General features: G+C 59.5%; 52 protein-coding genes and 1 pseudogene. 31 read left to right on the top strand and 22 right to left on the bottom strand.

Annotated elements, in window-relative coordinates; all coding sequences use genetic code 11:
* Positions 1-3: 3 nt before the first annotated feature.
* From ACQZ48_RS00265 to ACQZ48_RS00245, 5 genes are all read right to left on the bottom strand, one after another.
* Positions 4-1,239, bottom strand: coding sequence for a Gfo/Idh/MocA family protein (locus tag ACQZ48_RS00265; protein ID WP_077984193.1), 1,236 nt, complete (start codon positions 1,237-1,239; stop codon positions 4-6).
* A gap of 19 nt (positions 1,240-1,258) precedes the next feature.
* Complete coding sequence (locus ACQZ48_RS00260; RefSeq protein ID WP_448728321.1) at positions 1,259-2,080, bottom strand: sugar phosphate isomerase/epimerase family protein; 822 nt, start codon at positions 2,078-2,080, stop codon at positions 1,259-1,261.
* Positions 2,081-2,104: 24 nt separating this feature from the next.
* A complete protein-coding gene (locus tag ACQZ48_RS00255) occupies positions 2,105-3,268 on the bottom strand; it encodes a dihydrodipicolinate synthase family protein (RefSeq protein ID WP_448728320.1) in 1,164 nt (387 codons plus the stop codon).
* Between the two features lie 10 nt (positions 3,269-3,278).
* Positions 3,279-4,421, bottom strand: coding sequence for a Gfo/Idh/MocA family protein (locus ACQZ48_RS00250; protein ID WP_448728319.1), 1,143 nt, complete (start codon positions 4,419-4,421; stop codon positions 3,279-3,281).
* Positions 4,422-4,667: 246 nt separating this feature from the next.
* Positions 4,668-5,378 carry a TetR/AcrR family transcriptional regulator gene (locus ACQZ48_RS00245; protein ID WP_137412069.1) on the bottom strand — a complete coding sequence of 237 codons (711 nt, stop codon included), beginning with the start codon at positions 5,376-5,378 and terminating at the stop codon, positions 4,668-4,670.
* Between the two features lie 117 nt (positions 5,379-5,495).
* On the opposite strand from ACQZ48_RS00245, the gene ACQZ48_RS00240 reads away from it, so the two are divergent.
* From ACQZ48_RS00240 to ACQZ48_RS00225, 4 genes are all read left to right on the top strand, one after another.
* Complete coding sequence (locus ACQZ48_RS00240; RefSeq protein ID WP_448728318.1) at positions 5,496-6,785, top strand: ABC transporter substrate-binding protein; 1,290 nt, start codon at positions 5,496-5,498, stop codon at positions 6,783-6,785.
* Between the two features lie 6 nt (positions 6,786-6,791).
* Positions 6,792-7,745 carry a carbohydrate ABC transporter permease gene (locus ACQZ48_RS00235; protein ID WP_162520601.1) on the top strand — a complete coding sequence of 318 codons (954 nt, stop codon included), beginning with the start codon at positions 6,792-6,794 and terminating at the stop codon, positions 7,743-7,745.
* The gene (locus ACQZ48_RS00230) at positions 7,738-8,613 is read left to right on the top strand and encodes a carbohydrate ABC transporter permease (RefSeq protein WP_035210311.1); all 876 of its coding nucleotides are present in this window, start codon (positions 7,738-7,740) and stop codon (positions 8,611-8,613) included. Before ACQZ48_RS00235 ends, ACQZ48_RS00230 begins: the two co-directional genes overlap by 8 nt.
* Before the next feature lie 77 nt (positions 8,614-8,690).
* Complete coding sequence (locus ACQZ48_RS00225) at positions 8,691-9,767, top strand: ABC transporter ATP-binding protein (protein ID WP_077984188.1); 1,077 nt, start codon at positions 8,691-8,693, stop codon at positions 9,765-9,767.
* A gap of 17 nt (positions 9,768-9,784) precedes the next feature.
* Here ACQZ48_RS00225 and ACQZ48_RS00220 read toward each other — a convergent pair whose 3' ends face one another.
* From ACQZ48_RS00220 to ACQZ48_RS00195, 6 genes are all read right to left on the bottom strand, one after another.
* Positions 9,785-10,264, bottom strand: a complete 480-nt coding sequence (locus ACQZ48_RS00220) for a hypothetical protein (RefSeq protein ID WP_077984187.1) — start codon at positions 10,262-10,264, stop codon at positions 9,785-9,787.
* On the bottom strand, positions 10,261-10,521 hold the full coding sequence (locus ACQZ48_RS00215) for a DUF4160 domain-containing protein (RefSeq protein WP_448728317.1): 261 nt from the start codon (positions 10,519-10,521) through the stop codon (positions 10,261-10,263). The genes ACQZ48_RS00220 and ACQZ48_RS00215 overlap by 4 nt, the downstream gene beginning before the upstream one ends.
* 99 nt (positions 10,522-10,620) lie before the next feature.
* Complete coding sequence (locus tag ACQZ48_RS00210; protein ID WP_448728316.1) at positions 10,621-11,397, bottom strand: sugar phosphate isomerase/epimerase family protein; 777 nt, start codon at positions 11,395-11,397, stop codon at positions 10,621-10,623.
* Complete coding sequence (locus ACQZ48_RS00205) at positions 11,394-12,410, bottom strand: hydroxyacid dehydrogenase (RefSeq protein ID WP_448728315.1); 1,017 nt, start codon at positions 12,408-12,410, stop codon at positions 11,394-11,396. The genes ACQZ48_RS00210 and ACQZ48_RS00205 overlap by 4 nt, the downstream gene beginning before the upstream one ends.
* Entirely contained in the window at positions 12,407-14,284 is a 1,878-nt protein-coding gene (locus ACQZ48_RS00200; protein ID WP_448728314.1) for a DUF2264 domain-containing protein, read from the bottom strand. Before ACQZ48_RS00200 ends, ACQZ48_RS00205 begins: the two co-directional genes overlap by 4 nt.
* Positions 14,277-15,341: a LacI family DNA-binding transcriptional regulator gene (locus tag ACQZ48_RS00195; protein WP_448728313.1), complete on the bottom strand. Its 1,065-nt coding sequence runs from the start codon at positions 15,339-15,341 to the stop codon at positions 14,277-14,279. The genes ACQZ48_RS00200 and ACQZ48_RS00195 overlap by 8 nt, the downstream gene beginning before the upstream one ends.
* Positions 15,342-15,453: 112 nt before the next feature.
* Here ACQZ48_RS00195 and ACQZ48_RS00190 point away from each other — a divergent pair, with 112 nt between their 5' ends.
* The 7 genes from ACQZ48_RS00190 to ACQZ48_RS00160 all read left to right on the top strand — a co-directional run bounded on the left by ACQZ48_RS00190 (position 15,454) and on the right by ACQZ48_RS00160 (position 23,698).
* Positions 15,454-16,746 carry an ABC transporter substrate-binding protein gene (locus tag ACQZ48_RS00190; RefSeq protein WP_137412078.1) on the top strand — a complete coding sequence of 431 codons (1,293 nt, stop codon included), beginning with the start codon at positions 15,454-15,456 and terminating at the stop codon, positions 16,744-16,746.
* Between the two features lie 182 nt (positions 16,747-16,928).
* A complete protein-coding gene (locus tag ACQZ48_RS00185; RefSeq protein ID WP_142913943.1) occupies positions 16,929-17,858 on the top strand; it encodes an ArsR/SmtB family transcription factor in 930 nt (309 codons plus the stop codon).
* Between the two features lie 121 nt (positions 17,859-17,979).
* Positions 17,980-19,491 carry an arabinosylfuranosidase ArfA gene (gene arfA / locus ACQZ48_RS00180; protein WP_137412080.1) on the top strand — a complete coding sequence of 504 codons (1,512 nt, stop codon included), beginning with the start codon at positions 17,980-17,982 and terminating at the stop codon, positions 19,489-19,491.
* 7 nt (positions 19,492-19,498) lie between these two features.
* A complete protein-coding gene (locus ACQZ48_RS00175) occupies positions 19,499-20,572 on the top strand; it encodes an ABC transporter ATP-binding protein (protein ID WP_077984178.1) in 1,074 nt (357 codons plus the stop codon).
* 75 nt (positions 20,573-20,647) lie between these two features.
* Positions 20,648-21,922 (top strand): extracellular solute-binding protein, encoded by a 1,275-nt coding sequence (locus tag ACQZ48_RS00170; RefSeq protein WP_448728312.1) that lies wholly within the window; start codon positions 20,648-20,650, stop codon positions 21,920-21,922.
* A 67-nt stretch (positions 21,923-21,989) separates the two neighbouring features.
* Positions 21,990-22,874 (top strand): carbohydrate ABC transporter permease, encoded by an 885-nt coding sequence (locus ACQZ48_RS00165; RefSeq protein WP_448728311.1) that lies wholly within the window; start codon positions 21,990-21,992, stop codon positions 22,872-22,874.
* A complete protein-coding gene (locus ACQZ48_RS00160; protein WP_063949887.1) occupies positions 22,871-23,698 on the top strand; it encodes a carbohydrate ABC transporter permease in 828 nt (275 codons plus the stop codon). Before ACQZ48_RS00165 ends, ACQZ48_RS00160 begins: the two co-directional genes overlap by 4 nt.
* Before the next feature lie 114 nt (positions 23,699-23,812).
* On the opposite strand, the gene ACQZ48_RS00155 is transcribed toward ACQZ48_RS00160, so the two are convergent.
* The 5 genes from ACQZ48_RS00155 to ACQZ48_RS00135 form a co-directional block, all read right to left on the bottom strand.
* Positions 23,813-24,934 (bottom strand): sn-glycerol-3-phosphate import ATP-binding protein UgpC, encoded by a 1,122-nt coding sequence (locus ACQZ48_RS00155; RefSeq protein WP_077984176.1) that lies wholly within the window; start codon positions 24,932-24,934, stop codon positions 23,813-23,815.
* Between the two features lie 31 nt (positions 24,935-24,965).
* Positions 24,966-25,850 (bottom strand): ABC transporter permease subunit, encoded by an 885-nt coding sequence (locus tag ACQZ48_RS00150; RefSeq protein WP_077984175.1) that lies wholly within the window; start codon positions 25,848-25,850, stop codon positions 24,966-24,968.
* Positions 25,851-25,857: 7 nt separating this feature from the next.
* Positions 25,858-26,748, bottom strand: coding sequence for a carbohydrate ABC transporter permease (locus ACQZ48_RS00145; RefSeq protein ID WP_077984174.1), 891 nt, complete (start codon positions 26,746-26,748; stop codon positions 25,858-25,860).
* 81 nt (positions 26,749-26,829) lie between these two features.
* Positions 26,830-28,173 carry an extracellular solute-binding protein gene (locus tag ACQZ48_RS00140; RefSeq protein WP_448728310.1) on the bottom strand — a complete coding sequence of 448 codons (1,344 nt, stop codon included), beginning with the start codon at positions 28,171-28,173 and terminating at the stop codon, positions 26,830-26,832.
* Positions 28,174-28,432: 259 nt separating this feature from the next.
* On the bottom strand, positions 28,433-28,906 hold the full coding sequence (locus ACQZ48_RS00135; protein WP_448728309.1) for a VOC family protein: 474 nt from the start codon (positions 28,904-28,906) through the stop codon (positions 28,433-28,435).
* Between the two features lie 275 nt (positions 28,907-29,181).
* Here ACQZ48_RS00135 and ACQZ48_RS00130 point away from each other — a divergent pair, with 275 nt between their 5' ends.
* The 3 genes from ACQZ48_RS00130 to ACQZ48_RS00120 all read left to right on the top strand — a co-directional run bounded on the left by ACQZ48_RS00130 (position 29,182) and on the right by ACQZ48_RS00120 (position 32,768).
* Complete coding sequence (locus tag ACQZ48_RS00130) at positions 29,182-30,966, top strand: methyl-accepting chemotaxis protein (protein ID WP_271364836.1); 1,785 nt, start codon at positions 29,182-29,184, stop codon at positions 30,964-30,966.
* Positions 30,967-31,287: 321 nt separating this feature from the next.
* A complete protein-coding gene (locus ACQZ48_RS00125) occupies positions 31,288-32,181 on the top strand; it encodes a transglycosylase SLT domain-containing protein (protein ID WP_448728308.1) in 894 nt (297 codons plus the stop codon).
* Positions 32,182-32,354: 173 nt separating this feature from the next.
* Positions 32,355-32,768, top strand: a complete 414-nt coding sequence (locus ACQZ48_RS00120; protein WP_448728307.1) for a hypothetical protein — start codon at positions 32,355-32,357, stop codon at positions 32,766-32,768.
* Positions 32,769-32,804: 36 nt separating this feature from the next.
* Here the strand turns inward: ACQZ48_RS00120 and ACQZ48_RS00115 are convergent, their stop codons facing one another.
* Positions 32,805-33,707 (bottom strand): hypothetical protein, encoded by a 903-nt coding sequence (locus ACQZ48_RS00115; protein WP_448728306.1) that lies wholly within the window; start codon positions 33,705-33,707, stop codon positions 32,805-32,807.
* A gap of 190 nt (positions 33,708-33,897) precedes the next feature.
* Between ACQZ48_RS00115 and ACQZ48_RS00110 the strand changes: the two genes are divergently transcribed.
* The 6 genes from ACQZ48_RS00110 (at position 33,898) to ACQZ48_RS00085 (ending at position 40,251) form a co-directional block, all read left to right on the top strand.
* On the top strand, positions 33,898-34,878 hold the full coding sequence (locus tag ACQZ48_RS00110; protein ID WP_448728305.1) for a 3'-5' exonuclease: 981 nt from the start codon (positions 33,898-33,900) through the stop codon (positions 34,876-34,878).
* Positions 34,879-35,060: 182 nt separating this feature from the next.
* Entirely contained in the window at positions 35,061-36,146 is a 1,086-nt protein-coding gene (locus ACQZ48_RS00105) for an ABC transporter ATP-binding protein (protein WP_448728304.1), read from the top strand.
* Positions 36,147-36,176: 30 nt separating this feature from the next.
* Positions 36,177-37,466, top strand: a complete 1,290-nt coding sequence (locus tag ACQZ48_RS00100; protein WP_080796270.1) for an ABC transporter substrate-binding protein — start codon at positions 36,177-36,179, stop codon at positions 37,464-37,466.
* A 235-nt stretch (positions 37,467-37,701) separates the two neighbouring features.
* Positions 37,702-38,613 carry an ABC transporter permease gene (locus ACQZ48_RS00095; protein ID WP_448728303.1) on the top strand — a complete coding sequence of 304 codons (912 nt, stop codon included), beginning with the start codon at positions 37,702-37,704 and terminating at the stop codon, positions 38,611-38,613.
* Between the two features lie 4 nt (positions 38,614-38,617).
* Positions 38,618-39,436 (top strand): ABC transporter permease, encoded by an 819-nt coding sequence (locus ACQZ48_RS00090; RefSeq protein WP_448728302.1) that lies wholly within the window; start codon positions 38,618-38,620, stop codon positions 39,434-39,436.
* Between the two features lie 11 nt (positions 39,437-39,447).
* On the top strand, positions 39,448-40,251 hold the full coding sequence (locus ACQZ48_RS00085) for an aspartate/glutamate racemase family protein (protein ID WP_077984164.1): 804 nt from the start codon (positions 39,448-39,450) through the stop codon (positions 40,249-40,251).
* On the opposite strand, the gene ACQZ48_RS00080 is transcribed toward ACQZ48_RS00085, so the two are convergent.
* Positions 40,143-40,769 carry a hypothetical protein gene (locus ACQZ48_RS00080; protein ID WP_448728301.1) on the bottom strand — a complete coding sequence of 209 codons (627 nt, stop codon included), beginning with the start codon at positions 40,767-40,769 and terminating at the stop codon, positions 40,143-40,145. The two genes, ACQZ48_RS00085 and ACQZ48_RS00080, sit on opposite strands and share 109 nt — an antisense overlap.
* 78 nt (positions 40,770-40,847) lie before the next feature.
* Between ACQZ48_RS00080 and ACQZ48_RS00075 the strand changes: the two genes are divergently transcribed.
* The 6 genes from ACQZ48_RS00075 to chrA all read left to right on the top strand — a co-directional run bounded on the left by ACQZ48_RS00075 (position 40,848) and on the right by chrA (position 47,205).
* Entirely contained in the window at positions 40,848-41,015 is a 168-nt protein-coding gene (locus tag ACQZ48_RS00075) for a hypothetical protein (protein WP_448728300.1), read from the top strand.
* Positions 41,016-41,609: 594 nt separating this feature from the next.
* Positions 41,610-42,512, top strand: coding sequence for a hypothetical protein (locus tag ACQZ48_RS00070; RefSeq protein WP_448728299.1), 903 nt, complete (start codon positions 41,610-41,612; stop codon positions 42,510-42,512).
* A gap of 51 nt (positions 42,513-42,563) precedes the next feature.
* Positions 42,564-44,432 carry a tyrosyl-tRNA deacylase gene (locus ACQZ48_RS00065; protein WP_448728298.1) on the top strand — a complete coding sequence of 623 codons (1,869 nt, stop codon included), beginning with the start codon at positions 42,564-42,566 and terminating at the stop codon, positions 44,430-44,432.
* A gap of 219 nt (positions 44,433-44,651) precedes the next feature.
* Positions 44,652-45,194 (top strand): hypothetical protein, encoded by a 543-nt coding sequence (locus tag ACQZ48_RS00060; protein WP_142913929.1) that lies wholly within the window; start codon positions 44,652-44,654, stop codon positions 45,192-45,194.
* Positions 45,195-45,324: 130 nt separating this feature from the next.
* A complete protein-coding gene (locus ACQZ48_RS00055) occupies positions 45,325-45,810 on the top strand; it encodes a hypothetical protein (RefSeq protein WP_077984160.1) in 486 nt (161 codons plus the stop codon).
* A 165-nt stretch (positions 45,811-45,975) separates the two neighbouring features.
* Entirely contained in the window at positions 45,976-47,205 is a 1,230-nt protein-coding gene (gene chrA / locus ACQZ48_RS00050; RefSeq protein WP_269824043.1) for a chromate efflux transporter, read from the top strand.
* 3 nt (positions 47,206-47,208) lie between these two features.
* On the opposite strand, the gene ACQZ48_RS00045 is transcribed toward chrA, so the two are convergent.
* Entirely contained in the window at positions 47,209-48,090 is an 882-nt protein-coding gene (locus ACQZ48_RS00045; RefSeq protein ID WP_448728297.1) for a LysR family transcriptional regulator, read from the bottom strand.
* Positions 48,091-48,223: 133 nt separating this feature from the next.
* On the opposite strand from ACQZ48_RS00045, the gene ampC reads away from it, so the two are divergent.
* On the top strand, positions 48,224-49,381 hold the full coding sequence (gene ampC / locus ACQZ48_RS00040; RefSeq protein WP_448728296.1) for a class C beta-lactamase: 1,158 nt from the start codon (positions 48,224-48,226) through the stop codon (positions 49,379-49,381).
* A gap of 247 nt (positions 49,382-49,628) precedes the next feature.
* Complete coding sequence (locus ACQZ48_RS00035) at positions 49,629-50,951, top strand: solute carrier family 23 protein (RefSeq protein WP_077984157.1); 1,323 nt, start codon at positions 49,629-49,631, stop codon at positions 50,949-50,951.
* A gap of 130 nt (positions 50,952-51,081) precedes the next feature.
* Here ACQZ48_RS00035 and ACQZ48_RS00030 read toward each other — a convergent pair whose 3' ends face one another.
* Positions 51,082-51,975, bottom strand: a complete 894-nt coding sequence (locus ACQZ48_RS00030) for an SDR family oxidoreductase (protein WP_448728295.1) — start codon at positions 51,973-51,975, stop codon at positions 51,082-51,084.
* 106 nt (positions 51,976-52,081) lie between these two features.
* On the opposite strand from ACQZ48_RS00030, the gene ACQZ48_RS00025 reads away from it, so the two are divergent.
* Positions 52,082-52,900 carry a helix-turn-helix transcriptional regulator gene (locus ACQZ48_RS00025; RefSeq protein WP_448728294.1) on the top strand — a complete coding sequence of 273 codons (819 nt, stop codon included), beginning with the start codon at positions 52,082-52,084 and terminating at the stop codon, positions 52,898-52,900.
* Between the two features lie 221 nt (positions 52,901-53,121).
* Here ACQZ48_RS00025 and ACQZ48_RS00020 read toward each other — a convergent pair whose 3' ends face one another.
* Positions 53,122-54,282 carry a citrate/2-methylcitrate synthase gene (locus tag ACQZ48_RS00020; protein ID WP_448728293.1) on the bottom strand — a complete coding sequence of 387 codons (1,161 nt, stop codon included), beginning with the start codon at positions 54,280-54,282 and terminating at the stop codon, positions 53,122-53,124.
* Positions 54,283-54,398: 116 nt separating this feature from the next.
* Between ACQZ48_RS00020 and ACQZ48_RS00015 the strand changes: the two genes are divergently transcribed.
* Both ACQZ48_RS00015 and ACQZ48_RS00010 read left to right on the top strand, forming a co-directional pair.
* Positions 54,399-55,496: a citrate synthase/methylcitrate synthase gene (locus ACQZ48_RS00015; protein ID WP_448728580.1), complete on the top strand. Its 1,098-nt coding sequence runs from the start codon at positions 54,399-54,401 to the stop codon at positions 55,494-55,496.
* Between the two features lie 308 nt (positions 55,497-55,804).
* Positions 55,805-56,893, top strand: coding sequence for a hypothetical protein (locus ACQZ48_RS00010; RefSeq protein WP_077984153.1), 1,089 nt, complete (start codon positions 55,805-55,807; stop codon positions 56,891-56,893).
* Between the two features lie 99 nt (positions 56,894-56,992).
* On the opposite strand, the pseudogene ACQZ48_RS00005 reads toward ACQZ48_RS00010, so the two are convergent.
* Positions 56,993-57,133, bottom strand: a pseudogene (locus ACQZ48_RS00005) (MFS transporter); the annotation flags it as partial.

The raw sequence follows: 57,133 nt of genomic DNA, 5'->3' as shown, positions 1-57,133 counted from the left end.
CGGTTAAACGGGCAACGATTTCACCGTTGCCGTCCCGCCTTCACGGGCGCTTTTCAGCGCCGCCACGCCGGTCAGAACGGACATGGCGCCGGCGCGCGACCCCGCCCGCTGCCGCAGCCGGTCGTTGGAGCCAGGCTTGAAGATCATGTCGCGCATGCGGTTGTCGCCGCCATAGTGGCCGCCCGGCTCATGCGGCACCCAGATACGTTCCACGCCGCCGCCAAAACTTTTCACCAGCAGGATTTCATCGGCCGGCGGTTCCGTCCAGGGCTGCTTTTCATACTGGCGCATCTCGATGCGCCCCTTATGACCGTTGAAGGCGATATGGTGGCCCTCGATCGGCATATAGGTATTGAGTGAATAGGAAACCTGCACGCCGCTGGCATAACGGATCGAGGCGCTCATGGTGTCGGGAATGTCGATTTCCTCGCGGAAGACGCAGGCATCGCGCACATAACCGTCCACCGTCGAAGGATCTTCATATAGCGCATCTAGAAAAGGATCGGCGCCCAGATCCATGAAATAATCGCACTCGCTTTTGTGCGGACAGGTGCGACAGCGCGTTCCCCGGAACGGACCGTTCTTGCCATAATGCAGCAATTGTCCGAACCCCTTCACTTCCACGGGATCGGAATCGAGATACCAGTTCAGGAGATCGAAATGGTGGGTGGCCTTGTGCACGAACAGGCTGCCGGAATGTTCGGTGAAGGCATGCCAGCGGCGGAAATAATCCGCGCCGTGGTGATTATCGAGATACCAATGGAAATCGACCGAGGTAACCGTGCCGATGGCGCCGTCATCGATCAGTTCCTTTATGCGAGCGGCCGTGGGCGAAAAACGATAGTTGAAGGACACATCGACACGTCGGCCGCTTTTGGCTTCGGCTGCGCGAATGCGGTCGATCTTTTCCGGGGTGGTGGTCATGGGCTTTTCGCTGATGACATCGGCCCCGCCTTCCAGCGCGCGGATGATGATGTCGTCATGGGTGTCGTCAGGTGTGCAGACGATCACCAGTTCCGGGCGTTGCTCCAGCATCATCCGGTCGAAGTCGTCGTAAAGCGGCGCGTTCGATCCCATCATGGCGCGGGCGCGCTCGGCGCGCATCAGGTTCAGGTCGCAAATGCCGACCAGCTCGACATAGTCGCTCCAGCCGGCCAGCAATTCGCGGCCCCACATGGTGGTACCGCGATTGCCGGTGCCGACCAGCGCGTAACGTTTGCGTTTCACCTTTTCAGGCATTGTCTCTCTCCCGGATATCTCAACAAACAGTCTTGAAGCGCTCAACCACGGTGGCGAGGACCTCATCCATCGGGCGTGCCTGCCAGCGATGCGAGAAAATCTCAACTTCCTGCGGGCCGTGGAAGCCGGCGGCCTCGATCATGGCGCGAAAGGCCTTGAGGTCAATCACGCCGTCGCCCATCATGCCGCGATCATTGAGCGGATCCGTGGTCGGCACCAGCCAGTCGCAGATGTGATGGGCAAGGATTTGCCCGTTCCTGCCCGCACGCGCCACTTGCTCCTCCAGTTCCGGGTCCCACCAGACATGGTAGACGTCGATGGCCACACCGGTGCCGGCGCCCAGCCGGTCGCAAAGATCGAGCGACTGTTTCAGCGTGTTGAAGCAGGCGCGGTCGGCGGCATAAAAAGGGTGGAGCGGTTCGATGGCCAGCGGCACGCCGGCGGCGCGGGCATAGGGCAGAAGTTCGGTCATGCCGTCCTCCACCATCTGCCGCGCACCCTTTAAATCACGCGAGCCGGCGGGCAGCCCGCCCACGACAAGCACGAGGCAGTCAGCTTTCATGGCGGCGGCCTCATCGACGGCGCGTTTATTGTCCTCAATGGCGAGCCGACGGCCTTCCTCGGTAGGAGCAGGGAAAAAGCCGCCACGGCAATGGCCGCTGAGGCGCAGCCCATTCTGCTCAACGATGCGTGCGGCTTCAGTAAGACCGACGCCGTGTACCTGTTCGCGCCAGGGCGAAATGGCGGTGATGCCATGGGCGAGGCAAGCATCGACGATTGCGCCAAAATCTCCGCCCTGACGCACGGTGGCGAAATTGATGGAAAGGCCTTCAAGGCTCATCTCGGTATCTCTCCTCGTATTGCTTCACCCGATGCCGCGGACGGCCAGAAACGCCTTCATGCGGTGCGTGGCCAGATCAGGCTCGGTCAGCACATTGGCCTTGTCCGCCAGTCGGAAAAGCTCGGCGAAATGCTGCGTGGAGCGGGTGCTTTCCTGCCCGCCGATCATAGTGAAATGATCCTGCAACCCGTTGAGATAGGCGAGGAACACCACACCGGTTTTGTAGAAGCGGGTGGGAGCCTTGAAGATGTGGCGCGAGAGCGCCACCGTCGGCTCCAGAATATCGAAGAATTCATTGTCCGCCCCGTGCTTCAGGCAGGCCAACGCTTTCGAAGCCGCCGGCGCGATGGCGTCGAAAATACCGAGCAGCGCGTCCGAATGGCCGTTCTCATCACCGGCGATCAGTTCGGCGTAGTTGAAATCGTCGCCGGTATACATGCGCACGCCTGCCGGCAGACGGCGGCGCATGACGATTTCCTTTTCCTTGGAGAGAAGCGAAATCTTGATGCCGTCGATCCTGTCAGCATTCTCCTCGATCATGGCAAGGCATGTTTCCATTGCCGCCATATGGTCATTGGCACCCCAATAGCCCTCAAGCGCGGGGTCGAACATTTCGCCCAGCCAGTGGATCACCACTTTCTGCTCGGCGCGGGAGAGAACCCGCGCATAGGCCTTGAGATAATCATCCGGCGAGCGGGCGGTCGCGGCCAGCGCGCGGCTCGCCATCAAGATCACACGTCCACCTTCTCCCTGAACAAAATCAAGCTGTTCGAGATAAGAGTCGATAATCTGGTTCAGGTCGTAACCGCCGCCATTCAGATGGTCGGTGCCGACGCCGCAGGCAATCAGAGCATCCTTGCGGCTGGCTGCTTCCTTCAGCGAACGGGAGATCAGTTCTTGCGCCTGCGGCCATGCCAGTCCCATGCCACGCTGCGCCGTATCCATCGCCTCGGCGACGCCGAGGCCGAGGTCCCACAGGCGGTGACGAAAACGTAAGGTGGCGTCCCAGTCGATGGCGGGGTTAAGCCATGGGTCGTTATCGGCAAAGGGATCGGCCACCACATGGGCGGCGGCGAAGGCGACGCGGTTGAAATCCGTGGCACTTCGTTTCTCAACGGCGACCGGCGTGCCTGATAGCCTGTAGACCTCGATGCTGCGGTCGTCCTTCGGAAGCTTGAGTTCACTCACGTCTGCCTCCTTAGGAAATAGCGGGAACGTCGAGCCAGCGGCGTTCCTTCCACGATTTCAATCCAAGCTCGGCAAGCTGCACGCCCTTCACGCCTTCCATCAGCCCATAGGGCCACGGCTCGTTGTCGACGAGATGGCGCACGAACATTTCCCACTGCGCCTTGAAGCCGTTATCGTAGACGACATTGTCCGGCACTTCCTGCCAGGTCTTGTAGAAATCGATGGTCTGCGGCTGGTCGGGGTTCCAAACTGGCTTAGGTGTGTTGGTGCGGTGCTGGGTAAAGCATTTGGTCAGGCCCGCCACCGCCGAGCCATGGGTGCCATCGACCTGGAAGGTCACGAGGTCGTCGCGACGCACCCGTACCGCCCATGAGGAGTTGATATGGGCAATGGCGCCGCCTTCAAGTTCGAAAGTGGCATAGGCCGCGTCATCCGCATCCGCCTTATAGGCTTTGCCCTGTTCGTCAAAACGTTCCGGAATATGGGTCGCGCCGAGGCAGCTGACCGATTTGACCGGGCCGAACAGATTGTCGAGCACATAACGCCAGTGGCACAGCATATCGAGAATGATGCCGCCGCCATCCTTCAGGCGGTAATTCCAGGAGGGGCGCTGCGCCGGTTGCCAGTCGCCTTCAAAAACCCAGTAACCGAACTCGCCGCGGACCGAGAGGATTTTTCCGAAAAAGCCGCTGTCGCGCAGCATGGCGAGCTTGCGCAAGCCCGGCAGGAACAGCTTGTCCTGCACCACGCCGTGTTTGATGCCGGCGCTTTCGGCCAGCCGTGCAATGGCCAGCGCCTCTTCCATCGTGTCGGAAATCGGCTTTTCGCAATAGACGTTCTTGCCGGCCTTGATGGCTTTTTCCAAAAGGCTGCCGCGCATCTGCGTCGTGCCGGCATCGAAGAACAGCGTGTCATCAGGGTTTGCAAGCGCCGCATCGATATCGGTGGTCCAGCGGGCGACATTATGTTTTTTCGCGATTTCCTCAATCTTCGCGCCGTTTCGCCCGACCAAAATGGGGTCGAGCATGACCCTTTCGCCGTTCTTCAACAGCACGCCGCCCTGATCGCGAATGGCGAGAACGGAGCGCACGAGATGCTGGTTGTAACCCATGCGGCCGGTGATGCCGTGCATGATGACGCCGATACGTTTCATGAATTTCCTCCCAAGGCGGCCTTTTCCCGAAAGCCGCTTCCGTCAAACATGGCAATTTGTAACCATTTGGTTATTTGTGTTCGTGAAAGGTGCGATCTGTCAAGGTGTTTTTGACAGGAAAAATTCATGAGGTGAGGATCGCTGAACTTACGGGTCTCCACCGCGTCGCAAAAAGAAAACGGCGCGCTTCGCGGATGCGAATGGCGCGTCGTCGCTGTTGTTAAAGAGAAAATCGGTTCGGCCGGTTCAGGCCGGCCGCACTGCAGCAAGCAGGGTATCGACGATATGCTGGCCCCAGCGTTCCAGTTCGGCAGGGTCGGTCAGGTCGCGCTGGAAGATGGTCGACAGCGTGAACCGGTTCGAAAGATAAAAGGCGCCGAGCGAAGCAATGGTCAGATAGACGTCGATCGGATCGAGACCGTCACGGAATTCGCCGGCGTCGCTGCCCCGCCGCAGCACGTCTTCCAGCTCTGAAATGAAATTCGAATGCATCGCCGTAATCGTCGGGGATTGCCTGAGATAGCGGGCTTTATTGAGGTTTTCCGTGGCGAGGATGCTCAGGAATTCGGGGTGGTCGAGGAAGTAGTGCCAGGTAAAAAGCGCAAGTTCCCGCAGGCCCTCCGACGGGGCCTTTCGGGCCAGGTCAAGCCGTCTCTCGGTGTGGCGGATATGGCGGTAAGCGTCTTCGAGAACGGCGAGATAAAGCGCATCCTTGTCGCCGAAATAATGGTAGATCATCCGCTTGTTGGTGCCGGCGCGCCGGGCGACGACATCTATCCGAGCCCCCGCCAGCCCCTTGGCGGCCACCTCACGGCGGGCGGCTTCAAGAATGGCGGCGCGCGTCCTTTCCGGGTTTCGCACCTGTGCCGTCGCGCGTTTGCGCTTGGGCGACGGCGTTTTCTCCATGGCGGCATCGGGGGCCGGATCGGACGGCTGGTTTGTTGTCGTTTTTTCCATTTCAGCACCCGCTTGACAATGTTTGCGATCAGTGTTCCCATGTAACCAATTAGTTATAAAACGGCAAGCGTCGTTTACGTTCATCATCAATTGGCAGTCAATAGGGAGGAGTTGCCAATGCCCGTGATGCTTCACAGGAGAGGTGTGCTTTCAGCGGGGCTCGGCGCCCTGTCGCTTGCAGCACTGGGAGGTGGTTCAGCGCAGGCCCAGGCCGCGCGCCTTCGCATGTTGTGGTGGGGTTCGCAGGAGCGCGCCGACCGCACCAACAAGGCGATAGCAGCCTATAAGCAGGTCAAGCCGGATCTCGACATTGCCGGTGAATTCGCAGGCTGGAGCGACTACTGGCCGCGCCTTGCCACGCAGGTGGCGGGCCGCAATGCGCCTGACCTGATCCAGATGGATTATCGCTACATCTTCGAATATGGCCGGCGCGGCGCACTTGCTCCGCTGGATGACTATATCGGCAAGGGCCTGAAGATCGAGGATTTCGGCAAGATGAACATCGATTCCGGCCGGGTCGATGGCAAGCTTTATGGCATCAATCTCGGCGTCAATTCCAGCGCCGTCTTCTTTGATGAGGCGGCCTGGGAAAAATCCGGCGCGACGCCGCCGTCGATCGGCCAGACCTGGGAGGAGTTTGCCGAAAACGCCACCAAGCTCAGCAAGAACAAGCCGAAGCCCGGTTATTACGCAACGGCCGACGCCAGCGGCGTGGAGCCGAGCTTTGAAAACTGGCTGCGCCAGAACGGCAAATCGCTCTACACGCAGGATGGCGGGATCGGCTTCGATCCGACCGATGCCACCAAGTGGTTCACCCTGTGGGCTGATCTGCGCAAAAGCGGCGCCTGTGTGCCAGCCGACGTGCAGGCGCTCGACCAGCTCAACATTGAAACCAACCCGCTGACGACGGGCAAGGCGGCAACTGCATTTGCCCATTCCAATCAGTTCGTCGGGTATCAGAAGCTGAACAAGTCCAAGCTTGCCATAAGCTCCTATCCGAAGAGCACGAAAGATGGCCCTTCTGGCCATTATCTGAAACCCTCCATGCTCATCAGCGTCGCCAATGGCAGTGCCGGCATCGAGCAGGCGATTGGGTTCATCAACTTCCTCGTGGCTGACCCGCAGGGCGTCGACATTCTCGGCGTCGAGCGTGGCGTTCCGGCGTCGGAATCCATGCGCAGCCAGTTGAGCGGCAAGCTCGACGAGGTCAGCAAGACGATGGTGGACTATATTGCCGAGATTACCCCCGGCGTCGGCGATCTGCCGCCGGCGCCGCCTCCGGGCGCGGGCGAGTTCGCCTTCGTTTTGAAACGCACGGCAGAAGAAGTTGGCTTCGGCAAGATCACGCCGGAAGAGGGCGGTGACCGCCTCGTCAAGGAATCCGAAACCGTTATCAAACGGAAGTGATGGTTTATGGCCTTTCGATCTGAAACTCTTGTGGAGGAGAGCCGTGGCGCGGCTCTCCCGAAACGGGGCGGCCTGAAGCGGGTTTTCGACCGCAACATTCACGCCTACCTGTTTCTGCTGCCCTGGCTGATCGGCTTTTTTGGCCTCACGCTTGGCCCGGCGCTGGCGTCGCTTTATCTGTCCTTCACCAATTACGATCTGTTGCAGTCGCCGGATTGGGTGGGTGCGGCGAACTATGTGCGCATCGCAACCGATGACCCAAAATTTGCAGCAGCCATGCAGGTGACGTTTACCTATGTGCTGCTGTCGGTGCCGCTGAAGCTCATCTTCGCGCTGCTGGTGGCGCTCGCCTTCAATCGCGGCATAAAGGCGCTAACGCTCTACCGCGCGATCTTCTATCTGCCGTCGCTGCTGGGTTCCAGCGTCGCGATCGCCGTTCTCTGGCGCCAGCTTTTCGCGTCCGATGGCCTCGTCAACATGCTGCTCTGGCAGGCTTTCGGTTATGAAGGCCCAAGCTGGATTTCCAATCCTGATTATTCGATCTACACGCTGGTTATCCTGTCCGTCTGGCAGTTCGGGTCGCCGATGATCATCTTCCTTGCGGGTCTGAGACAAATCCCGCAGGACATGTATGAGGCCGCCGATATCGACGGCGCGAGCAAGGTGCGGCAGTTCTTCCGCATTACCCTGCCGCTTTTGACGCCGGTGATCTTCTTCAACGCCGTCATCCAGACGATCGACGCCTTCAAGGCCTTCACGCCCGCCTTCATCATTTCCGAAGGCTCCGGCGGGCCGATCAACTCGACGCTGTTCTACACGCTCTACCTCTATCAGGAAGCCTTCGGTTTCTTCCGCATGGGTTATGCCTCGGCGCTGGCCTGGATTTTGGTGATCATCATCTCGCTGTTCACGGCCTTCTCGTTCCTCAGCGCAAAATACTGGGTGCATTACGATGACTGACGCTGTTACCGCCCCCCGGCCGGGACAAGGCCCGCAACGCTCGCCGCTGAAATCGGTGATGCTCCACACGGCGTTGATCATCGCGTCCTTCGCGATGCTCTATCCGATCCTGTGGATGATATCGGGCTCTTTCCGGCCGCAGGATGAGCTGTTCGGCTCTTCCTCGCTCATTCCCTCGGCAGTCGATTTTGGCGGTTATATACGTGGCTGGACGGGGCTGCAGGTTAGTTTCGGGCAGTTCTTCTGGAACTCCTTCTTCATCTCGGTGCTCGCTACCATAGGGAATGTGGTCGGCTGCTCGCTCACCGCCTTTGCTTTTGCAAGGCTTCGGTTCGGCGGGCGCAATTTCTGGTTTGCGCTGATGCTCGGCACGCTCATGCTGCCCTATCACGTCGTGCTCATCCCGCAATATATCCTGTTTCTGGAAATGGGCTGGGTGAACACGTCGCTGCCGCTGATCGTGCCGAAATACCTCGCGACGGATGCCTTCTTCATCTTCCTGATGGTGCAGTTCTTCCGCGGCATCCCGCGTGAACTGGACGAGGCGGCGGTCATGGATGGCTGCTCGCCCTTCCGCATCTACTGGAAGATTATGCTGCCCCTGTCGCTGCCGGTTTTGGCGACGGCCGCGATCTTTTCCTTCATCTGGACATGGGACGATTTCTTCGGTCCGCTGATCTATCTGAACGACATCAACACCTACACCGTGCAGCTCGGTCTCAGATCCTTCGTGGATTCCACCGGCAGCTCGGACTGGACCTCGCTTTTCGCCATGTCCAACTTGTCGCTGGTGCCGGTCTTCCTGTTCTTCCTGTTTTTCCAGCGGCTGCTGATCGAAGGCATCGCGACGACGGGAATGAAACGCTGAACCGAGAGAACATTTTATAAGACCATCAACACTGTCGCGGCTGCCCTTTGCGCGGCGCGACAGTCGGGAGAAACAGCATGGCAAGCAGCATTACTCTGGAAAAAATCGTCAAGCGGTTCGGCGCTTTTCCGGTCATCCACGGCATCGATCTCAAGATCGAACCGGGCGAATTCACAGTTTTCGTCGGCCCCTCGGGCTGCGGAAAGTCCACGCTTTTACGCATGATCGCCGGACTGGAAGAAATCTCCGAGGGCGATCTTCGCATCGATGGCGAAAGGGTCAACGAAACCGCCGCCTCCAAGCGCGGAATCGCCATGGTCTTCCAGTCCTATGCGCTCTATCCGCACATGAGCGTCTACAAGAACCTCGCCTTCGGTCTGGAGACGGCAGGCTACAAGAAACCGGAAGTCCAGGCACGGGTGCAAAAGGCCGCCGATATCCTGCAGATCGGCCCGCTTTTGCAGCGCAAGCCGAAGGCGCTTTCGGGCGGCCAGCGCCAGCGCGTCGCCATCGGCCGCGCCATCGTGCGCGAACCGAAAATCTTCCTGTTCGACGAGCCCTTGTCCAACCTCGATGCGGAACTGCGCGTGCAGATGCGTGTTGAAATCGCCAAGCTGCACCAGACGCTCGGCAGCACCATGATCTATGTGACGCATGACCAGGTGGAAGCCATGACCATGGCCGACAAGATCGTCGTGCTGCGCGAAGGTCGCATCATGCAGGTCGGCCGCCCGCTCGATCTTTACAACAACCCGGCAAACCAGTTCGTCGCCGGTTTCATCGGTTCGCCGAAGATGAATTTCCTCTCCGCCAAGGTGGCTTCTGGCGACAGTTCCAACCGCACCATAGAGGTGGCCGGTCAGCGCATCGTGCTGGAAAAACCGGTCGCCGCGCAACAGGGCGAACCGCTCACCTTCGGCGTGCGCCCGGAACATGTGAACCCGCAGGAGCAGTCCGCCTCGCTGGGTGAGGCTTCCATCCAGCTCGTCGAACATCTCGGCGGCTCAACGGTGGTCTACACCGCGACCCCCGACGGCCAGCCCGCCACCGTGCTGCTGGACGGCCAGCGCCATATCCGCATCGGCGAGACCATTCCCTTTGCGTTCGATTTGGCGAAGACGCATCTGTTCGGGGCGGATGGGCGGCGGATATAGCGCTGCCGGCAGCCGTCTTACGCTGCGTGTTTCGGGCGTCCTGGCCGGCGGGGACGAAAATGCGCATGCATGAGAAGCGGGTCGCGCTGGGTGGCCCGCAGCAGCATCTTGATCGCGTGGCTTACAGGCGTGCCCGCACGATAGTTGTTCCACGTCCGTAAAGTGACGCCGAGAAAATCCGCCGCCTCATTATTGGAAAGGCCGATTTCCTCCTGCCATTTGCGCAGGTCCTCCACATCGAAATCCCGCTGGTCCTGCGCGATCTGGTAAAGGTGATAGGCATCGATTGCCAGGTCGTCTCCGTCCCATTCCACGCTCGCGCCATAGTCGGCGACTGTCGCGGTCTGCCAGATATCTGCCGAATGGAGCGGATTGAGCAATTTTCCTCCGGTCGCTATCCATCCGGTCAGATCGGCAGTCGACTGGCTTCCGTCCACCCAGTCGATGGTGAGCGTGCAAGGTGGATGGGGCAGGATGGTTTTGATGCGCGGTGTCATGACTTCTTTCCCTTTCTTACAATGGGAAAACGCGGGTTCGTCCGATTCCATTCATCGACAATCAGGTTCCCATTGTTTCTCGCCCATGCCAAAGCTTCGGCTTCAGCCCTGCGGGATAGCTTGCCGCACAAGATCTCCAGATTTTCGATGTCGACACGGGCATCGGCATCCGGTTTCATGATGTGAAAATGCGGTGGCAAATGATCGTTCGCATAGACGCGTATAATGATGTTCCCGATCTGAACCAGTTTGTCCATGCGCCCCCACGCATCAATAAAACATAGTGCATAAATTTCACTATGTGAAGGGGGCAAAGAAGCATCTTCCTGACCAGTGGGCAGTCATAGGGCGGGGTTCTATGTTCTATAAAGAATGTCGCCGAGAACCGCCGCATCTTCCGCGAACTGCTCGATATCGTCACCCTTGACGAATTCCAGCATCGCGAAAGCCGTCTTCGTCCAGTCGCCTTCCGGCAATGCATCCACGCACGCCCGCCAATAATCCGCGCGTTCGTGAAGCGGCAGGCGGCTGGCGTCGGCGAGCCAGGCGAAGACGTGGAGATGGCAGATGCGGGAGCCGAGTGCGGATATTTCCGTGAGTGCGTCCTCCAGAGGCAGTCCGGGGGCGGGTTGCCAGTAAAAGAAGAGGTTGGGCATCGGCAAGTCCTGCATGAGTTGCAGGGCCGAGGGCAGGGTGTCCGTCAGTGAGTTGGGGTGATATTCGAGGCCGATTGTGATGCCATCGTCGTGCGCCCGGCGGGCGATTGTCGCCAGTGCTTCCGCCGCCACGCGGCGCTCGCCTGGGGAGTAATCGGCAGACGGGCGTTTGCTGCTGCCGGGCCAGATACGGATATGGCCGGCACCGAGGGCCTTTGCGGTTTCGAGCACGGCAGCCACATCTTCCGGCGTAGAATCCGGCGCAAAGATATAGGAGCCGTAGGACGAGACGGAGAGGCCGGCTTCTGCCGTCCGCGCCGCCACATCCCTTGCATTTTCGAGATCGCCGGGCGGTACATGGATATCCGCACCCCATTCGATTGCCTTGGTGCCGTTTGCGGCGGCAAGGTCGATGACGGCCTGTGGCGACAGGGAGCGGAAGGTGACGGAGCAGAGGCCCGGCTCGAAAAATCTCATGCGATCAGTTCCAGATGTTCCGGCCGCACCTGCTGTTGCAGGGGTGCCGCGCGGCAGAAGCGTTCGATTTCGGCAATCGCCATGTCACCGAGCCTTGCGCGTTCAAGCCCGGTGGCGCCTGCGATATGCGGCGTCAGGAACACGTTGGGCAGGCTGTAGAAGGGTGAATCCGGCGGCGGCACTTCCGGGTCGGTCACGTCGATGACGGCTTCGATGCGTCCGGTTTTCAGTTCGGCCAGAAGCGCGTCTTCATCCACCAGCGCGCCGCGCGCCGTATTGATCAAGGTCGCGCCGTCCTTCATGCGGGCAAGCGCTGCCGCGCCGATCATATGCTGTGTCTCCGGCAGGGAAGGCGCATGCAGGGAAATGACGTCGCTCACCGCCACCAGCTCCTCAAGCGAGACGAGACGTATACCGAGCTTTTCCGCCTCCGCAACGCTTAGAAGCGGGTCGAAAAGGATAAGGTTGAGATCGAAGGGCTGCAACAGATTGATGACGCGACGTCCGATGCGTGAGGCGCCGACAATGCCGACCGTGAGGCCGAGATTGCCGATGGCCTGCGCCTGCAATCGTTCGACAGGGGCGCGATCTCGGTGCTCCAGATAGAGACGCCGGAAGCCGAAGGTGCGCTTGCCGGCGAGCAGGATCATCGCCAGCGAAAATTCGGCGACCGGCTGCGCATTCGCCTCCGCCGCACTGCACACGGTAACGCCACGATCGAACACCGCCTGCGACAGGAAATATTTGACCGTGCCGGCGGCATGGGAGATCAGTTTGAGGCACGGCATCAGCGCCAGCTCCCGCGCGCCGATATCCGGACAGCCCCAGCCGGTCAGAAGAATATCCGTCCGTGCCAGCTGCTCTTTAACTGCGGGATCGTGGAAATCGCAGATCCGCCCCGTATCGAGAATCTCGACGCTCTGCGACAGCCTGTCGAGCGCCTGCGGTGTCAGCACATGCTGGGTTCGCTCCGGGTCCATGGCAAGGCTGAGACGCGGAAGCGGGCTCGTCATTGCGGCTCTCCCGTTGCCGCCATGCTGCTGACCGAAACGCCCCGTTCGGCAAACAGGCGGTCGAGCGCCTCCATTTCCGGAAAGGCAGGTGGCGTCGCCAGCGCTTTTTCGCTTTCTGGCCCGGCCATCCCCGCAAAGACCGCGCAGGCGAGCAGGGTTTCGCCCGCCGGAATCTCACCCCGCAATTGCGGCACCGTGGTCTTGGCGTTGACGAGATTGGTGTTGGGCAGCGCCTTCAGTGCCACGCCGTGGCGGGTTATGCTGGAGCCGAGATCGACAATGTCGGATATGTCCGTGCCGCAATCGGCAGTCGCCCGGCCCGGCTCTTCGCGCACGGCGTCGCGGTCGCCGTCGTTGCGGTTGATAGCGAAGCCGCCTTCGGTCACCGAAAGGGGACGGGCGGAGGTGATCCGGTGCAGCCTTATATGCCAGTCGCCAGCCGCAATCAGCGTCGTTTCAACCGCCACATCCGGGAACGGCTTCCATGTCGCCCGCAGGCTTTCCCCGGCCAGCAGAACCTTTTCGTTGGTCTCGCGCACGCGGTAGTGCAGGCCGTCTTCGGAAAAGGCCAGCATGTTGTCGAAACCGTTGGTCTTGAAACCACGCTCGTCCACTTCCACGCCGAAACCGTAACGCGAGGAATAGGCGAATTTGGCATATTTCTCCGGCCCGCCACGCATGGAAAGATTTTCCTGGCCGCTGGAAAGTGCCGTGACATTGCCAGCGGCCCGCATCAGCACCATGCCGGGATGAGCGAGCGGCTTTGGATTTGCGGATGTTTCAGGCTGTTTTTCCTCCGCCAGCCAGAAGGGGTGGCTTTCCGGCAGGGCCAGCGGCAGAAAGGCCTTGAAGGCCCAGTAGGGCGAGCCCGCCGAATTATAGCTTTCGGACATGGTGAGCTGCGGATAGGCGTAGCCGATGGAGAGCACGCCGTCGCGGTCGGCAATCGGCTTTTTCGCCCACCAGCGCAGATGTTGCAGATAAAGCCCCTTGATTTCGCCCCAGGGCAGCGCCTCCTCATCGGCAAAGGCAAGGCCGGCCCAGAAGCCGCCGCAGGCGAAGCGATAGGTCATGGAGCGGCCGAAGGCGAGCGTGCCGCCATCCTCATCGAACCAGCTGGCGAAATCGCCGGCGAAGAGGCGCGCCCGCTCCCGGTAACGTGCGGCGTAGGCGTCGTCAGGCTTGCTGAGTTTCGAGTAGATCAGGCCATAAAAATGCATGGCGAAGGCGATGTAATGGTCGATGCGGCGATAATTACCGTCACGATACCAGCCGTCGGCAATATAGAAATCGTCCAGTTCCTTCTGGAATGTCTCGGTCAGGCTGCGGTCGAATTCGATGCCGAGATGATCAAGCGCCATATCGACCATCACCCGGAAGAACTTCCAGTTATTATCGGCGTAATTGCGCTCGCGCGCCGCCAGCAGATAACGCCGCACATTGTCTTTCTGCGCGTCGGAAAGCGGTTCCCACAGGTGCTGCGGCGCAAGCCGCAGCGCAAACCCGATTGCTGCAAGCTCCACCAGCCGCTGGTCCTTCTGGCGCACATCGCCCCAATATTCGAGATGGGAAGGATCGGTGCCGTTGGCAATTCCCTGTGCCAGAAGCGGCCAATGGTCGAAATGATCGCCGCTCAGCGCAAGCGGTGCGATGCCCCAGAGCGGCCGGGCGAAACCTTCCAGATCGGCCGCCGCCCGGTCGAAATGCGCGGCGGCTCCGCTGAGCGTCACTCTTGCGGCGCCCGGCGAAAAATAGGGAAGAAGCGGCGCGAAACTGTCATCCAGCGCCCGTCGGACATCGGCGCGGCTTTTGAGCGGATTGCCATGCAGCGGATTGAATCTGGCCATGGTGGGCTTACTCATGGTGTCATGCATCGCGTGCTGCCTTTCCCGTCTTTCTTGCCTTGCCGGCCGTCTGTCCTTCCACCAGCTGCACGCCAAGCTGCACCTGACGGGCATTGGCGGAGGGTTCCGTCAGCCGGCGGCGCATCAGTTCCACCGCCTCACGGGCGATTTCTCGACGGTCGACGCGGATGGTGCTGAGACGGGGCGTGGAAAGTTCGGCAAAGGGCAGGTCGTCGAAGCCGATGATGGAAAGATCGTCCGGCACGGCGAGGCCAAGCTCCTGCGCTGCCCCCAGCGCACCGAGCGCAATCGCGTCATTCATGCAGAAGATGCCGGTGAGTTCAGGGTTTTTGGCCAATAGCTGGCGAACTGCATCGCCTGCCTGTCCGAAGCCGCTATCCGCCGTCGAAAGCAGAAACTCCTCATAGGTCGTTCCCTCTCCCTCAAGAATCGTGTGGCGGAAGCCGCGCATACGCTCCCTTATGGTGTGGCGATGATGCGGGCCGATATAGGCGACCTTGCGGTGCCCGAGCTCCAGAAGCCGCCGCGCCGCCAGCGCCCCGCCGTAAAAATTGGAAGGCGAAACGCAGTCCAGCATCATCGAGGGATCGGCGCTGTTGACCAGAACCGGTTGCAGCACACCCTGCGTGATGCGGTGGATGATTTCATCCTCGGGATCGAGACCGATGGCGAGAAGACCGTCCACCTCGCAGACCCGCTGGGTCAGCGCATCATCCACCTGTTTCTGGTGCAAAAGCCGGATGTCGAGTTCGAAACCGTCCGTCTGGGCAAGACTGCGCAGCATGTCGAAAATATCGTGATAAAAAGCGCCGATATCGCCGGTCGCCCTTTCGGCGGACATGAGGGCGAGGATTTTCTTGCCCTCCAGCGGCACGCCGCCGGTCTGGGTTGTGACCGGCCGCAATGGATAACCAAGTTCCGCCGCCACCCCCAGAACCTTGGTCTGGATCGACGCGCTGATACCCTTTTCCCCTGCAAGAACGCGCGAGACGGTGCTGATGGAAACCCCGGCGCGCTGGGCGATATCCGACTGGCGCGGGCGGCTGATGTCGGGCGTATCGTTCATATCGTCTCCTGCGCTTGCAAAAAAATCTAATATGATGCAAATATTGCAAACTAAGAAAATTTGCAAGAATTTAAGTGGTCAGTGAAAAATTTGCAAAATGCGGGAGGAGCAGATGCAAACTATCGACAGACGTGGATTTTTGGTAACGGCGGCGCTGGCCGGTCTCGGCGTGGCGGCGGGCGGTTTTCGCGCGGCCGCGGCCGAAACCCGGCTTCGCTGCGTATGGTGGGGATCTGCCGACCGCAGCAAGCGCACCAACGACGTGATCGCCCTTTACCAGAAGGCAAACCCGCAAACGGAGATCAGCGGCGAAATGATCGCCGGTTCCGATTACTGGACCAAGCTTGCGACATCGATGGCGGGGCGCAACGTCGCCGATATCTTCCAGCTTGAACCTTCCACCATTGCCGATTATTCCGGCCGTGGCGCCTGCATGGAGCTGGACCAGTTCGTCGGCAAGTCGCTTGATCTTTCCACCTTCGGCAAAAGCGAGGTCGATCTCTGCCGCATCGACGGCAAGCTTTACGGCGTCGGCCTCGGGCTGAATTCCTTTTGCATGATGTATGACGCCGACACGCTGAAGGAAGCCGGCGTTTCCGTGCCGCAGGACCAGATCACCTGGAAGGCGCTTTCGGAACTGGCGCGCGATTTCAAGAAGAACGGTCCGGCAAAACGGAACTACTGGGCTGTGCCCTATGGCGCGCGTTATCATTATGTTTTCGATGTCTGGCTGCGCCAGCGCGGCAAGCTGCTGTTTCAGGACGGCACCATCGGCTTCAACAAGGAAGACGCCAAGGAATGGTTCGCCTATTGGGAGGATTTGCGCGAGAACAAGCTTTGCGTTTCCGCCGACATTCAGACCCGTGACGACAATACCATCGAATCCAACGCCCTGACGCTCGGCAATTCGGCTATCGGCTTTGCCTATTCCAACCAGCTTGTCGGTTATCAGAAGCTCAATAAACAAACGCTGTCCATCGGCATGCTGCCGGGCGAGGGGCCGGGCAAACCGACAGGTCATTATTACCGGCCGGGGCTCATCTGGTCCATTTCGTCCACCTCGACCAATGCGGAAGCGGCGGCGAAGTTCATCAACTTCTTTGTCAACGATCTGGAAGCCGGCAAGGCGCTCGGCGTCGAACGTGGCGTGCCGCCGGCCAAGGCCGTGCGCGAGGCCCTGTTGCCGACGCTCAATGAGACCGAGCGCAAGACGGTGGATTATATCGAAAGCCTGTCCGGAAAGACCGATGCCTATCCGGAACCCGCCCCGATCGGCGCCAACGAGTTCGACCGTGGCGTGATGCGCCCCATCGCCGATTCGCTCGCCTTCGGCCGCGCCAGCGTGGATGAAGCGGCGCAAAATCTCGTCGACACCGGCACGCGGACCCTGCGCAAGCGCGGCTGACGACGAAACGGGCGCCGCCACACGGTGTCGAGCCATGTGGCGGTGCTCTTTTTTGTGAAGCACCCGGGCTGAATGGCGCTTCATGCCTTTCAAAAGCGCCTGTATGACAAACAGCACTGGACAAGTGCATGGCATTTAAGCCAGAAATTCTGATCTGGATCGATAAATCTGAAGATTAGAATATGGCGCCCAATTTTCTCCTCGTTGATGCTGAAAAAGAATTCGATGTCCTGAAGGCGGCGGCGTCGCTGATCCGCGTGCAAATATTAAAGCTGCTGCATGAGGCGAGCGGCCTCAACGTCAACGAAATTGCACAGAGACTGGAACTCCCCCAGTCCACCGTTTCCGCCGGCGTGGCCGTTCTCGAGGAGGCGGGGCTTCTGCGAACCGAAACGCGCAAGGCGCGCAAGGGAAGTCAGAAAATCTGCTTCGCCACCTGCGACGAACTCATCGTTTCGTTCCGAAAACCCGAGGCGCCTGTCACATCAAATTACATCGCGGTCGCCATGCCGCTCGGTCTTTACACCCAAAGTTCGGTCACCGCGCCCTGCGGCATCTGCTCGCCGGAGGGAATTATCGGGCTGCTTGATGTGCCCGATACATTCATGGATCCAGACCGCATGAAGACGGCGCTTCTGTGGTTGACCTCCGGCTTCGTGGAATATCAATTCCCCAATAATGCCAAGATTCAGGGGCGGGAAGTCGAGGAAATCGAGTTTTCGATGGAAGTGAGTTCCGAAGTGCCCGGAACGCACAGCAACTGGCCGTCCGATATTACGCTATCCGTCAACGGCCGGGAAATCGGGGTGTGGACCTCACCCGGCGACTTCGGCGACAAGCGCGGCACGTTTACGCCGGACTGGTGGAAGCTCTCCGGTTCCCAATATGGCATGCTCAAGACCTGGCGCATCACCGAACAGGGAACCTATGTCGACGGAACCCGAATTTCGGATGTGACACTGACGGATATCGATCTGACCAGCCACCGTTCCATCCGCTTGCGCATCGAGGTCAAGGCCGATGCAAAACATCCGGGCGGGTTGAATATATTCGGCCGCGGTTTTGGCAATTACGATCAGGACATCATCCTGCGCCTGCGTACCGCGGGCTGAACCCTCAATTTTCAAAAGTATGATTTTCGCGGTTGACAGGCGCGGATTCCCTCGGCAACTATATTATCAAATATGGTTCATATCATATTTTAAGATATAAATGCGCAGGGAGGAGAGCCTTATGAAAGCGCGGGTTTCAGTCCACCGGGACTTCCGGATTGGGCGTATCGACGATCGTCTTTATTCCGCCTTCATCGAGCATATGGGGCGTGCGATCTATGGTGGGATTTATGAGCCCGGCCATCCGCAGGCGGATGCGAATGGCTTTCGCAAAGACGTCCTGAAATTCGTGCAGGACCTGAAAATTCCCGCGATCCGCTATCCCGGCGGCAACTTCGTGTCAGCTTATCGCTGGGAAGACGGCATCGGCCCGCGCGATCAGCGCCCCATCCGTCTCGACCTTGCTTGGCGTTCGAAGGAAACCAACCAGATCGGCATCAATGAATTTGCCGACTGGGCACAGATGGCCGGCATCGAGATGATGCTCGCCGTCAATCTCGGTTCCCGTGGGCTGGACGATGCCCGCAACTTCCTCGAATACGTGAACTTTCCAGGAGGCACGGCTCTCAGCGATCTGCGCCGCAGCCACGGCACTGAAAAGCCCCACGGTGTGAAAATGTGGTGCCTCGGCAACGAGATGGACGGCCCCTGGCAGATCGGCCACAAGACGGCTGTGGAATATGGCCGCCTCGCCAATGAAACCGCCAAGGCCTTCAAGGGCTTCGACCCGACGATTGAAGCGATTGTCTGCGGCAGTTCCAATGACGGCATGCCGACCTATCCCGAATGGGAGCGCGAGGTGCTGGAGGAGTGCTACGAGAATGTCGATCATATCTCGCTGCACAAATATTTCGGCAATAGCAGCCGCGACACGCTGAACTATTTCGGCAAGATCGAGGAAACCGGGCGCTATATCCAGACGATTGCCGGGGTCATCGATTACGTGAAGGCGAAGAAACGCGCCAAGAACGATGTTTCCATCTGCTTCGATGAATGGAACGTCTGGTATCACATCCGCGAAGAAGACGGCAAACGCATCAAGAGCTGGGACTGGCCGGAAGCGCCCGCACTTCTGGAGGAAACTTACAACTTCGAGGATGCGCTGTTCGTCGCCGGTCTGCTCAACGAGTTCATCCGCCGTTCGGACCGGGTGCGCATCGCCTGCATCGCCCAGCTCGTCAATGTCATCGCCCCCATCCGGGCGGAAAAGAACGGCCCGGCCTGGCGGCAGACGATCTACTATCCCTATCAGTTCGCCTCGCTTTATGGCCGTGGTGTCGCGCTGAACATCGCCGTCGATTGCCCGACTTACGATTGCAACGCGGCCGATGACGTCAAATATCTCGATGTTGCCGGGGTTTATGACGAAGCGGAAGGCGTGGTGACGCTGTTCGTGCTCAACCGACATCTGACAGAAGCGGCGCAGATCGATGTTAGCTTCACCGGCTATTCATCCGCCACGCTCAGCCTGCATCTGGCCATGGCGGGATACGATTTGCGTGTCGGCAACGGGCCGGACCAGCCGGATCGCGTCGTGCCGGTGCCGGGCAGTGGCGTCGCCGTGGAGGACGGGGCATTGAAGGGTTCGGTGCCAGCGCTGTCCTATCACGTGCTTCGGCTGAAGGTTCAGTGAGGCGACCATGGGTGTCCGTCTCAACAATGTCGCCAAGTCCTTCGGATCCTTCGCGGCGATCCGGGATGTTTCGATGGAAATTCCAGCCGGCAGCTTTGCGGTCTTCGTGGGGCCTTCCGGCTGCGGAAAATCGACCCTGTTGCGCATGATCGCAGGCCTTGAGGAAACCAGCGGCGGGCGCATCGCCATCGATGAGCGTGATGTCACCGCAGTCGAACCGGCGGATCGCGGCGTTGCGATGGTGTTCCAGAACTATGCGCTCTATCCGCATCTGACGGTGTTCGAGAACATGGCGTTCAGCCTGCGTCTTGCACGCCGGCCGAAGGCGGAGGTGACGGAGAGGGTGGGCGAGGCCGCGCGCGTCCTCCAGCTCGAGGAGCATCTGCACAAACGGCCCTCGCAGCTTTCCGGCGGGCAGAGGCAGCGCGTGGCCATCGGCCGCGCCATTGTCCGGCAGCCGAAGGTATTCCTGTTCGATGAACCGCTGTCCAATCTGGACGCCGAACTGCGTGTGCAGATGCGGCTGGAACTGACCCGGCTTCACCGCAAGCTGGGCGCGACGATGATCTATGTCACGCATGACCAGGTGGAGGCCATGACGCTTGCGGACAGGATTTTCGTGCTGAAGGGCGGCGTCGTGCAGCAGGCGGGTGCGCCGCTCACCCTTTATGACGATCCGGACAACCGGTTCGTCGCGGGCTTCATCGGCTCACCGGCGATGAACTTCCTGCAGGCGCAGATTGTCGAACAGCGAAACGGCGTCGTGACGCTTTCGCTCGATGGCGGCGAGAGACATCTCGAAGCACGGCTTCTGCAGCCTGTTTCCGCCGGCCAGCGGGTCGAGATCGGCGTTCGGCCCGAGCATCTGACGATAACGCAGGAGGGCGCCTTGCCCGTCAATGTCGAGGTGGCGGAGGAGCTGGGGGATGTTTCCTATCTCTACACCCGCGCGCCCTCGGGCAAGGAAATCATCGTGCAGCGGCAGGGCTCACGCGAGAGTCTCGATGGCCGGTCCGTGTCGCTCAGCGCTTCGCCCGAACACATTCTGGTGTTCGACAGCGACGGCAAGAGATTGCGATAGGCGCGAGGAGGCGCCTTTCGATTGAACAGACCGCCTCTTCAAGGGGTGTTTCCACATAAATGGGAGGAGTGAACGATGAGACTGATCAAGACATTGCTTGTTGGCACGGTTCTGGGTTTGACCGCCCTGCCGGCGCTGGCCAAACAGGATATCGTCTGGTGGGACTTTCTGTCCGGCGGCGATGGCGTGCGCATGAAGGCGTTGATCGATGCCTTCAACAAGGAGCACCCGGATATTCAGGTCAAGGGAACGACACTGGAGTGGGGCGTGCCCTTTTATACCAAGGTGCGAACCGCCTCAGCCGTCGGCGAGGGCCCTGACGTCATGACCTATCACCTGTCCCGCGCGCCCCTGGCGCTGCAGGAAAAGGTGCTGAGCGAAATCACCGACAAGGACCTTGAAGATGCTGGCCTGAAGAAAGACGATTTCTTCAGCGCTCCGCTTGAGGCGGCGACCCATGACGGCAAGCTTTATGCCGTGCCTTTCGATATTCACGCGCTTATTCTTTACTACAATGCCGATCTTCTCAAAGGCTCGCCCTATATCGATGCCGAGGGCAAGCTGACCGGCATCAAGACGATGGATGACTTTGAGAAGGCGTTGGCCTGGGCGAAGGAGAATGGCGTCGAGACACCGGTGACCTACCAGTCCGGCGGAGAAGCCGGGGTCTGGCGTGTCTTCTATACGTTGTTCTCGCAACAGGGCGGCGAACTCGTCACCAATGGCGAGGTTCTGGCCGGCGACAATGCCGAAAAGGCCGCCAAGGCGATCGATACCATGTCGAAATGGCGCGAAAACGGCTGGGCGCCCGAGCAGGCGGAATATCCAGCTTCCGTCGCGCTGTTCTCTGCCGGAAAATCCGCCTTCCAGCTGAACGGCGTCTGGGAAGTGCCCACCTACAAGGATCTGGAGAAAAACGGCAAGCTGGGCTTCAAATGGAGCGCTGTTGAAGTTCCACCGTTCATGGGCAAACGCGCCACCTGGGCGGATTCGCACGCTTTTGCCATTCCCAACCAGGGTGACAAGACCATTTCCGGCGAGAAGCGCGCAGCCGTCATGAAAGTGATCGGCTGGATGGAAAAACACGCCATCAGCTGGGCCGATGCCGGCCATATCCCGGCCTATAAATCGATCACCGAAGGCAGCGACTACAAGGCGATGCAGCCGAATGCGACCTATGCGTCGCTGGCGGAAGCAGCTGTGTTCGATCCGAAAACGACGATCACTGGCGTTGCCTCACCCGCCTATGATGCGGCGCTCAACGTCATCGCGCCGGCCATTCAGGGCTTCATGAGTGGCACGGATGCGGTGGCACAGATCAAGGAAGAGCTGCAAAGCAAGCTGAAGTGACAGGAAACCTGCCCTCCGGTCTATGGCCGGAGGGTGCCTGCAATGCCTGAGGTCCCGGAGATATCCCATGGCTATGATTGAAAACCGGCGCAAGAAATCGCTGATCGCGCTGTCGATGGTGACGCCGTTCATCGTGGTCTTCGTCACCTTCTTCCTTTATCCTTTGATCGAGATGGTGCGCATCAGTTTTACCAATGCGCCGCTGATTGGCGACGGTGACTGGGTAGGGCTGGCCAACTACACCAAGTTGCTGAGTGACAAGCTTTTCGTCACCTCCCTCAAGAATAACGGCTATTTTGTGCTTCTGACTGTCGTGCCGACAACAGTCATCGCCCTGATGATCGCTCTTGCCGTCAGCCGCCTGTCGGGTGTCAAGCAGACGATCGCAATGAGCCTGTTCTTCCTGCCCTATGTGCTGCCGGTGTCTGTCGTCACTGAAATCTGGACATGGATGCTCGATCTGCAGTTCGGTATTCTCCAACCGGTGATTTCGCTGATTGCCGGAAAGCCGGTCGCGGTATTCAAGAACCCATATTGGGTGATGCCGATGGTCGCCGTCGTCACCATCTGGTGGACGAATGGCTTCAACGTGTTGCTGTTCATCGCGGGCCTTCGCAATATTCCGGCCGAGCTTTATGAGGCTGCCTCGCTGGACGGTGCAACGACGTGGCAACGCTTCTGGCGCGTCACCTGGCCGCTGTTATGGCCGGTGACAGCTCTCGTGCTCACTCTGCAACTGATCCTGCAACTGAAGATATTCGACCAGATTTATCTGCTCAGCGGCGGCGGACCCTTCAATTCCAGCTTCGTGCTGCTTCTCAAGGTCTATCGTGAAGCCTTCCAGCTCAACAATGGCGGTTACGCCTCCGCTGTCGCGACCGTGCTGTTCCTGCTGATCATGATCGTTTCCATTCTCCAGTTCCAGCTGCTGCGCATCCGGAGGAACTCATGAGCCTCACAAGAAGACTAGAAAACATTATCCTGACCGTGCTGACCTTTTCGGCCGCACTGGTCTGGATTTTCCCGCTCTACTGGACGTTCGTGACGTCCATCCGTTCGGATGAGAATGTTGCCGGCAACACATCATTGATCCCCGATGAATTCCGGCTGAGCGCTTATGTCAGCGCCATCTTCAACACGAAATTGATGAACTGGTACATCAACTCCGTTGGCACGGCGGCCATCGTCACCGTGTCGGTGCTGCTGATCTCGATGTTATGTGCTTATGCCCTGTCGCAGATACGTTTTCCGGGCCGGCGGCTGCTTTATGGCATCGTGCTGGCCAGTTTCATGGTGCCGGCGCAGACGCTGGTCGTCACGCAATTTATCCTGATGAAGAACCTTAACCTTATCAACACCTGGGCGGGCATTATCCTGCCGCAGCTCATCACGCCCATCGTCATCATTGTCTACAAGCAGTTCTTCGACAGCGTGCCGAAGGAGATGCGCGAGGCGGTGGTTCTGGATGGCGGCGGCGAATATACCATTCTTTTTAAGGTCTATCTGCCGCTTAACTGGGGCATCACCACCGCTATGGCGATTGTGACGTTCATCACAGTGTGGAACGCCTTCTTCTGGCCCTTCCTCGTCGTCACCTCGGAAAACATGATGACCATCCCTGTTGGCATCACCCAGGTCAACGACACTTTCGGGGTCGCCTATGCGCGGCTGATGGCCATCGCCATGCTGGCGGCGCTGCCGGTCATCATCGCCTATGTCATCTTCCAGCGGCGCGTAACGGAAGCGATCATGATTTCGTCAGGCGTGAAAGGGTGACGGCCGGACCCGTCGCATGATGCGACGCGCCTGCCAAACAGGCTTGATCTTAATTGCGGGTCCGGCGCGGAGAGAGAATATTCCAAACCGTGCCGGACATTTCTCGCAGAAGGTTCAAACCGCGAGCAGCTTCTCGTTTATGCTTCGGGGGGTCTCCGCCATACCTTCCGCTTCGATCCGTTTGCCGGTGGCCGGATCGAAAAAATGAAGATGGGCCGGTGGAAGATCGAGATGGATGCGCTGGCCGGGTTTTACGGAAAGGTCCTCACCGATGGCGGCGGAAAAGGTCTCGCCTGCGATATCGGCATGCACGATGCGGCCCGAGCCCAATTCTTCGACGAAATCAACAACCGCCGGTACGCCGGCGCCATCCGTGCTGACCACGCACTGCTCCGGGCGGATACCGACCGTGACGTCGCGACCGCGCAGTTCCAGCGCGATTTCGGGGAATAGTTTCACCGGCGCGCCATTCAGCATCACGGCGGGGGATTCCACCTCCACCCTTGTGCTAAACAGGTTCATGGCCGGCGAGCCGATGAAGGACGCCACGAAGGTGCTGGCCGGGCGGTGATAGATATCCAGCGGATGGCCGACCTGCTCGACATTGCCCTTGTTCATCACGACCAGCCGGTCGGCCAGCGTCATGGCCTCCACCTGATCATGAGTGACGAAGATGGAGGTGGCGGAGAGGCGCTGGTGCAGCTTGCGGATCTCCGCGCGCATGGTCACGCGCAGCTTGGCGTCGAGGTTGGAGAGCGGCTCGTCGAACAGAAACACCGCAGGTTCGCGGATGATGGCGCGGGCCATGGCGACGCGCTGGCGCTGGCCGCCGGAAAGGGCTGCCGGCTTGCGCTCCAGATAATCGGAAAGGCCGACGATCTTTGCTGTCTCCTCAATGCGGCGCTGGCGTTCGGCTTTCGCAACGCCGGCGACTTTCAGCGCATAACCGATATTACCGGCGACTGACATATGCGGATAAAGCGCGTAGTTCTGAAACACCATGGCGCAGCCGCGCTCACGCGGTTCCAGCATGTTCACCACACGCCCGCCAATGGCGATCTCGCCGGAGGTGATATCCTCCAGACCGGCGATCATGCGCAGAAGCGTGGATTTGCCGCAGCCCGAGGGGCCGAGGATGACGACGAATTCGCCGGAACCGAAAGAGAGGTCCACGCCGTGCAGGGTGGGCGTCTTGCCATAGGATTTGCGGACCTGACGGATATCGATCTGAGCCATGATTATAAAACCTTTTTTGAAAGCCGCGCTGTCACTTGTCGGACGAGACGAGACCGCGGACGAACCAGCGTTGCAGGAAGGCCACGACGAGGAGCGGCGGCAGGATGATGATGAGGGAACCGGCCAGCGTGACGTTCCAGTCCGGCGTGCCGTCATCGGCGGGCAGAAGCGCGCGCAGCGACATCATCACCGTCTTGTAGGACGGGTCGGTGATCATCAGCAGCGGCCACAGATACTGGTTCCAGGCATAAACGAACATGATGGTGGTGAGCGCCAGCATGTTGGTGCGCGACAGTGGCAGCAGCATATCCACAAAGAAACGTGCCGCACCGGAACCGTCCATGCGCGCGGCTTCCGCCAGTTCGTCCGGGATCGTCATGAAGAACTGCCGGTAAAGAAAGGTGCCGGTGGCGGTGGCGATCAGCGGAAGGGTGAGGCCGGCGTAGGAGTTCAGCAGGTTCCATTCGAGGGTGATCTCGATGCCGAACAGGCCGAGGACCGAGCGGAACGGCTGGAAAACATCGGCGGCGACCGAATAGGTTGGCACCACGCGCACTTCGAGCGGCAGCATAAGGGTGATGAACACCGTCCAGAAGAACAGATGCCTGAGCGGCGAGCGGAAGAATACGATGGCAAAGGCCGTGAAGGCCGAAAGGGCCACCTTGCCGATGGTCACCAGCGTCGCCATGATCATGCTGTTGAGGAGGGCATTGCCGAGATTGGCGCGTTGCCATGCCGCCTGTGCATTTGTGAAGAATTCGCCCTGCGGCATGAAGTTGAAGGGGACGCTGTTGACCTGCTGGACCGACTGACTGGCGCCGGAAATGACGACGATGAAGGGGCCGATGAGCAGGAAGAAACCGGCCACCATGATCGCATAGGTCAGGGCGTCGGCATAGGGTGTGCGCTGGATCATCGCCGCCTCACTTGTAATGGACTTGCCGCTCGACGAAGCGGAACTGGATGAAGGTGAAGACCATGATGAGGCCGATGAGGACGAGGCTCTGCGCCGAGGCGCCGGAATAGTTCAGTCCCTCGAAGGCCTCGCTGACGATGCGGTAGACCATCACTTCGGTGGCGTGGTTGGGGCCGCCCTCCGTGGTGGAGGCGACGATGCCGAACGTATCGGCGCCAACGAAACCTTCGGTCATCATGATGACGGTGAGAAAGAACAGGGTCGGGGCCAGCAGCGGCACCTGAATGTCGATGGCGCGGCGAACGGGCCCGGAGCCGTCCATGGCGGCGGCCTCCGTCAGCGAACGCGGCACGGATTGCAGGCCGGCGAACAGGAAGATGAAGGTGTAGCCCGCCCATTTCCAGATGAAGATGACGATGACAAGGATGAGCGCGTGCTCGCCGTATTTTGCAGGGTTCCAGATATCGGGCCACCAGGAATTCAGCGATGCGGCGATGCCGCGTTCCGGCGACAGGATGAAGCGGAAGGCCATGCCGGCGGCGGGACCGGCAATCGCGTAGGGCAGGATATAAAGCACCCGGAAAAAGCCGGAGCCGGGAAGCTGGCGATCGACCGCAAGGGCGAGCACAAGGCCGATGAGGATCGCGAAAAACGGCCCGGCCACCGCAAATATCAGGCTGGTGAGGATCGATTGCCAATAAAGCGGATCGCCGAAGGTTTCGATGAAATTGGCTAAACCGACGAATTCCGCCTGGCCGCCGAAAGGCGGCTCCAGGGTGAATGCCCAGTTCAGCACCGCCGCAACCGGCCAATAGAAGAACAAGAGGATGAGCAGGAACTGCGGCAGGGCGAAGAGCACAGGCAGCCATGTGCTTTTGAAGACGGTACGCTTTTCCATTGGAAACCGGCAGGGTTCGAGAATTCGGCGGGCCTGCCCGAACCATGTCCGGACAGGCCTTTGACGGCGATGAAAGCGGGCTTAGTTCAGCTTGGCGCCTTCATAGGTCTTTTCGAAGCGGCGCAGGCCGGTATTGGCGCGCTCGACGGCCTTGTCGAGTTCAGCCTGGATATCCGCGTTCTGCATGAAGATGGCTTCGAGCGAGGTGGCGACTTCCTTGCGGATCTGCGTGAAACCGCCGAGGCGGATGCCGCGGGTATAGTCGGACGGCGGCGTGAACGTCAGGCTTTCGATGGCCTTTTCGCGGCCCTTATAGGGAGCCTTGTCGTAAAAACCGTTGGCCTTCATGGCGTCGAAGCCGGTCTTGGTGACCGGAATGTAACCGGTGACCGTCGACCACCATTCAACCATATCAGGCTGGGCGATGAAGTTCAGGAATGCGGCCGCACCCTTGTATTCGGCTTCCGGACGACCGGCCATGACCCATAGCGAAGCGCCGCCCACCAGCGAGTTGTGACGCTCCGTGCCCTTCCAGATCGGCAGCATGGCGACGTCCCACTTCACGCCTTCCGGCATGGATTTGCCAACGGTGCCGTGGTTGGCGATGGAGGTCATGAACATCTGGCAGGTCTGGGAGGTGAAGGCCGGCAGGATATCCATGCCGAGCTGCTTGGTCTTGACGACGAACAGCTTCTCGTCCTGCATCTTCTTGAAGAATTTCACGTGGTCGACGAACTTGGTCTTGTTGATCGCAAGTTCCGCGTCCAGACCCTGATAACCGTTGGCCTTGGTGGCGATCGGCTGGTTGTGGATGGCGGAGAATTGCTCCATCAGCATCCATGTGTCGAAGTTAAACGCGAGCGGGCATTCGAAACCGGCGGCTTTCAGCTTCTTGGAAGCTTCTTCGACCTGTTCCCATGTGTCGGGCTTGAAGGTGATGCCGGCTTTTTCGAAAGCATCGACGTTGTAATAGAACATCGCGGTCGAAGAATTATAGGGGAAGGAATTCAGCTCGCCTGCGGCCGTGGCGTAATAATTGGCGATGCCGGGGAAGTAATTGTCCCAGTCGATCTTGTAACCATTGTCAGCCATCAGCTTCTTGGCTGGAACGAAAGCCTTGGACAGCATCATGTCCAGCGTGCCGGCGTCATAAATCTGGGTGATGGCGGGCTGCTTCTTGGCACGATACGCGGCAATGGTGTTCTGCAGGGTGGATTCGTAATCGTTCTGCGAGGTGCAGACGATCTCGAATTCGGTCTGGGATTCGTTGAACTTCTTGCAGGTTTCCTGCACGCGGTCGCCGAGATCGCCGGAAAGACCGTACCAGAATTCGAACTTGGTCTTTTCTGCCTGGGCGGCCGTGGCGCCGAAGGCGGCGGCGATGGCGACGCCGGCCACGAAGGAAGTCAGAGCGGAAGATTTCATGAGTTAGCCCCGTTGATGGAATGATGGCCTGCTCGGCAAGGACCTTATGTCCCCGGCACGTAGCCACGGGCTCTGCTAACAGTCGTATTTAACGGATCGCTTACATTTTGTTGAACGTTTTATGATGACTGGCCGCGCAGCGTATTCTGCGCGGCGAAAAAAGTGCGACAAATGCGGAAAATCGGAATGTAACCTTGTTTATCAAGCGCTTACTATTTCCGGATTGCGTTGCCACTTCTTGCTGAACAGCTTTTGCCAATCAACCGCGACGTGCGGCCTCGATGGCGGCGACGTCGATTTTCTTCATGTCCATCATCGCGTCGAAGGCGCGTTTGGCCTCCGCGCCGCCGGCGGCCATGGCCTCCATCAGCACGCGCGGCGTGATCTGCCAGGAAACGCCCCATCTATCCTTGCACCAGCCGCAGGCGCTTTCCTCACCGCCATTGCCGACGATGGCGTTCCAGTAACGGTCGGTTTCTTCCTGGTCTTCGGTCGATATCTGGAAGGAGAAAGCCTCGCTCTGCTTGAAGACCGGTCCGCCATTGAGGCCGATGCAGGGGATGCCTGCAACGGTGAACTGCACCGTCAGCACGTCTCCCTTCTTACCGGAGGGAAAGTCGCTCGGCGCATGGTGAACACCAGTTACCGTGCTATCCGGAAAGGTTTCGGCGTAAAATCTGGCTGCGGCCTCGGCATCCTTGTCGTACCAGATACAGATCGTGTTCTTTTCCATCTGTGTGTTCCTCCCAAGTTGAAATCGCCCTTGTGTCGGCACGTAAACGCGCCGGCAATTGCCGGTTCCCCATTCGGTATAGAATGCGACCATGCGCCGAACGTTCCAAAAAAGAACGGCGGCAAGGGAACATCGACAGACATCACTCTGCCACGGTTTCCGCAACCGCAGATGACGAAGATCAACTTTATCCTTAAATATTATTTAAGAATGTAATCATAATATTCACGAATGATTTTGAATAGAAATCATCCCTTTCTAACGGAGGACTGCGCGTGAGTATTCTTGATCGTGGTGCCAATGCTTTTGCGGTTCTTGCCGCGCTTTCCAAATCCCAGGCCATCATTGAATTCGACCTTTCGGGAAAAATTCTCAACGCCAACGAGAATTTCTGTCGGGCGCTCGGTTACGAGCTTTCGGAAATCCTCGGCAGGCACCACAGCATGTTCGTGGAACCTGCGGTTGTGTCTTCTGAGGATTACAGGGCCTTCTGGTCCAAGCTTTCGGCCGGTCAGTTCGATCAGCGGCAATATAAGCGCATCGGCAAGGGCGGCCGGGAAGTCTGGATCGAGGCGTCCTACAATCCGGTATTTCGTCGCGGCAAGCCGGTGAAAGTGGTCAAGATCGCCACCGATATTACCGACCGCAAACTGAAGGCGGCGGAAGACGCGGGCAAGATCGACGCCCTGTCTCGGGCTCAAGCCATCATTGAATTCTCCCCGAACGGCGAGGTTTTGACCGCAAACGAGAATTTTCTGGCCGCGCTCGGTTATTCGCTGGCGGAGGTGCAGGGCAGGCACCATTCCATGTTCTGCGAACCGGCCTATACGCAGTCGCCGCAATATAAGCAGTTCTGGGAAAGGCTGGCCGGCGGCGACCTCGTGGCGGACGAGTTCATGCGGCTTGGCAAGGGCGGCCGCAAGGTCTTCATTCAGGCGTCCTATAACCCGATCTTCGATCTCAACGGCAAGGTGTTCAAGGTCGTCAAATTCGCGACTGACGTGACCGGCCGCGTCGAGAATGTCGAAAAGCTGGCGCAGTGCCTCACCGATCTGGCCGAGGGCGATCTTGCCCAGAACATCGACAAGCCCTTCATCCCCTCGCTTGATAGATTGCGCACGGATTTCAACGCGGCTTCGGAAAAGCTGAAAAGGGCCATGACGCTGGTGTCTGAAAATGCAGGCGCCATTTCTTCCGGTTCCAACGAGATCAGGTCCGCTGCCGACGATCTCGCCAGACGCACGGAGCAGCAGGCCGCCTCCATCGAAGAAACGGCAGCTGCACTGGAGGAAATCACCACCGCCGTCAACGATTCCAGCCGCCGCGCCGAAGAGGCTGGCAAGATCGTTGCCCGCGCCCGTGACCACGCGGAACATTCGGGCCAGGTGGTGCGCGATGCGATCGGCGCCATGGACCAGATCGAAAAATCATCGCGAGAGATTTCCAACATTATCGGCGTGATCGACGAAATCGCCTTCCAGACCAATCTTCTGGCATTGAATGCAGGCGTTGAAGCCGCCCGTGCCGGTGAGGCGGGCAAGGGTTTTGCCGTGGTTGCGCAGGAGGTTCGCGAACTCGCGCAGCGTTCGGCAACGGCTGCCAAGGAAATCAAGAGCCTGATTAATGCCTCCGGGGCGCAGGTTGAGAACGGTGTCGGCCTTGTCACCAGGGCCGGCTCGGCCCTGCAGGAGATCGCCGAGCAGGTGCGTGACATCAACACCAATGTCGTCGCGATTGTCGATGCCGCGCGCGAACAGTCCACGGCGCTTGCGGAAATCAATCAGGCGGTCAACACTGTGGATCAGGGCACCCAGCAGAACGCCGCCATGGTCGAGGAGCAGACCGCCGCAAGCCACAGCCTTGCGCGGGAAGCGGCGGCCCTGTTTGAACTTCTCGGGCAATTCCGGTTCGATGACACTCCGCGCTCCTCCGCCTCTGCGCGCAGCGGCTTCGAGCAGCAATCTGCGCCGGCGAGCTCGCATCGCAGCGCATCCCGCCCGCTTGCAGCGCGCGGTTCCGCTGCGGTTGCCGTCAAGCATGAGGAGTGGCAGGACTTTTAGAGTGAGGCCTCAGTTCCTGTGAAGCCGGTGGTGAGCCCATATTCTCTCGTCATCGGTCCTGTGCCACTGCCATCCGGTTTAAATTCCTGATGGCAGTGGCACAGGGCCGATGATGACGTCGAGAGAATGTTGACGGTCCATTACTGACTTGAAAGTGGCTGCCCGCCGTCCTCGTCCCGTCCGATCGCGCCAGTCCGTTCGATGTTCGATACGTGATGACAAGCCGCAAAGCTGGGCATATCTTCCGGATTGGCCGATAATCGGCACATCGTGTCTGGAGTTTTCGGGGACTTTCGCTTGGCAGGGATATCGACAAGCCGCATGGCTCTTGCCCTGTGTCTGCTGACCGCAGCCTTTGGGGCGGCGCAAGCCGAAGAGCCCGCCAGGGAAAAAACCGCCTGCGCTTATACCCATGATGTCGCGCCGGATTTGTGCATCAATGCCGACAGTTACAATAACGATCTTTGCCATGCCATTGAGGTTCTTGCCGTCCGCCATGCCGTTCCTCCGGATTATTTCGCCCGGCTGATCTGGCGAGAAAGCCTGTTCCGGGCGAGTGCGGTCAGTCCGAAGGGGGCGGAGGGCATTGCCCAGTTCATGCCGGGAACGGCGCAGTTGCGCGGTCTCGAAGACAGTTTCAACATCATCGCCGCGCTTGAGGCATCTTCCCGATATCTCTCCGAATTGAACGTGCAGTTCGGCAATTTCGGCCTTGCCGCCGCAGCTTACAATGCGGGGGAGGCGGGCTTGCGGAATTTCATCGCCAACGGCCGCCTGCCCACCGAAACCCGCGATTATGTGTTCGCGATCACCGGTTATCCGGTGGAGACATGGAAGGACAATCCGCCGGAAAAGGCTGCACCGGCGCTGGATGACGACCGTTCCTTTCTCGATGCCTGCGTGCGTCTCGCCGACACCCGCACCATGAAAGATCCCGTTCTCATTGCATCGGCCGACTGGGCGCCCTGGGGCGTGCAGCTTGCGGCGCATTATAATCCGGCCGTGGCGAACCGGCTTTTCACCCGGGCGATCCTGCAGCTTTCGGAGCCGCTGAATGCCGAGCGGGCTTTGATCGTGCGGCAGCGGGGCGGCAATTTCGGTTCGCGGCCGCGTTATGCGGCCCGTATCGGCCGGGAAACCAGAGCTGAAGCCAACGCGCTTTGTGGCGATATCCGGCGGGCGGGCGTTCCCTGCACCGTGTTCCGCAACAGGTAAAAACTGCGCGCGCCGGACCGGTAAATCGGCTTCCCGCGAAGGGGCTGATCATAACAAGTTGATCGGCTTTGGGGCCGTTCCATCTTTCGGTGCAAAATGATCCCGCCTAGATTTGCCCCTGGGTGCCGGCCGAAAGCCTGGGCAGGTGACGTTTTGTAGGGAATGATCTGGAAATGAGATGGCTTGAAAGTGGATGTCTGGCGGCCGTGCTGGTCATCGTTGCGGCGTGCACCAGTGCCGGCGAGACGGAGATTTCCCGCACTGTCGCGGGTTTCGTGGCACAACCGCGCGAGGCCGCAATCGCTCGGATCGGCCGCCCGAACAAGGTCATCATCGAAAACGGCGAAACCGAATCCTACTGGCTGAAAGTCGATAGGCAGACCTATGCCGGCCTAAGCAACAGGCGCGAAGTCAAGATCGTGGACGGGCAGGCGCAGGTCACGGAAACCGAGGGCATGAAGATCAAGGAACATCGCCGCGACTGCATCATCAAGATAACCGCGGATGCCGGCTCCATCATCAGGACGAGCGAGATCATCGGCAATCCGGCCAATTGCGAAAACCTTCTCCACAGGCAGGCCTCCTGAGGAACTGCTGTCGCGGCCGCTCCGCTTGCCGAAGCCTCAAAGCTCCATCTTGATGGTCAGCATATATTCGGTGCCCTTCGCCCGGTCACGCGTGCGGGAGACTTCAAGCGTGACCTCGTCCAGCTTGTGCCCCAGGGTTTCCTTGATCGTTCCTCCCGGCGTATCCTCGCGCCGGAACGAGGTGTCGCCGTAACCGACGCCGATTTTGCGGGTAATGGCGTTTTCCGTGTAGGTTCTTCCGAACATGGCGGAAGCCTGGCCGCTGCGCACCGTCGTTTCGAAACCGCGGGATTCGATGTTGCGATAGGCCGAGGCGGCAATCGAATTGTCCGAACTGCTATAGCTGGCGCCGGCGCTTATTCTGGCGAGGCGATGGCCGTCATGTTCCAGGGAAAAATTGCCGTCGGCCGAAGGTCCGAAACGACCGCCGTTCATGGCGTCCTTATAGGTGAAGCGGAAACGGCCACTGCGTGCGTCCACCTGATAATTATAGGAAGCATCGCCGCTACGGATCTGAATGCCTGGCGCCGGCTCGCTGCCGAGGATCGGCGAAACCTTGTCCGCGAACTGGAACAGCGGTTTGGTGACCTCTTCGAATTCCGACTTCGACAATGCCAGTGGCTTGCCATCCGGGTCGAACTTCCCGACCGCCAGGCACGGGCGCTGGTTGATGATGCTCTTCAGGGCAAAGACGGTGCAATTGTCGCTTGTCGTGCCGGCAATCGCGGCGTGGACGGAATTGCGCAGGGTGTAACTGCCGCAGCAGGAGAATGCTTCATTGTCGTGGCTCGCATCGCGCGTATAACCCGTAAAGACGATGCCGCTCGCGCCGTTGGTAAGGCCTGCATTGGCGAAATGCGGCCCGCTTTGCAGCGGAAACAGTTTCAGACGGCTCTGGTCAGCGAGCGTTTTCGGGTTGGAAGGCGATGGAAGCGGCATTCTTCTTCTCTCCTGAACACGGGAACGGTGCGCTTTTTCTACCATCGTAAATTGAAGCCGCAACCCTTAACTGTACCCCGTGAGATATGCCGTTTCTGTGGATGAGAGCGACCGCTGTTGTTACTGTGAGCCCGTGCGCATATGTTGGAATACTCAATCTTGATTTCCGGGCAAGGCGGACAGGCACATAATGACCTCCCAGTTGGATTTTTTCTCTCCCGCGGCAGCGCGGCTTCCGCAGGCTGAAAGAGGGCGAAAAGCGGGTGGTCTCGAAACGACCCAAAAGACCGCTACGGACGATGAGGCCCTTGCTGCTTATCTTGAATCCACCGGTAATTATCGTGTCCTGCGCCGGTTGCAGCCGCGCGCGGTCATCGATCGGCCAAGGCCGGAATTCGCCCGTCAGGGCGTGATCCTCGATACGGAAACGACGGGCCTCGACCATCGGACCGACGAGATCATCGAAATCGGCGTCATCACCTTCACATTCGACGATAACGGCACAATCGGCGATGTCACCGGCATCTATGGCGGGTTGCGGCAGCCTGGTATCGCCATTCCCGAAGAAATCACTCGTCTGACCGGGATCACCGACGAGATGGTGGCGGGGCAGTCGATAGACATGGGCCGGCTGACCGCCCTCATTGCCCATGCCGATCTGATCATCGCCCACAATGCCGGTTTCGACCGCCCCTTTTGCGAGGCCTTCTCGCCGATCTTCCGCGACAAGGCATGGGCCTGCTCCGTTTCGGAAATTGACTGGCGCGCGCGTGGTTTCGAGGGCAACAAACTCGGTTATCTGATCGGGCAATCCGGCTATTTCCACGACGGCCATCGTGCCGTGGACGATTGTTTCGCCCTGCTGGAAGTGCTGGAGCAGACGCGCCCTGGCCAGAGTAGAACGCCGTTTGCAGAACTCCATGAGGCGAGCCTGCGCTCAAGGGTGCGTCTCTACGCGGAAAACAGCCCGTTCGACATGAAAGATCATCTGAAAAAGCGGGGCTATCGCTGGTCCGACGGTTCCGATGGACGGCCGAAATCCTGGTGGGTCGAACTGCCGGAGGAAAAGCTCGAAGAGGAACTGCATTTCCTGCGGACCGAAATTTACCGCTGGGATGCCGATCCCACGGTCAAATATCTCACCGCTTTCGACCGGTTCAAGGCCGGGTGAAGCGCGGGGCGTTTCGGATTTTTGGATTGCATACAATTTCTGCAATGAATCGAAAACAATCGACGTAAAATTGGGCAAGTCCGGGCAAAGCTTTCCGGACCGCAGAAGAATATCATTTTACATCAAAGGCTAAGCCGATTGGCACGCCTCCTGCATGACAAAGACGTCGCAGGAGAGTGTTTATGAGCAAAGCCGCAGCAATCGACATCGCGTCCGTATCCAAGATTTACGGCAACACCACCGCCGTGCATGCGATAAGCCTCAAAATACCGGCCGGGAGCTATTGCTGCCTGCTTGGGCCATCGGGCTGCGGCAAGACCTCGACGCTCAGAATGATCGCCGGCCACGAAAGCATCTCCAGCGGTGACATCAGGCTCGGCAATGCGGTCGTCACCGATCTGCCGCCCGCCCGGCGCGGTACGGCCATGATGTTCCAGTCCTACGCGCTGTTTCCGCATCTCGATCTCGTCGACAATGTCGCTTTCAGCCTCAAGATGAAGGGTGTGGACAAGGAAACCCGACGGGCCAAGGCGCTCGATATGCTGCGGCTGATGCAGCTCGAACCCTATGCCAGCCGCCGTCCGGCCCAGCTTTCCGGCGGGCAGCAGCAGCGGGTGGCGCTGGCGCGTGCGTTGATTACCGATCCCGAGGCGCTGCTTCTGGACGAGCCGCTTTCGGCGCTGGACCCGTTCCTCAAGATCCGTATGCGCGCCGAGCTGAAGAAACTGCAGACCTCGCTCGGCATCACCTTCGTGCATGTCACCCACAGCCAGGAAGAGGCCATGGCGCTTGCCGATATCGTCGTCGTCATGAATGACGGCCGCATCGAACAGGCGGCCACGCCGCGCGAGGTGTTCGAGCGTCCGGCCACCGCCTTCGTCGCCCGCTTCATGGGCGACCACAACGTCATTTCCGGGCGCTACCGGGAAAAATCGGGAGACCTCGTCACGCTCGAAGTGGCGGGCGGCGGTACTTTCACGGCAGGCGGCGTCGCCCCGGATGAGGGCGCGGTCGATATCGCCGTGCGCACCGACCGCGTGCGCGTGGGTGAGGCGCAACAGCCGGGCCTCGGTTTCACCGGCATCGTCTCGAACGTCGAATATCGCGGCGCAAGCGTGAAGATCGCCGTAACCGGCGCAGGCATCGAGGATTTCAACGTCATCCTCAGCGATGCCGCCTTTTTCGAGAATCCGGTCAGGACCGGCGACGCCATACCGCTTTCATGGAATGCGGCCGATGCCATCGTGCTCGGCCGGATAGAGAAGTGACCCCAAAAATAACCAGAGGAGAACTTTGAAATGACCGATACCACCAACAGCAAGAAGGGCCTGTCCCGCCGCGGCCTCCTGAAGGCGGGCGCGGCCGCCACGGGTGCGGCGATCGGCTCCGGCCTCATCACCGGCTTCCCGACCATCTGGGCACAGAACCCGATTACTATCCGCCAGTTCGGCACCGGCGTCTCCAACCTCAATGCCATTGCCGAGAAGTGCAAGGCAGACCTCGGCATCACGCTCGAAATGACGGCGACGGATTCCGACGCCGCCGCCCAGCGCGCCGTCACCCAGCCGAACTCCTACGATATCGCCGATATCGAATACTGGATCCTCAAGAAGGTCTATCCGGCCGGCGTCATTCAGCCGATGGAAATCAAGAAGCTGAAATATTACGACAAGATCGTGCCGCTGTTCAAAAACGGCAAGCTGAAGCCGGACAGCGTGGTCGCGCAGGGTACCGCGCCGCACACGGTCGGTTTCGTTGAAAAGCCCGGCGACAAGACATTCGCGAAGGGCGAGACCGATTATTTCACCATGGTTCCCACCATCTACAATGCCGATACGCTCGGCATCCGTCCCGATCTTGTCGGTCGCGATATCACCAGCTGGGCCGATATCATGGACCCGAAGTTCAAGGGCAAGACCTCCATTCTCAACATCCCCTCCATCGGCATCATGGATGCGGCGATGATTATGGAAGCCATGGGCAACATCAAATATGCCGACAAGGGCAACATGACCAAGGAAGAGATCGACAAGACCATCGATTTCCTCATCAAGGCCAAGAAGGACGGCCAGTTCCGCGCCTTCTGGAAGAGCTTCGACGAAAGCGTCAACCTAATGGCCTCGGGCGAAGTCATCATCCAGTCCATGTGGTCGCCGGCCGTTGCCGCCGTCCGCTCCAAGGGTATCGCCTGCAAATACCAGCCGCTGAAGGAGGGCTATCGTTCCTGGGGCGGAGGTCTGGGTCTCGCCAAGCACCTGTCCGGCGCGAAGCTCGACGCAGCCTATGAATATATCAACTGGTACACCTCCGGCTGGGTCGGCGCTTATCTCAACCGCCAGGGTTATTACTCCGCCGCCATGGAAACGGCCAAGGAGCACATGACCGCCGACGAGTGGGGTTACTGGGTCGAAGGCAAGCCGGCTGAGGGCGACATCATCGCGCCCGACGGCAAGGTCATGGAAAAGGCCGGTGCGGTGCGCGACGGCGGCTCTTTCGAGGAGCGCATGGGCAAGGTCGCCTGCTGGAACTCCGTCATGGACGAAGACCGCTACATGGTCCGTCGCTGGAACGAGTTTATCGCTGCCTAGTACCCGAAACAGACAAGATCGGTGGCGTTGGCCGCCGGTCTTGACAGCAACAGAGCCTCTAAACGCGACGTCATCCTCGGGCTTGACCCGAGGATCTAACGACCCACCACATCAAACGTGGTTGGATCCTCGGGACAAGCCCGAGGATGACGTCGCGTTTGAAGAGAACTTTGCCTGACACACTACCCGGTGCGAAAGCCGCCGGGCTTCTGCAAATACAGCGAAAGGCTTCACCATGGTGACGGTCAGACTCATTGGCGTCAGTGAAAAAAAGGACAAGCCGCCCCGCAGCTTTGCCCTGCCGCAGAAGCTTGTGTCCTATATTCAGTCCCTGCCACTTTTGCTGATCCTCGGCTTTTTCCTGGCTCTTCCGATCCTGATGATCGCCATCGTCAGCTTCTGGGACTACGACTTCGCCCAGATGTATCCCGATTTCGTCACCTTCAATTATAGCGAAACGTTAGGGTCCTGGGTCACCTGGCAGACCTATCTCAATACCCTGAAATATGCCGCCATCGTCTGGGCGATCACGCTTTTCTGCGGTTTCTGGGTGGCGTACTTCCTTGCCTTCCACATTCGCACCACCACCATGCAGATGGTGTTGTTCCTTGTCTGCACCGTGCCGTTCCTGACTTCGAACATCATCCGCATGATTTCATGGATTCCCGTTCTCGGGCGAAACGGTCTTGTTAATAGCGCATTGGTGGGTTCCGGCATCATTCCCGAGCCGATCGAATGGCTGCTTTATTCGGATTTCGCCGTGGTGCTGGCCATGGTGCATCTTTATACACTGTTCATGGTCACGCCGATTTTCAACACGCTGATGCGTATCGATAAATCGCTGATCGAGGCGGCGCGTGATGCGGGCGCGACCGGCTGGCAGACACTCACCAACGTCATCATTCCTCTTGCCAAACCCGGTATGGCCATCGGCAGCATCTTCGTCGTCACCCTGGTCATGGCGGATTTCTCGACGGTTCAGGTCATGTCCGGCGGCCAGAGCGCCTCGGTGGCGCTGATGATGAAGAACCAGATGTCGCTGCTGCAATATCCGGCTGCTGCGGCGAACGCCGTCATCCTGCTCATCCTCGTTCTTCTGATGGTCGCGGGCATCCTGCGCATCGTCGATATCCGCAAGGAGCTTTGATCCCATGCATCAGGAAAAACGCGGCCGCGAATTCTACATCCTCGCCTTCTTTTTCGTCCTCTTCGTGCTGTTTCTCTACGGCCCGCTGTCGGCCATCCTCATCCTCGCCTTTCAGGGGCCGAATGGCGGCCTGACTTTCCCGCTGAACGGCGTTTCGCTGCACTGGTTCGGCAATCTCTTCGAACAGCAGGCCGTCGGAGATTTCGGCGGCTCCTTCCGGCGCTCATTCGCACTTGGCCTGATGGTCATGGCCGTTACCGTGCTGGTCTCGCTGCTGGCGGGCCTTGCCTTCCGGCGCAAATTCATCGGCGCGACGCCGCTATTTTATCTGTCGGTCGCAAGCCTCGTGGTGCCGTCGATCATCATATCGCTTGGTATTGGTGTTCTATCCCAGCAGCTTGGGCTGGAACCTTCATGGTATACATCAGCTTTCGGCGCGCATCTCACCTGGACGCTGCCCTTCGGCGTGCTCATCATGCTGGCCGTCTTCAACCGGTTTTCGCCGTCCTATGAGGAAGCGGCCCGGGATCTCGGCGCTTCCTCCTGGCAGACCTTCGCCCATGTGGTGCTGCCGATGATCGCGCCGAGCCTGATCGGCGTCGGCCTTTTCGGCTTTACGCTTTCTTATGACGAGTTCGCCCGCACATTGATGACGTCAGGCACCTACAACACGCTGCCGCTGGAAATCTACGGCATGACCACCAATGTCACAACGCCGGTGCTTTACGCGCTCGGTGCTGTCACAACCCTGTTTTCTTTCCTGGTGATCGCGGCCACGCTCGGCCTGATCGTCACGCTCAATCGCCGCCGTTCACGCGGATAAAGTAACGTCAAATGCGCATTCTCGTCATCAATCCCAACACCACGCAATCCATGACCGCGACCATTGCCGACGCCGCGATGCGTATAGCCGGCCGCGATACGGACATATTGGCCGTCACCTCCTCCATGGGGCCTGTCTCCATCGAAGGTTATTACGACGAGGTTTTCGCCGTGCCCGGCCTGTTGCTGGAGCTGGCAAAGGCGCCGACGCTTGGAGCCGACGCCGCGATCATCGCCTGTTTCGACGATACCGGGCTCGATGCGGCCCGCGCGCTCGCCGATATTCCGGTTATCGGCATCTGCGAGGCGGCGGTCTCCGCTACCGCCTTCATCGCGCAGAAATTCACCATCGTTACGACGATGGAGCGCTCGCGGCTGCCGCTGGAACATCTCGTCCATCGTTATGGCATGTCCGCCCGCTGCAATGTGCGCGCCGCCGATATTCCTGTCCTGTCGCTGGAAGATCCCGCCTCGAACGCCCGTGAAAGGCTGCGCGCGGAAATCGCGCTGGCCCTGAAAGAGGACAGGGCGGAGGCGATCGTGCTCGGCTGCGCCGGCATGGCGGATCTTGCCGCCGAACTCCGCGATGAGTTCGGCGTTCCGGTTGTCGATGGCGTCGCGGCGGCCGTCAAGCAGGCGGAATCGCTGGTGTCCATGGGGTTGTCCACCGCCAAGCGCGGCGCTTATGCCACGCCGCTCGCCAAGCCCTATCGCGGCTTGCTGGAGCCATTCCAGCCGGACAGGCTCTCGGGGGCATCCGCGGACAGTGGAGACGTTCTCACTGCCTCCGTCCATAAAACGACGAAGGCGAGCTGATAGGCCAGATCGCGCTGGACGTTCTGCAATGCCAGCTCGCTCAGAACTATTCTGGGTCCGTTTCTTTTCAAGATTTTCAACCGTTCGGCCCTGGCGAGTATGGCCGTGACATGAGCACGGCTGACCCCATAGGCGCGCGCCGTCGCCTTGCGGGAGAACACGCAACCTGTCGCATCGCACGCGTCCGCTTTCGCGGCGGACAGCAGGTCCAGCAAGATCAGGAAACCCGGCGCATGCCCAAGAAACATCCGTACTTCCTCTGAGAGAAAAGGCAAATCCTGCGCGTGCCGCAGAAGCCAGCTCACACCGTCGACAAGCACGCCGGTTCCGATGGCTTCCTCCGCAGGCGTTTCCGTTGCCGGGAGGGTTTGCCACGGCGAGGCCGCGACGCGATAGGTGCTTGCAAGCGTCTCGATGGCCGAAATAATCCAGCCGTTTAGCGACCATGGCCGCTCGCGGTTATCGTCGCCGGGCGTGTGACGCTGCGCGGTATTTTCCAGCTCCAGCCAGTCGATCAACGCCCGTGTCCTGCGGCTGGAAGCCCAGCCACGCGGAACGACGACTGCCTGCACTGCCGCCAGCGTAAATTGCCCGCCATGGACCGATGCGATGCCCACCGCGCACATGACAGTGGCGAATGCGCCGAAATCTCCAAGCGCGCGGACGAGGCGCTGCTCCTGTTTGAAGGCGGTCGATATGTGGCTGCAAAGATGGGCGACGGCATCGCCGAAGGCATCGTCGTTCAGGATTCGGTTCGCAAGTAAGCCCAGCCTCTCTCGAAGCATGTCCGGCCGAGGTCGGGCGAAGTCCCTTTTCGGGTGCGTCTTTGAAGTTGGGGCGCCTGCTTTTCCGGATACCTTTCTCCCGTGGTTTTTTGTTATTCGCTACTTTATGGCGAATTCGAAAGCGTGAGTTCTGTTCGCTGACAACGGCCGCTTGGGGCAGGGGTGACAGCCGAAAGGTTCCGCTCCGGAAGATGCGTGCATTTTGTTGCACTCCCCCGAGGCTCTGTTGCGGGGTATTAAGAAATACTCTCATAAATTGAATGTTAAGGAGCGCGTTAAAATGTGTTCCCTTTTGAGACGGTTTGCGAGAGTGACGCTGAAAATGAAGTTATCGACTGTTTTTATTGCATAAATTAGTGAAGTCGCGGATGCGAAATCTTTTGTCTATTTGTCATGAATACAATCTTTGATGGTTGCTTTTTAGGCATTGACGACATCGTGAAAGATGCATCCGAAACCACATGACACCTGAATGTTACTGCCATGTCTCTGGCGCGTTCGGCAGCGATGCCGGGCGGCGCGTAGAGCCCTTCATGCCCTTTATTCATCCCCGATTCTTCAGAGGAGGTTGAAATGATTCAACTTAAGCATGTTGTTTTTGCAGGCCTTGCGGCCTTCGCAATGAATTTCGATATCCCATCCATGGGCCAGCCGGCCATTGCGAACGCGGCCACCCTCACCGCCGAGCAGACGGCGGCTTTCCAGTCGAAACTGGAACAGGCGGAAGCGAGCCGCGAGCTGCTCGGCCGTCGATCCGTGTGCCTGATGGAACATCTGACGGCGCAACAGCAGCTCAGCGCTGACCGCGAGAAGGCGCTGGGGCAGGCCATGTACCTGCAGATCGAGCTGGAGCGGCAGGTGGTGCAGTCCGAAACCAGCGTGAAGGGCTATGAGGAGCTGGTTCAGTCCGAAAACGAGAACGTCAGGGCGCGCCAGGCCACCTTCGAAAAAGCCCGAAAGGAAATGGACGAGCAGGCCAAGCGAGTAAAAATATGCAGCGGCGTCCTCTTCTTCCTGCCGGGAATTTGCCAGGCCGGCGACGCGGCGGTCAAGGCGCTGGGCTGGATGAATGATGCGGAGAGGGAATACCGGACCGCGCGGCCGCGTCTGGACAATGCCCGGGCGGCTCTTGAAGGCGTTCGCAACCAGCTCGAAAACAATCGCCGCCAGCTTGCGGCGGCACAGCAGAGCCACGCGGAAAACCAGAAAGCGGTGAAAACTCTGGAGGAGCAGATCACCAGGCTCAAGGCGGCAATCTCCACCATCAACGTCAAGGTTCAGGACTTCAACATTCAGGTCGCCAACTTCACCAGTGCTCTGAAGGAAGCGAGCGAGGTCAATCCTGACGACGCGAAAATACGTCAGGTTACGCGGCTGTCGACCGAGATCGACGGCCTGACCAAAGACGTGCCGCAGTTCATTTCCTCCACCGAGGCCGGGCTGCCTGACGACGCGAAGAAACAATGCGGATCGTGAACGATCACCCCCAATGACTCTCCGCAACCACCCATCAACAGGAGCATGAAAATGAACAATGTCGTGACTTTCGAGAGCCGGACCGCCCAGATCAACAGCGCAATCGACGCCGGCGTCGATGCGATCGTTTCGCAACCGAATTTCAGCCTTCCCAAGTCTGATACGGCGCTTGTCCGGTCCTATGTCGATAAGATCCAGGGAACCTATGATGTCGAGCGCGCCAAGCGCGACACCGACAATGCGATCGATCTGCTTTACATCGCCTATAACACCACGCCGCAGGAAAACGGCGATATTCGCGTCCGCATCAGCGCTATCATGAACAGGCTGATCACGTCGCAGCAGAAAAGCGAAATAGTCATGAAGAACGCGATGGCGGCGGCGACCCGTATCGGCCTGTCCATCGCCGATCTTTTCCCGGACTGGCTCGATGTCAGGGAAGAAAACGATCAGGCCGAAATCAAGGCATTCGTCTCCAACGATCTGATAAAGCTCGCAACGGGCATCCGGGATAGGGCGCTCAGCGTTCGAGACGAGCTTCTGGCCCTTGCTGCGACCTACGACGCCATCATCAGGGACACGGCGCAAACCACGGATATGAGCGAAACGGCCTTGAGCAAACGCCTCGCCGATAAAGCGGTGATGGAACGGGAAATCCGGGAGGCGGACGCACGACGGGAACAGCTTGAATCGCTTGTCAACGATCTCAAGGAACAGGTTTCGGCATTCGAAAAGAAGGCCCGGGAATATGAGCAGCGGGCCAATACGGCGGAGCAGCGTGCTTTTGTCATGTCGATCGTCCGGGTCGGCGCGCAGATGATTTCAAGCGCAATTCCCGCCATTGCCATGGTGGCAGGCGGTCCCGCCTCCATGCTGGCCTCGTCGGTTGGCGGCGCGCTTTCGGGACAATCCAAGGCCGGACAGGATGCGGACGGGCAGGGCCAGGGTGGCGGCTCCCGCACCCCGTCAGGCGGCGGAAGCAAGGCCGATGCGGCCGCCAAGCAGAGCGAGCTTTCCGAAAAGAAAGCCGAGCTTCGCAAGAGCGAGGAAAAACGCGACGCTCTGAAGGGAGATGTCAAGTCGCTCGAGGACGCCAAGGCGAAGCTTGCGGACGACGCGGAAAGCGCCGACCCCAAATCGAGCAAGGCCATCGAGCTTGCCGAACTCGATAAACGTTTGGCTGCACGCGCCGCGGAACTCAAGGCGCAGGAAGAAAAGATCGCCGCTCAGCAAACGGTTATTTCCAGTCTGCAGGCCTCGCTCGATGCTTTGGACAAGGGGCTGGGCAAGCTTTCCGAAGAGCAGCAGCAGCAGGCTGCCAGCCTGCGCGAAATCCAGATGCAGATGATCGACAAGGCGGAGGCCTATGAGAAGGAGCGCCGTACCCAGGCGGCAGAACTCATCAGGATCAACGCCCTCCTGAAGGGAAAGCAGGCAGAGGATGACAAGATCAAGCTTGCGGTGCAATCGCTCAATGTCAGCATTTCGGCGCTGAAACGCATGAAGGAAATCGTTGAAGAAATCGCCTTCTTCTTCAAGGGCTTCGCCGATTTCATGCAAGCGGTCGCAGATGATGCCCAGCATCAGATCACCGGCATTGAAAATGTCGCCGGGCAGGAGACGCTGCGAAAGAACCGCTTCGCGCAGCTCATCCGCTCCGTCGACGAGTTCTTCGTCAGGCAAACCGCCCAGTGGCACGCGGTGGTGATCGTCTCCGACCGCTTCAACCGCAGCTTTGCCGAAGGATGGTCGAAGCTGAACAAGTTGCAGGGCGGATATATCAACAGTGACGATCTGCCGGCCTACCTGGCGGGTGTCGCGGAGAAGCTCTCGGCCATCGTCGCCGAACGCGAGGCCGCCGCGGACGCAAAAATCGCGTCGCTGCAGGCCTATCGTCAAGATCTGAGCAAGACCGCCTGATCCCCTGAGACCCTGCCGTTCCTTTTCCGGCTCGGCAGAAACGCATCCATGATCTCAGCCGGAATCGTCCCCCTCGGGCATGGGATCATGGGCAATGTCCTGCCGGCGCAGATGCCGGCAGGACGGCCGCCGAAACTTCGACATTCACCAAATCAACGACAGGCATCCGGCCGCCATCGAAGTGCCTCATGCCACGTCATTTTCAGAAAGGAGAAGACCATGCCTACAGTCAATAACCCTCCCGTTTTGGTGCCTCAGGACACCCCCGCCTGGTGCTTTGCCGCCGTCGAGCAGATGGTGCGGGCCTATTACGGGCTTCCCGCCGCCACCCAATACGAGATTGCAAGGCGCAACACCGAGGCGCTTGCGAGCGTCGATCCGCAGGTTCAGGAGCGCTGGGAGCTGGCGCAGGTTCTGGATCAATCCGCCGGCATCGATGAGCAGGGCGGTGCCAATGCAAACAGCAATGTCGTCAAGCTGGTTTCCAGCCAGTGGAACGCCTTCGATCACACCACGACGGGCGGCCACTTCGTCAATGGCCTGACAGCCGATACCGTCAGACACGAGATCGATAACAACCGCGTCTTCGTGATCGGAACAGAATACCACTATTACCTCGTCTACGGCTACACCGTGAACGGCAAGAATCTCGAACTTCATATTCTCGATCCATGGCCGGCAGGGCGAGGCGGCGCCAGAACCCGCATCGGCCTGCAGGAATTTCTGGCAATGCCGGCCCGCGTCGCCATCGCCTTCGGTTAGGCCGGCAAGCCGACCGCATTTCCCTCGATTGCCGGAGATATCCGGCGCCCCAATAACACAAAATCCCACCATGCGCTCCTGCACGTCGACGTCCGGGAACAGGTGGCCCATGTCCAAAAAGGAGATACACATGCCAATTCTCAGCAATTTCGTCGTCAAGCATATTCGGCCCTTCGGCGAAGCGGGCTATGATGCTTTTAGCAACAATGCGCAGACCATCGAATTCTTCTCAAGCCTTGGGCTCGGCACAGGGGATATCGCCAATATCTTCGCCGCATGGCGCCTGGCGGCCCTGGCCGATCCCGTCGGCGAGAGCAATCTTCTCGTTGCGGCGGCGAATGCGCTGGCGCAGGCGCGATGGGAATATCTCTATGAGACGCAGATGAGCACGGTGCTTTTTCTCGACGATGTCCAGCTCGAATCCCTCAGCCATCTCGAGCCCGGGGCGAACCGCAACTTTTCGTGGCGATCCCCGACCCCCATCGCCGCCGCGGTGACTATTCATAACGGCAGCAACAGGCATCACATCATCTGGGAGGCAACGGGTTTTTCCGGCGGCACCGATGAAAATGGCTGGATCTCGCACTTCGCCGACCTGTTGCCGACCGAGCGATAGGCCCTTCGCTGGATAATCGCCAAACGACGCCGGAACGTTATCGCAACGTTCCGGCGTCGATGCGGCCAGCCCCTTCATATCCCTGTCATAATGGTATCTGATACCGAAACCGTTTTGAGGCTGATATGTGTTGACGACTAGCCGTTGCACGCAGGGAGTTCTTTGGTGAAATCGTCAACGCGAAGCATAGAGACCGAAGTGCACGGCCAGAGACACGGCACGCCCGGCGAGGTTTTCGCGGCATTCCTGAAGCTCGGCGTCACCTCCTTCGGCGGCCCCATCGCCCATCTCGGTTACTTTCGCGATGAGCTCGTCGTGCGGCGCAAATGGATCGATGAGGCCGGTTATGCCGATCTCGTGGCACTCTGCCAGTTTCTTCCCGGTCCCGCCTCCAGCCAGGTGGGGTTTGCGCTCGGACTGCGGCGGGCAGGTCCGCTCGGTGCGCTGGCGGCCTGGACGGGTTTTACCCTGCCATCCGCCATTTTTCTGTTTTTCTTCGCCATGGTCGCCGCCTCCATCGAAGGGCCGGTCGGCGCCGGCCTCCTGCATGGGCTGAAAATCGTCGCCGTTGCCGTCGTGGCGCAGGCGGTCTGGGGCATGGCAAAAAGCCTTGCGCCGGATCGTGAGCGGGCCAGCATCGCGCTTGCCGGCATCGTCTGCGTCGTGTTTGTCGCCGGCGCCTTCGGGCAGATCCTGGCGCTTGCCGTCGGCGCGCTCGCCGGGCTTGTCTTCTGTCGTGCAGATGCCGCGCGTCAGGCTACCCATCTCGCCTTCCGGGTGCCGAAAAGTGCGGGATACATTGCGCTCGCCACCTTTGCCCTGCTTCTTGGCCTCCTGCCGCTCTTTGCGGCCGTCGCGGCTTCACAAGGCCTCTCCTTGTTCGATGCCTTTTATCGCGCCGGCGCGCTGGTTTTCGGCGGCGGCCATGTGGTGCTGCCGCTGCTGCAATCGGAAGTCGTCGCCACGGGCTGGGTTACGGAAAATGCCTTCATCGCCGGTTATGGCGCAACCCAGGCCGTGCCCGGTCCGCTCTTCACCTTCGCTGCCTATCTCGGTGCGGTGGTGGGGCCGCAGCCCAACGGTGTTACAGGCGCGGCGATCGCCCTTGTTGCGATCTTCCTGCCCGGCATGTTGCTGCTCGTCGGCGCGCTGCCCTTCTGGGAAGGGTTCCGCAAACACCTTCTGGCGCAGGCCGCCATGCGCGGCGCAAATGCCGCCGTCGTCGGCATTCTCGGTGCGGCACTTTACGATCCGGTGTGGACAAGCGCGATCTTCACGCCGAAGGATTTTACCCTTGCGCTCACCGGCTTCATCCTATTGACGATCTGGAAAACCCCGCCATGGGCCGTGGTGATTTTCTGCGCGGCCGGCGGCGTTCTGCTCGCCCTGGCATAAGCCTTATCCCTCAGCGCCTATGCTGTCGAACATCCAGTCGGAAAAGGCCTGCATGGCGGGTGTAGGCGGTTTCGATTGCAGCCAGGTCAGCCAGTAGCTCCCGAGCGAAATGGTAACCGGAAAAGGCTGTATGATCGCGCCGGAGGCCAGATGCCGCGAAAACATCGATGGCGGCGCCAGCGCCACGCCCAGCCCCTGAAGCGCGGCCTCCATCATGCCGAGAGACGTGTCGAAGACGATACCGGCATTCACCTGTGCCGCAGGTATGACGCCGGCCGCCGCAAACCAGTTGCTCCATTCATCTGCTCGGTAGCTGCGCAACAGCGTCGCTTCCATCAGATCGGCCGGCTTTTTCAGTGTCTCCGCCAGTTTCGGCGTGCAAAGCGGTGAAAGTGGCGCCTCGAACAATCGGAAGGCATCCGTGCCATGCCAGGATCCCTGGCCGAAGCGAATGGCGAAATCCAGCCCTTCAGCCGCCATATCAACCCGGTTATTATTGGTGGAAACCCTGACATCGATGAAGGGATGCTGCTTTTGAAACGCCTTCAGCCGGGGCAGCAGCCAGCCCACGGCAAAGGTTCCCACAACACCCAGAAACAGCAATTCGCGCACCTGCCCGGCCTCGATCCGGTCAAGCGTCGTCGCCATCTGGTCGAAGGAGCTGGTTACCGTCGGCAGCAGGGCCTCGCCTTCGACGGTAATCTTCAGGCCGCGCGGAAGCCGCTGAAAAAGCGAAACGCCAAGCCGCTTTTCCAGCCCTTTCACCTGCTGGCTCACAGCCGCCTGCGTCACACACAATTCGATGGCCGCGCGGGTGAAGCTCAGGTGTCGCGCCGATGCCTCAAAAGCCCGTAGGCCGTTCAGGGGGAGAAATTGCCGAACCATTCAAGACCTAGATTTTCTTGTGCCTCCTCCGAGATATCATGATTTGTTCGTGCAATGTAGGCCGGTTAAACGTCTTTCGCTGGGGATGGCAAACACGCCTAAAATCCACTCTAGGTTTTGGAGAACGCGAAAGATGAAACTCAACAGCAGACATGTCGCACTGGCGGCCTTGCTCTCGACGAGCCTGTTAACACAGGCTTTTGCCGCCGATGAGGCAAAGCTGAAAGCGATAACGGATGCCGCGATCAAACCGATCATGGAGAAAAACGGCATTCCGGGCCTTGCCGTTGGTATCAGTGTCGATGGTGAAAGCCACATCTTCACCTATGGCGTCATGTCCAAAAGCTCGGGCAAGCCGGTGACGGCGCAGACGCTTTTCGAACTCGGCTCCATTTCCAAAACTTTCACGGTTACCCTCAGCACCTATGCCGAAATGAATGGCCAGCTTTCGCTCTCGAGCAAGGTGGAAAATTATCTTCCCTCCATGAAGGGCAAGCCCTTCGGCGATGTCACGCTTATGCAACTCGGCACCCACACCGCCGGCGGCTTTCCGTTGCAGGTGCCGGATACCGTCAAGACGGAACAGCAGTTGCTGGCCTATCTCAAGGCCTGGAAACCCTCATACAAGCCAGGAACGCACAGGACCTACGCCAATCCCAGCATCGGAATGCTCGGATACATCACCGCAAAGGCCATGGGCCAAAGCTTCGATGACGCCATGAAAGATACACTCTTCCCTGCTCTGGGCCTGAAGAACACCTTCACCGTGGTGCCCGAGGCAAAGATGGCCGACTACGCGCAGGGCTACAAGCGGACCGGCGAACCCGCCCGCATGACACCGGCCGTCCTCTCCTCGGAGGCCTACGGCGTCAGATCGACAGCGGCAGACATGATCCGCTTCGTCAATGCGAATATGGGACTGGAAAAGCTGAACGGAAAAATCCAGCTGGCGCTCATCAACACCCATACGGGATATTTCGGCGTCGGCGCCATGACGCAGGATATGGTCTGGGAACAATATGCCCATCCCGCGCAGCTGGAGACATTGCGAGAGTTGAATTCCGGCGCCCTGCTCAAGACTGTTCCGGTCTCTGAAATCTCGCCGCCTATGAAACCGCGTCAGGATGTCTTCATCAACAAGACCGGCTCCACCAATGGTTTCGGCGCTTATGTGGCGTTCATACCAAAGCAGAAATTGGGCATCGTCATTCTGGCCAATAAAAACTACCCCAATGAGGAGCGGGTTTCTGCGGCCTATGAAATCCTGACGGCGCTTGAAAAAGCGCAATAGCGCCGTCCACTCGATCTTTTACCGGCGCGGGAGCTGATTGTTTCCGCGCCGGAAGCAACAGTGGGAAACAGCCCATAGCCGATGACAGGGACAGGCAATCGCGTTAACGGAGAAAAAGATGCGCCAGCTGCCGATTCGATCTCGGACGGTGGGCGCAAATCATAAAAAGCAAATTTTCTTGCGCGGTTGCGAACTGAAACGGGAAGGCCCCGGGAGGCGCGTGCCGGCTGTTTGCCAGGGGGGCGATATGAGCGATACCGGTGGTTACTTTCCGCGCTGGAGACTGAAAACAGAAGGACGCATCCTGCCCGATGAGCGTTTGCCTGCGGGACAGACCGCGGTGCTTGGTCTTCAGCATGTCGTTGCGATGTTCGGTTCCACGGTTCTTGCTCCGCTGATCATGGGGTTCGATCCGAACGTCTCGATCCTGTTTTCAGGCATCTCGACACTGATCTTCTTCATCGCCGTTGGCGGACGTGTGCCAAGCTATCTAGGCTCGTCCTTTGCGTTCATCGGGCCGGTGCTCGTGGCAACGGGGGCAGCCGCCGGGGCAGTCAGTCCCAATATCGCGCTGGCGCTCGGCGGTATCATCGCTGCCGGGGTGCTTTATGCGTTGATCGGCGTCATCGTCATGATCGCCGGTCATAACTGGATCGAAAAGCTGATGCCGCCAGTGCTGACGGGCGCGATCGTTGCGGCGATCGGTCTTGTCCTCGCACCAATTGCGATCGCAAGCGCCTCTGGCTCGGGCCCGGGCAACCCCGATGGCGACCAGCTGTCGCGCTGGATTGCTATCCTGACGGTCACATCGGTCGGTGCGATTGCGGTCTATGCGCCCGGCATGGCGCGCCGTCTTCCCATTCTTCTCGGCGGTGCGATTGCCTATCTCGCCTATCTCGTGCTTGCCAACGGCTTTGGCCTCGGCAAGCCCGTCGATTTCTCCGGCGTGGCGGCCGCATCGTGGTTCGGATTACCGACATTCACCGCACCGGTGTTTTCAGGATCGGCGATTGCGCTGATCGCGCCGGTCGTCGTCATTCTCGTGGCGGAAAATCTTGGGCATATCAAGGCGATAGGCGCGATGACCGGGCAAAATCTCGATCGTTATCTCGGCCGCGCCTTTATCGGTGACGGCATCGCGACGATGTTTTCAGGCGCTTTCGGCGGCACCGGCATGACGACCTATGCCGAAAACATGGGCGTCATGGCGATAACCCGCATTTTCTCGACACTCGTCTTCATCGTTGCTGCACTGGTCGCCATCATTCTCGGCTTCTCGCCGAAATTCGGTGCGCTCATTCAGACCATACCGGGACCCGTCATCGGCGGCCTGTCTGTCGTGGTCTTCGGCCTGATCGCGGCGACCGCAGGGCGCATCTGGGTGGAAAACAAGGTGGATTTCTCCGAACCCCGCAACCTCATTACCGTGGGTATCGCTCTGGTGCTGGGCGCTGGCAACTTCAAGCTCAATGTCGCCGGCTTCACGCTGGATGGTATCGGCACGGCGACAATCGGAGCGATTGCCTTTTACCACCTGCTTGGCCTTGGCAGACCGGAATCGGGCAAATGATGTCTGTCACCTGAACGTTTTCCATTCATAAAGTCAGCATTGGTTTTCCGTTGCTGCCATGCTGCCTGTCTTCGCCATTCCCTATCATGGGGGCCGGCGTCCACTTTAGTGGGCGCCGGTCGGCCAATGCCTAGATCGCCGAATAATCCATGGCTCTGAGATCATCGAGCAGGCCCGGACCTTTCGGCGCCCAGCCCAGCTTTTCCCGTGTGAGGGCGCTGGAAGCCCTGAGGTCCATGGAGGCAAACAGGGCAAACCAGCCGAAATGGCCGGCAGCCTCTTCTTTGCCTATTGATAGCAGCGGTAGCCCCAGCCCCTCTGCAACGATCCCGGCAACATCGCGAACCACAACGCCTTCTTCCGCCACGGCATTATATCGAGCACCGCCTTCGCCTCGAGCGAGCGCCATCACATAGAGTTTCGCCACATCATCGACATGACCGGCCGACCAGCGATTGCCGCCGTCCTCGACATAGGCGACGATGCCTTTGTCTCGCGACATCTCGATATAGGGCGAGATGAGGCCCTGCTTTACCGTGTCATGCACCTGCGGAAGTCTGATGACGCCGAGATTGACGCCAGCCTGCAATTGCTCCTGTCCCGCGAGTTCAGAGGCGATGCGCGGGTTGAAATGATGTGTATCGAACACATCTTCCCGCGCAGGTTCGCCATTGCCGGGATCGCCCATGCCGACCGCGGAGGTGATGAGCATTGGCCGGTCGGAGCCAGCCAATACGGTACCGATCGCAGCGATCACCCGGCGATCCTTTTCGCAATTGGCGGCGAAATGCGCAAAATCATGATCGAATGCCGTGTGGATCACCGCATCGGCAGTTTCCGCACCCTGCGCTAGCCCTGCCGCATCTTCAAGCGTTGCAATATGTGCGGTGGCGCCGGCGGCCTCTAGCGCTCTCGCACCGGCCTCCGAGCGGGTGAGGCCAACCACCTCATGGCCGTCCGCCAGCAATTCACGAAGAATCCGCGAGCCGATGAATCCGGTCGCACCTGTTAGAAAAACACGCATAAAAATCTCCCGCGTTGACGGGAGAGGTGATCTCATGAAGAATTTTCCTGTTAAAGTAGTGACTTTATCATGGTATAATTCTCAACAGGCTGTGCCGGGGAATGCGATGACAGACAATGCGCTCAGTGCCTTCCTGCGTGATCGCCGTATGCGGCTTGATCCCGCGACGTTCGGTTTTGCCACCGGCCGCCGCCGCACACCGGGCCTGCGTCGGGAAGAAGTCGCTCAGCGCGCTAATATAAGCCCGACCTGGTATACCTGGCTGGAGCAGGGCCGGGGCGGTTCGCCCTCGGCGGATGTGCTGGATCGCATCGCCAAGGGATTGATGCTGACCGAGCCCGAACGCGACCACCTGCATATACTGGCCTTCGGCCATCCGCCCGAGCCGCGTTACCGTCAACCCGAGACCATAACGCCCCGGCTGCAGGGTGTGCTTGACGCCATGCCCTTCAGCCCCGCCATCATCAGAGCGGCGACATGGGACGTTCTGGCGTGGAACCGGGCCGCCGCCCTCATCCTTACCGATTACAGCAAACTGGCGAGGGAGAACCGCAATATTCTGCGCTTGATCTTCTCAAATGACCGGGTGCGCACCGCGCAGGAGGACTGGCGCAATGTTGCCCGTTATGTCGTCGGCGCATTCCGGGCGGACGCTGCGCGCGCTGGCGCTGGCGCCGACGTCCGGCAACTGGTCGATGAGCTCTCGGCCGCCAGCGCCGAATTCAAGGTCATGTGGGACGACAACGAGGTCACAAGCATGCATGAAGGGCTCAAGCGCCTTCACCATCCCGTTCTCGGAACGATTGAATTGGAGTTTTCAAGCTTTGCGGTGGAGGGGCGCGGGGATCTCAACATGATGGTCTATAATCCTGCCAACCCGGAAATGAGCGACCGGTTTCGCTCGTTCATTGCAAAATCTCATTGATCCCGTCTCGCCGTTCTATTCGCCATCGGGGCGGTTCAAATGCGCTCACACCCATTCGGTTTTCGGCATCCACCGCAACATAGTCTAGCGATTCAGGCCAGCGCCGCGCGATATTTCCGAGCATTGGCCGCACATCGAAATCAAGTAGCACGGCATGTGCCAAAGTCGTTGCACGTTCAGGCCCGGAGGTGAATGCCGGCCATGCTGTGAAATCACAATGCCTATTGCCCCACATAGCGCGCGCGGGGCCGGATGAGTTTATCGTCCAGCTTCTGTTCCAGAGCATGGGCAATCCAGCCGGTGGTCCGTGCGATGGCGAAGAGCGCCAGGGCCGAGCCACGCGGCAGCCCGAGATTGCGACGCAGGCTCACCAGCGCTACATCGCAGGTCGGCAACTGCCCGGTGGTGTCGTTCATCACTCGCAGAAGCTCAGCTCGCTTCGCATCCGATGGAAGATGGGGCAGGAGGCCCGCGGCCCGTGGATCACCGTCCGGGTAAAGCGGATGGTGAAAGCCCGGTATGGCTTCGCCGCGTCGAAGCCGTTCATCAATCACCCGTTCCACATCATCACGCCGTTCCAGCTCATCGAACAGGAGCTCGACGAGGCTTGTCATGCCGCCATGCATGGGTCCGCTCAGCGCCGAAAGGCCTGCATTGAGACAAGCACCGAGCGAGGCGCCTGTGGAGGCGACAACGCGCGCAGCGAATGCGGAGGCATTCAACTCATGATCGGCCTGAAGCACGAGAGCGCGGCGGATGAGATCAGCGCCTGCCGCATCCGTCTTCCATACGTCAGCGAGAAACAGGTGAACCGGCTGCGTGCCCGGCTGGCCGAGGCTGCAGGCGCTGGCGACAGCTCGCAGCAGAACGGCGGCGCCGGACCAGAGACGATTGTTTTCGCGCCTCCACGCAGTTAGGCGGCCTGCTTCAACGAGAGGGAGAAGTGTTTGACACCGCTCCGTCAGCGGCAGGGTGCTGACGTAATCAAGGATCGGCTGTGGCCATGGGGCAGGTGCGGCTTTCATGTCATCGAAAGGGTTAGTCTCACCGCAATCCCACAGCAGACAGGCCACATCCTCCAGGGTCGCGGTTTGTGAAAGCACAAGCGCATCATGCCCCCGATAGCGCAGGCGTCCTTCCGTTATCTGCGTAATAGAGGACTCGAGAACCGGCAGCCCCCAGTCAAGCGCGGAAGCGGCAACCTGTCCGGGGCGTCGCCCAACGGTTTTCCTTTTCTTCAGCGCCTCGACATCATGGGTGCTGTAGAGCTTGCGACGCGGGTCACTTTCGGCTGCGCTCGTCTGGATCAAGCCACGGCTGACATAGGCATAAAGCGTTGCTCGGCTGATGCCGAGCTCGGAAGCCGCGCGGTCAGCGCTCATGTACTTGTCGTAAGGCTGCATTCCATATCTCATATTGATTATATCAATCAATATTGACCATATATATACGATGCCGCATCCTCAAGCGCATTCGTATTCAGATTGAGGAAAATTACATGTCCGCGATAGCAGCCTTGAGTGATAATAGGTCGGTGATCGGCCTCGATGATGTCGTCGCAGCCGAAACCGTTCTCAGCCATGTGGACGGGACGGCTGGTGAACTGATTATTCGCGGGCACCATCTTTCAAGCCTGGCGGGCTGGTCTTTTGAACAGGTTCTGGAGCTTCTATGGGCCGAGCAAGTCCCCCAGCCTGCGACGGCGCAGGACATTCGGTCTCAGCTGGGTTCTGCCCGGCAGCGGGCTTTCCAGCTGATCCAGCCGCTTCCTGACCTGTCACATCTTTCTTCCATAGAGGGCCTGCGCTTCTTGCTGTCCGCGTTGCCTGATGATGAAACGACTGCGCACCACATCATGGCCGTTGCGGCGGCGCCGGTCTTTGCCGCGGTCATCATCCGCGACAGGCAAGGGCTTCCGCCGATTGCACCCGATATCACGCTCGGCCATTCAGCGGATTTTCTGCGAATGATTTCCGGCCTTCACCCTTCGCCGGAGAAGGTGCGCGCACTCGATACTTACCTCACGACGGTTTCCGATCATGGACTGAACGCCTCGACCTTTACGGCCCGCATTATTGCTTCGACAGACGCCGGAATGTTTTCAGCAGTGGTTGGTGCGCTGTGTGCGTTAAAGGGGCCTCTTCATGGTGGGGCGCCGGGTCCGGTGCTTGATATGCTGGATGCGATTGGCAGTGAGGCTGACATTCAAACGTGGCTGGAGGATGCGCTTTCGCGCGGGGAGCGCCTCATGGGCTTTGGCCATCGGATCTATCGTGTCCGCGACCCTCGCGCCGACGTGCTGAAAGGCGCGGTGTCGGCTCTCAAGGATGGATCCAGCCGCATTGCCTTTGCCGGCAAAGTGGAGGCGGCGGCGCTGGCGCTCCTCAAGGAAAAGAAGCCGCTTCGGCCATTGCAGACAAATGTAGAGTTCTACACGGCCCTGGTGCTGGAGGCGTTGGGTTTTCCACGCGACAGCTTTACCAATGTCTTTGCCGCAGGTCGCATGGCAGGATGGACGGCGCATGTGCTGGAGCAGCAACGGACAGGGCGGCTCATTCGTCCGCAGTCCCGCTATGTCGGTCCATCGCCCGAGTGAGGCCTTTCGTCAGCAAAGATTGAGTGACGAAAGGCGGGACATCCCCTGATCTTTCACCCGTGCTCACATGGCGGTTTCGGGGTCGAATTTGTTCAAATCCTTCCGAGACAATGAGAAGTCCTGAAACTTTTTCGGGTGCGATGAGTTTAGTGCAGGAGCACTCGGCTCACGTTTCTCACTGCATATAATCACCGCTACGCGGAGGACTGATCGTCCTTTCGGAGGAGATACCGCATGAATTCCATCATCTATCTAGTTGGACTCGTCGTCGTTGTCCTGTTCATTCTCTCACTGCTGGGGCTACGCTGATGGTTGATCCAACGGGTATCGAAACGAATCCAAACCGCAGCTATGTGGACTGGCCAGCGATCTTCGCCGGTGCCGTCATCTCTTCGGGCGCCATGGCAGTCCTCACCGCATTTGCGGGCGGCCTAGGCCTGAGTTCGATCTCGGCCGACGATGGCGGCGAGATCAGCACAGTCTGGCTCATCATAACCGCGCTCTTCGTCATCATTTCCATGGTCGGCTCCTACATGCTGGGTGGCTATATTGCCGGCCGCATGCGTCGGCCTGCCGGCGCTGCCGACAGGAACGAACTGACGGTCCGCGATGGTGTGAATGGCCTGGTCGTATGGGGTCTCGGAACGGTCGTCTCGGCATTTCTCGCGCTCGGCGTACTGTCCGGTGGCGCCAAAGCTGTTGGCAGCGTGGCGCAGACCGCCGTCGAGGCCACGGGTTCCGCAGTCGGCGGCGCCGTTCAGGGGGCTGGCCAAATGGCGGGCGGCATCATTTCCGGCGCTGGCAGTGCGGCCGGTGGTCTGGCGCAAGGAGCCGGTCAGGCTGCAGCACCCAGCATTGAGCAGATGCTTCCGCAGGGCCTGAGAACTAACCCGATCGACTATTTCACGGATACGCTACTGAGGACCGATACGCCCGCCACCCCTGTGACGGGTGAACAGAGCGCCAGTGACTATCAGCGCCAGATTAGCGGCATTCTCGGCAATCTGATGGCAACAGGCGAAATATCTGATGCCGACAAAACATGGCTCGCCAATCAGGTCGCTGCCCGCACAAGCATCAGCCAGACCGATGCGCAAACGCGCGTGAACCAGACGGTTGAACGTGTGCAGGCCGTCAGGGCGGAAGCGCAGAAGAAGGTCGATGAAGCGCAGAAGCAGCTCGAGACCGTGAAGGCTGAGGCGCAGAAGGCATTGGACGATGCCAAGACCAAGGCTGCGGATGCCGCAGAAAAAGCACGCGTCGCTGGTATTCTGACAGCATTCCTGCTGGCCGCTTCCGCGCTCGTTTCCGCTGCGGCTGCCTATATCGGCGCAGTACACGGCGGTCGCCACAGAGACGAAGGCCGCATCTGGGGTGGGCTAGCCTACCGCAAGTAACCAGAGCGACGGCAAGAAAATCGGCTGTTCAAAAAAATCCTGCCCGGACCACATTCCGGGCAGGACTTACGTTTTAGGCATCTGGCGTCACGGACAGGATCAATCACGCCGTTGCAACAAGGCCAGAGCGACCGTGGATGTGGCCAGTATCGCGGTCAGCGCCAGCGGCGCAGTGGCGCCGTAGGAATCGACGATATAGCCGCCGAAGACCGCACCGATACTGATGGCCACCTGAAAGGA

The organism is Agrobacterium sp. 22-209-1, from assembly GCF_053522485.1.
The sequence above is the reverse complement of the archived record's forward strand: the minus strand, read 5'-3'. Positions and strand labels throughout refer to the sequence as shown.

Coding starts and splice junctions, on each gene's coding strand:
- ACQZ48_RS00265 (WP_077984193.1), bottom strand. CDS start 1,239: ATGCCTGAAAAGGTGAAACGCAAACGTTACGCGCTGGTCGGCACCGGC.
- ACQZ48_RS00260 (WP_448728321.1), bottom strand. CDS start 2,080: ATGAGCCTTGAAGGCCTTTCCATCAATTTCGCCACCGTGCGTCAGGGC.
- ACQZ48_RS00250 (WP_448728319.1), bottom strand. CDS start 4,421: ATGAAACGTATCGGCGTCATCATGCACGGCATCACCGGCCGCATGGGT.
- ACQZ48_RS00245 (WP_137412069.1), bottom strand. CDS start 5,378: ATGGAAAAAACGACAACAAACCAGCCGTCCGATCCGGCCCCCGATGCC.
- ACQZ48_RS00240 (WP_448728318.1), top strand. CDS start 5,496: ATGCCCGTGATGCTTCACAGGAGAGGTGTGCTTTCAGCGGGGCTCGGC.
- ACQZ48_RS00235 (WP_162520601.1), top strand. CDS start 6,792: ATGGCCTTTCGATCTGAAACTCTTGTGGAGGAGAGCCGTGGCGCGGCT.
- ACQZ48_RS00230 (WP_035210311.1), top strand. CDS start 7,738: ATGACTGACGCTGTTACCGCCCCCCGGCCGGGACAAGGCCCGCAACGC.
- ACQZ48_RS00225 (WP_077984188.1), top strand. CDS start 8,691: ATGGCAAGCAGCATTACTCTGGAAAAAATCGTCAAGCGGTTCGGCGCT.
- ACQZ48_RS00220 (WP_077984187.1), bottom strand. CDS start 10,264: ATGACACCGCGCATCAAAACCATCCTGCCCCATCCACCTTGCACGCTC.
- ACQZ48_RS00215 (WP_448728317.1), bottom strand. CDS start 10,521: ATGGACAAACTGGTTCAGATCGGGAACATCATTATACGCGTCTATGCG.
- ACQZ48_RS00210 (WP_448728316.1), bottom strand. CDS start 11,397: ATGAGATTTTTCGAGCCGGGCCTCTGCTCCGTCACCTTCCGCTCCCTG.
- ACQZ48_RS00205 (WP_448728315.1), bottom strand. CDS start 12,410: ATGACGAGCCCGCTTCCGCGTCTCAGCCTTGCCATGGACCCGGAGCGA.
- ACQZ48_RS00200 (WP_448728314.1), bottom strand. CDS start 14,284: ATGCATGACACCATGAGTAAGCCCACCATGGCCAGATTCAATCCGCTG.
- ACQZ48_RS00195 (WP_448728313.1), bottom strand. CDS start 15,341: ATGAACGATACGCCCGACATCAGCCGCCCGCGCCAGTCGGATATCGCC.
- ACQZ48_RS00190 (WP_137412078.1), top strand. CDS start 15,454: ATGCAAACTATCGACAGACGTGGATTTTTGGTAACGGCGGCGCTGGCC.
- ACQZ48_RS00185 (WP_142913943.1), top strand. CDS start 16,929: ATGGCGCCCAATTTTCTCCTCGTTGATGCTGAAAAAGAATTCGATGTC.
- arfA (WP_137412080.1), top strand. CDS start 17,980: ATGAAAGCGCGGGTTTCAGTCCACCGGGACTTCCGGATTGGGCGTATC.
- ACQZ48_RS00175 (WP_077984178.1), top strand. CDS start 19,499: ATGGGTGTCCGTCTCAACAATGTCGCCAAGTCCTTCGGATCCTTCGCG.
- ACQZ48_RS00170 (WP_448728312.1), top strand. CDS start 20,648: ATGAGACTGATCAAGACATTGCTTGTTGGCACGGTTCTGGGTTTGACC.
- ACQZ48_RS00165 (WP_448728311.1), top strand. CDS start 21,990: ATGGCTATGATTGAAAACCGGCGCAAGAAATCGCTGATCGCGCTGTCG.
- ACQZ48_RS00160 (WP_063949887.1), top strand. CDS start 22,871: ATGAGCCTCACAAGAAGACTAGAAAACATTATCCTGACCGTGCTGACC.
- ACQZ48_RS00155 (WP_077984176.1), bottom strand. CDS start 24,934: ATGGCTCAGATCGATATCCGTCAGGTCCGCAAATCCTATGGCAAGACG.
- ACQZ48_RS00150 (WP_077984175.1), bottom strand. CDS start 25,850: ATGATCCAGCGCACACCCTATGCCGACGCCCTGACCTATGCGATCATG.
- ACQZ48_RS00145 (WP_077984174.1), bottom strand. CDS start 26,748: ATGGAAAAGCGTACCGTCTTCAAAAGCACATGGCTGCCTGTGCTCTTC.
- ACQZ48_RS00140 (WP_448728310.1), bottom strand. CDS start 28,173: ATGAAATCTTCCGCTCTGACTTCCTTCGTGGCCGGCGTCGCCATCGCC.
- ACQZ48_RS00135 (WP_448728309.1), bottom strand. CDS start 28,906: ATGGAAAAGAACACGATCTGTATCTGGTACGACAAGGATGCCGAGGCC.
- ACQZ48_RS00125 (WP_448728308.1), top strand. CDS start 31,288: ATGGCTCTTGCCCTGTGTCTGCTGACCGCAGCCTTTGGGGCGGCGCAA.
- ACQZ48_RS00120 (WP_448728307.1), top strand. CDS start 32,355: ATGAGATGGCTTGAAAGTGGATGTCTGGCGGCCGTGCTGGTCATCGTT.
- ACQZ48_RS00115 (WP_448728306.1), bottom strand. CDS start 33,707: ATGCCGCTTCCATCGCCTTCCAACCCGAAAACGCTCGCTGACCAGAGC.
- ACQZ48_RS00110 (WP_448728305.1), top strand. CDS start 33,898: ATGACCTCCCAGTTGGATTTTTTCTCTCCCGCGGCAGCGCGGCTTCCG.
- ACQZ48_RS00105 (WP_448728304.1), top strand. CDS start 35,061: ATGAGCAAAGCCGCAGCAATCGACATCGCGTCCGTATCCAAGATTTAC.
- ACQZ48_RS00100 (WP_080796270.1), top strand. CDS start 36,177: ATGACCGATACCACCAACAGCAAGAAGGGCCTGTCCCGCCGCGGCCTC.
- ACQZ48_RS00095 (WP_448728303.1), top strand. CDS start 37,702: ATGGTGACGGTCAGACTCATTGGCGTCAGTGAAAAAAAGGACAAGCCG.
- ACQZ48_RS00090 (WP_448728302.1), top strand. CDS start 38,618: ATGCATCAGGAAAAACGCGGCCGCGAATTCTACATCCTCGCCTTCTTT.
- ACQZ48_RS00085 (WP_077984164.1), top strand. CDS start 39,448: ATGCGCATTCTCGTCATCAATCCCAACACCACGCAATCCATGACCGCG.
- ACQZ48_RS00075 (WP_448728300.1), top strand. CDS start 40,848: ATGGACCGATGCGATGCCCACCGCGCACATGACAGTGGCGAATGCGCC.
- ACQZ48_RS00070 (WP_448728299.1), top strand. CDS start 41,610: ATGATTCAACTTAAGCATGTTGTTTTTGCAGGCCTTGCGGCCTTCGCA.
- ACQZ48_RS00065 (WP_448728298.1), top strand. CDS start 42,564: ATGAACAATGTCGTGACTTTCGAGAGCCGGACCGCCCAGATCAACAGC.
- ACQZ48_RS00060 (WP_142913929.1), top strand. CDS start 44,652: ATGCCTACAGTCAATAACCCTCCCGTTTTGGTGCCTCAGGACACCCCC.
- ACQZ48_RS00055 (WP_077984160.1), top strand. CDS start 45,325: ATGCCAATTCTCAGCAATTTCGTCGTCAAGCATATTCGGCCCTTCGGC.
- ACQZ48_RS00045 (WP_448728297.1), bottom strand. CDS start 48,090: ATGGTTCGGCAATTTCTCCCCCTGAACGGCCTACGGGCTTTTGAGGCA.
- ampC (WP_448728296.1), top strand. CDS start 48,224: ATGAAACTCAACAGCAGACATGTCGCACTGGCGGCCTTGCTCTCGACG.
- ACQZ48_RS00035 (WP_077984157.1), top strand. CDS start 49,629: ATGAGCGATACCGGTGGTTACTTTCCGCGCTGGAGACTGAAAACAGAA.
- ACQZ48_RS00030 (WP_448728295.1), bottom strand. CDS start 51,975: ATGCGTGTTTTTCTAACAGGTGCGACCGGATTCATCGGCTCGCGGATT.
- ACQZ48_RS00025 (WP_448728294.1), top strand. CDS start 52,082: ATGACAGACAATGCGCTCAGTGCCTTCCTGCGTGATCGCCGTATGCGG.
- ACQZ48_RS00020 (WP_448728293.1), bottom strand. CDS start 54,282: ATGAGCGCTGACCGCGCGGCTTCCGAGCTCGGCATCAGCCGAGCAACG.
- ACQZ48_RS00015 (WP_448728580.1), top strand. CDS start 54,399: ATGTCCGCGATAGCAGCCTTGAGTGATAATAGGTCGGTGATCGGCCTC.
- ACQZ48_RS00010 (WP_077984153.1), top strand. CDS start 55,805: ATGGTTGATCCAACGGGTATCGAAACGAATCCAAACCGCAGCTATGTG.